This is a genomic window from Vibrio sp. Vb1026, assembly GCF_033338745.1.
Taxonomy (GTDB): domain Bacteria; phylum Pseudomonadota; class Gammaproteobacteria; order Enterobacterales; family Vibrionaceae; genus Vibrio; species Vibrio alginolyticus.
In genome coordinates, this window is sequence record NZ_JAWOTH010000021.1 from 1 (window position 1) to 54,140 (window position 54,140).

Sequence of the window (54,140 nt, forward strand, 5' to 3'; positions counted from 1 at the left end):
GGTTGAAAGCACCGGTCTTGAAAACCGGCATACGTTAATAGCGTATCTAGGGTTCAAATCCCTATCTCTCCGCCACTATTAAGAAGCCTCGCTAGAAATAGCGAGGCTTTTTTCATTTCCGCACATCTTTATTACTCTATCTGTGCTTGCCAAAAATCAATTCCATATGCGATCTACTTTTGGACTAAGTAATATCGGTATCGGTATCGGTATCGGTATTGGTATCGGTATTGGTATTGGTTGTGACGTTTTGATTTTTGCTAAGAAGTGCAGTTGCTTCTAAAGCTGTTCATCCTCATCACTGCATGCTGTCCCGATAAGGTTGTTGGAGATGCTTTGTTAAGGTGTTGAACCATCTATTGCCTTATCGTTCTCTTAAAGCACTACCATTGCTTCTCTAGCCCATTTTACCGGATAGACCGAACAAATAAGCATACTCAAATAGCCACTGTTTCACTGATGTATCTTTTTGTTTTACTCAGTCTAGCGACGCGTGTGCTCTATTGCCTAAATCTAGCTACGTCTTAAAACCATACATCAACAGGCTAAAGTTACGTATTCCTGCATCTTTTAAAATTGTTTTGGATTCTGCTGGAATGACAGGATCAGAGTAGTCAAAAGAGAAGAGGAAAGTGAAACGATAGTGAGTTGCTAGGAAGTTGAGAACTACTTGGGAGCCAATGAATTGGATAAACATATTGATGACTAAGGACTGAAGGGTTAATAGCAGGCAATAAAAAAGCCGACAGGTAAGCTGTCGGCTTGGTTAGGTCATCTTAAGTTAGTCATTCTGTACGAGCGTGAGAGCTTTACGAGAGACTTCGTGAGCAGCTTTGGTTAGATTTTGCTTCTCTAGTGTGTCTGCTAGGAATGCATAGTCAGAGACGTCAGAGCGAAGCTTTAAGGCGATCTCAAAGTGATCCTGGGCTTCTTGCCACTTCTCTTGACGGAAATAGAAGTGCGCTAATGCGCTATGGGCAGCGGCGTTATCCGGTTCTTTCTTCACTACTCCCTCTAAGAAGACCACGACAGGGTGGGTATCTGGCAGATTTAGATCTGGCAGTAGTTGATAAAGCTCTGGGGCTGGTTGTTTTTTTAATGCTTCTTTTAGCACGGTAAAGGCTTCTGCATCAGCTTTTCGTGTGATGAGTTCTCGAGCAAAACAGGCAACGAGGTGTGTGTCTTGTTTCACTTTACGTGAGAGGCTATTCCAATGGGAGATTAGCCCTTCGCTACCCTGTTGCTGCGCTACTTCATGGAGTAAGCCGCACTGCGCCTTTTGAATCAGCTCTGCATGTTCTTCGTCCGAGATGAGTTTTGCTTTGGTTAGTTGTGGCAAGAGGTCAATAAGAGGTTGCCACAACTTTAGCTGCATGTACGTTGTTTTCAGCAAGTTCAATACAATAGAGTTACTCGCATACTGACTTTTTAACGATTGCAAGGTATCGAAAGCGGACTCGAACTCGTTGTCGCGGATAAATTGTTTCGCTCGAGTCAGCTCTACTGCGAGATGGGCGTTCTCTTGTTGGCTCGCTAGCTCTAGATAGTGATCTCGTTTTGCTTTATCACCTTGACCTTGTGCGGCTTCAGAGGCAACTAAGTAGCAAAGCAGCGGCATATCGTGATGATTTGCCCAGCGAGTTACTTTTTTCTCAGCACCTTTCCAGTCACCTTCTAGAAGTTTAATAATGCCTTCATTGGTGTATCGGCGGGAATGGCGCATTTTGCGAACACTGAAGTAGTTCCATGTTGTAGAACTAGCATAAACTAACTTCTTAATCAGGTACTCAAGCAGAAAAAGACCTGCGAGTGCTGCGATAACGAAAACCACTAATGTCGTTACGCTCATCTCGATCGTTTTCTCGGCAATGGAGATGAGTACATAGCCTTGCTGACCAGAAAACTGGGTGCCAACAAATAGTCCTGCGCCTAGTACAACAAATAGGAAAATAAGACGAAACATTACTTATCCTCCATGCCTGTCATCGTTGTGACTTCACGACGTAGGCGTTCACGGATGACATCTGATAGTTGAGACTGACTTTGCAGTTTTGTTGGGTATTCCACTTGAATATTTTGCTGACTTAGCAGGTTAACCGTTTTGTTGAACTCTTTAACGGAATTATCGTCTTGGTTGAAGAAAGCTAATGCCCATTTGTCGGCTGTTTTTAGAGATGTGGTGTAAATTTCACCTTGTTCTTGGTACACCGCTTTTATTGCCGTTTCCAATTTGGCTTTGATGTTTTCTTTCAGGTAAAAGTGTTGCTCAGGAGAAAGCAGTGGAATGACGTTACCATCGCGCGTGCGGAAGGTAATGAAGTTTTCTGAAAAGTCCTTCAAAGAGGTCATTAAGTTATCTTGCCAGTTTGCGATATCTTCAGACACTTCAGTGTTTTCTACGGCTTCAGCTTCAGGTAGCAGTGCATTGGCGAGAGGGAGCTTGTCTACTTGCTGTTGCAGGGCAGTTAAGCGTAGTACCAATCCATCACGGTCAATTAGCGGGATAGTGCGAAGTTTGGTGATATCGTTTGCCATTGCTTTACGTAGTTTGACGAGACTAGGGTCATTCAGCGCTGCAATGCGTTGGTCTGCACTTTCCATCAGTTGAGTCGCGCTTTCTACATCGTGCTCTAAGAACAATTTACGGCCGGCTAATTTGACGAGGTAATCGGCTTCCGCCAATAGCCAGTCGTTTGGTCGACGACCTTTCACATCGGCAACGGCGAGCTGTAAGCTTTCAATGCTCTTCTGTTGCTGTCCAAGTACCACTTCCGCTTTGTGTGTCACGGTTGTTGCTTTCTCGATGGTTTCTTCTTGTACCCGGCTGAGCTCTTGCTTCATGGAAGCTTGAGTGCTTTCTAGCTGACTTTTTAGTTGGGCGATCTGCGCTTGGTAATCGGCTTGCTGTTGATGCAGCTTGTACGCGAGGCCACCGCCAAAAATAATCGATAAGATGATAGCGACCGTGCCTAGTTTGACACCGCGTTTACCTTGTTTTTCTTCAAACTCGACTTTGGTTGGCTCTGCTGTTTTTGGGGGCTCGGCCGCTTGTGGTTGCTCTTTTTTAAGGTCCGCATCCTGCTGCGATGTGGTTTTTTCGACTAGCGGTGCCGATGAGGTTTCTTCGGAAAGGTTTTTATCGTTATTTTTTTGGTCGTTATTTTTACTTGTCATGCCTATATCCTGTGTAGCTAGGGCTGGAGAGCCGCCAGTAATTCTTGGTTGGATGCGCTTCCCGTGCATCTCACGCGAGTGAACCCCCTTTGAATTGCGATGTCAGCGATACGCTGACTGGGGATATACAACTCTTGTTGATTAAGCCAAGTCAATTGCTCCGACGTCAATTGGCTGCACAAATAATCCAGTTGTTCACCACTGGTGACAATAATCTGGTTAATTTGTAGGTTTTTCCATAGTGAGATACAGCTTACTGGATCGAATGGGATGAATTCTCTCTTGTAAGTCTCACTATAGTGAACTTTTGCGCCACGCCTCACCAATGCATCTTTGATCAGCTCTCTTCCGCCGTTACCACGAAGGATAAGAACTTGTTGTTGTGCCACATTGTTGAGCTCTGGCAGTCGCAATAAGTGTTCACTATCACTGACTTGGGGATAGTGTACTTTCTGTTGGGTACATTTGCTTAAATAGTGTGCTGTTTTTTGACCAACGGCAAGGTAAATAGCTTGTTTCGGCCATGACATCCCGTTGCTGGCTAAGATTTGCTGTGCACATTGCACTGCATGTCGACTAACAGCGATAACAATTTGAGCTTGATGTAGATGTTTAGAGAGGTGCGTGTCCGTGAGATCGGCGACAATGTCGATCAGAGGATGGTGATATGCGGAAATGCCGTGCCTTTCGAGCAGAGAGCAAAGCGCGTTGCCTTGCTCTCCCGGCCGAGTGACCAACACTGCCATGGTTATTCGTGATCTGCGTACAGCTTAGTTAGGATTTCACGAGCGCCGTTATCTAGCAGCTCATTGGCTAGCTGCACTCCTAATGCTTCGCCATCTTTACGATGGCCACGAATTTCACCACGCACAATTTCGCTGCCATCTGGTTCGCCAACTAATGCGCGTAGCCAAATGTTGTCGCCGTCTAGCAGGGCATAGCTGCCGATAGGTACCTGACAGCCGCCTTCTAGCGTAAGGTTCATTGCGCGCTCACACAAAACGCGGTCTACGGTGTCTTGGTGGTTAAGTGGCTCAAGCAGCTTAAGCAGTCTTTCATCGTCAAGGCGGCACTCAATACCGACAGCACCTTGGCCTACCGCTGGTAGTGATTGCTCTGGTTCGATAAAGCTACGAATGCGTTCTTCAAGCTTCAATCGTTTGAGGCCAGCCGCAGCAAGAATGATTGCATCATACTCACCCGCATCTAACTTACCAAGGCGAGTGCCCACATTACCGCGAAGCTCTTTGATGATGATGTCCGGACGATATTCTTTCAGTTGGCATTGACGGCGCAAACTGCAAGTACCAACCACGGCACCTTGAGGGAGCTCATCAATGTGGCTATAGGTATTAGAGACGAAGGCATCACGAGGATCTTCACGCTCACAAATGGTCACGAGGCCAAGGCCTTCTGGGAAATCGACGGGTACGTCTTTCATTGAGTGAACGGCGAGGTCTGCACGTCCTTCTAGCATCGCGATTTCAAGCTCTTTTACGAACAAGCCTTTGCCGCCAACTTTTGCTAGTGGTGTATCTAAAATCACGTCACCTTTGGTCACCATGGTTACTAACTCGACTTCCAAGCCAGGGTGAGCGGCTTGAAGGGCGTCTTTAACAAAGTAAGCTTGCCATAAAGCAAGAGGGCTTTTTCGAGTTGCAATGCGAATCGGTGTGGATTGTGTCATGATCTTCTCAATGCTGTTTGGATTTGGGTTTATCCTACCATTCTCATCAAGAAATGCTTACTGTTAGTTCGTTATCTCTGAAGGCTATGAATGGAATTACATGACGTTATGAAAATAGTGTGACTGGATTCTCAATTAGACTAAGGACTATTATTAGTAATAGGTAATAAGAGCGACACTACCGCGCGATTAATTTTGTGACTAAAGTATGGTTTTGTATCCAGAGTGATACGCGGGCGTGAAGCTTTACCCGCACCAATAAAAGTGTTAAATTGATCACGTTTTTAAGCCATTTTGGTTTAAAACGTCAGCAGATTTTCGTGATTGTTCAACCAAGGAATTCCCCTTGCAGGCTTACACCCAAAAAATCATCCAGCGACTAGATAATTTGAATCAGCAGCGAGTTGATCGCGCGTTGGCGCTTATGGATTCGCAAAGCCAGCAAGTCTTCCACTTGATTCCTGCCTTGTTGAACTACAACCATCCTGTAATTCCTGGCTATTATGATGCCGATGTCCCGTTTGGTGTGCATGGGCTTGAACTAAATAGCATTCAGCAACAATTCATAGATGATATTCAACTTGCCATTGGTCAGCCGCTCAAGACGGTAGAAAAGCCCGCTATATTGGGTTTATACACCATGGGCAGTACCTCCTCGATTGGTCAAAGTACTTCCAGTGATTTGGATATTTGGGTGTGTATCTCGCCCGATATGGATTGTGACGAACGCGAGTTATTGACCAATAAATGCTTACTCATCACGGATTGGGCACAAAGCAAAGGCGTGGAAGCGAACTTTTTCTTAATGGATAAAGAGCGCTTTAGAAGCAATCATTCTGAGGAGATGACAGGTGATAACTGTGGTTCATCTCAGCACTTACTTTTGCTAGATGAATTCTATCGTAGTGCGGTGCGTATTGCCGGACAGCGTTTGTTATGGCAAATCGTGCCGCCAGAAATGGAAGAGTGTTACGACGAGTACGTTTCTCAACTGTGCAGTGATGGTTACATCGACTGTAGTGAATGGATCGACTTTGGTAAATTGAACTGCATTCCTGCTGAAGAATACTTCGGCTCGAACTTGTGGCAGTTATACAAAAGCATCGACTCTCCCTACAAATCGGTATTAAAAGCCATCTTGCTAGAAGCTTACTCGTGGGAATACCCGCATACTCAATTGTTAAGCATCGACACTAAACGTCGTTTCTTTGCCCATGAGCCTGATCTCTATGGCATGGATGCGTACTACTTAATGTTGGAAAAAGTAACCCGTTACTTAGAGCGAATTCAAGACGATACACGTTTGGATTTAGTGCGTCGCTGTTTCTATCTCAAAACCCATGAAAAATTATCTCGTGAGCCGAATGTTGGCTCAGTAGCTTGGCGTCGTGAAGCGCTGAGCGATATGATTGCAAAATGGAATTGGGATGCCAGTGTCGTTGCAGAGCTCGATGACCGCCGTAATTGGAAGGTTGAACAAGTGAAGGTGGTACATCATGCATTGCTGGATGCGTTGATGCAAAGCTACCGTAACTTGATTCAATTTGCGCGTCGTAACGACATCACTTCTGCTATCAGTCCGCAAGACATCAGTATTTTGGCCCGTAAACTTTACGCGGCTTTTGAAGTATTGCCGGGCAAAGTAACGTTACTAAACCCACAGATTTCACCTGATCTGCACGAGCCTGACTTGAGCTTTATCGAAGTGAAAAAAGGGGGAGTGAACAAGTCTGGTTGGTACCTCTATAAACAACCACTTATTGCGCACCGCATTTTGGGGCAACCATATCTAGAGCATCATGAATACTTGAGTAAATTGGTTGCTTGGGCATTCTTCAATGGCTTGATCACTGAATCGACTCGTTTACATGCCGTGGTACGTGAAGCGCAGCTAGATATTGATAAGTTTTACCAAATGGTGAGTGACTTACGAAATACTTTTGCGTTGCGTAAGCGTCGTCCATCTATGCAGGCGCTAGCGAGTCCTTGTGAAATAAGCCAGCTTGCGATGTTCATCAACTTTGAAAATGATCCGACGTCTGAACTTTCTGGTCGTTCGTTGAAAGTGGATGTTAAGAACACTGATATTTTTAGCTTTGGTCCAGAACATAAAAATTTAGTCGGCAGTGTTGACCTTGTTTACCGTAACTCTTGGCATGAAGTGCGTACGCTGCATTTCAAAGGGGAAACGGCGATGCTGGATGCACTGAAAACCATTTTGGGCAAAATGCACCAAGATGCGTTGCCACCAGAATCAGTGGATGTGTTCTGCTATGCGAAGAACATGCGTGGTGTGATGCGTAATATGGTTTACCAGCTTTTAGCTGAATGTATCGACTTACGCTTGAAACCAGTAGAGCAAGAGAAACGCCGCCGCTTTAAAGCGATGCGTCTTGGTAACCAGACTTATGGGTTGTTCTTTGAACGTCGTGGTGTGTCGGTGCAAAAGCTAGAAAATTCCATCGATTTCTACCGCAGCATTTCTACTAACAAACTCAAAGGCTCGCCGCTGTTAATGCTCGATCGTGAGCAAGAATATCAAATGCCGGAAGCGGTGGATGGGTTTGCCAGTGAAGGTCTGGTGCAGTTCTTCTTTGAAGATAACGAAGATGGCTTCAATATTTATGTGTTGGATGAGTCAAATCAAGTAGAAGTGTATCACCAATTCAGTGGCTCCAAAGATGAAATGATTTCGTCTGTAAACAGTTTCTACACGTCGGTAAAAGACGATAGTCGCGTCGCGTCGAAGTTTATTAATTTTAACCTGCCTCAGTACTATCAAATTATTCACCCTGAAGAGGGGAATGCGTATATCATTCCTTACCGTAATGACGGTTGTTCACCGAGTCGCCCGACCAAAACTGTGAACGCGTAATTAAACCCTTATCAATAAACAAAAAGAGCACTTCGGTGCTCTTTTTGTTTTGGTGACGATTGACCAGTATTATACCCAATCAATGGCTTCGCCCGCGTGCTTTTCACACTCTTGCTTCACCATTTCAAATAGCTCCATACCCGTTTTTGAGCAGGTCCATTTATCTTCAATAAGTTTGAAGTGGAAACCACCAGATTTGGACGCTAGCCAGATCTCATGCATCGGCTCTTGGCGATTAATGATGATTTGGCTGCGGTCTTCAAATTCCAATGTCATTACGTTGCCAGTGACTTCGTAATCAATGTCTGCGCCTGAATCATCGATGGATTCTTCGATGATTTGCATCTGCGCATCCACCAGTTGATGAAATTCAGTATCGTTCATCCGTCTATCCTATTGCTTTTCCTGAGTGTGGTGCGATTATAGGGGGCATTGATTCAATAATCACGATATGCGAAATGAAAAAATTAGTTACTGTGTTGTTTGTGATGGTTGCCGCGACCTTAGCGGGGTGTGGTCAGTCTGGCTCACTATACATTCCAGATGACACTCAACAGAATGAGCAATCACAATAAATAACCGCACCTTAGGGTGAAATTAGGGTTCAGCAGTCGAATAAAATAAGGGAAGCGAATTTTGGATTACTTCAACTATCAGGATGATGGCCAGCTTTGGGCCGAAGACGTCCCACTTCAAGCTCTTGCAGAGCAATATGGCACTCCTCTTTATGTATATTCTCGAGCCACGCTAGAGCGCCATTGGAAGGCGTTTGATAGTGCTGTGGGTCAGCATCCTCACCTGGTTTGCTACGCGGTGAAAGCCAACTCAAACTTAGGCGTATTGAACACGCTAGCGCGTTTGGGATCGGGTTTTGACATCGTGTCGGGTGGTGAACTTGAGCGTGTGATTGCCGCAGGCGGTGATCCGAAAAAAGTCGTTTTCTCTGGTGTTGGTAAAACACCGGCAGAGATGAAGCGCGCTCTTGAGCTAGGTATCAAATGTTTCAACGTTGAATCTGAGCCAGAGCTAGAACGTTTGAACAAGGTTGCGGGTGAGCTTGGTGTGATTGCGCCAATTTCTCTGCGTATCAATCCAGATGTCGACGCGAAAACACACCCTTACATTTCGACTGGTCTTCGCGACAATAAATTCGGCATTGCGTTTGATCGTGCGCCAGATGTTTATAAATTCGCGCAAAGCCTGCCGAACTTGAATGTGCAAGGCATCGACTGCCACATTGGTTCTCAGCTGACCAATATAGACCCATTTATCGACGCGACAGACCGTTTATTAGCCCTGATTGATGATTTAAAAGCGCAAGGCATTAACATTCGTCACCTTGATGTCGGCGGTGGTTTGGGTGTGGTCTATCGTGATGAATTACCACCTCAGCCTTCTGATTACGCCAAAGCGTTACTAGGACGTCTTGAAAATCACCAAGACTTGGAGCTGATCTTTGAGCCAGGCCGTGCAATTGCTGCGAACGCAGGTATCTTGCTAACGCGTGTTGAGTTTTTAAAACATACTGAGCATAAAAACTTTGCGATTATCGACGCTGCAATGAACGACTTGATGCGTCCTGCGCTATACCAAGCATGGCAAGATATTGTGCCAGTTTCACCGCGAAAGGGTGAAGCTCAGACTTACGACTTGGTTGGTCCTATTTGTGAAACCGGCGACTTCTTGGGTAAAGATCGCGCACTCGTTTTGCAAGAAGGTGATCTACTCGCGGTTCGTTCAGCAGGTGCCTATGGTTTTGTGATGTCTTCGAACTACAATACTCGTACCCGAGCGGCAGAAGTGATGGTGGACGGTAAACAAAGCCACTTAGTTCGCCAGCGTGAGGAGCTGACCAGTTTGTGGCAGCTGGAACAGATTCTACCGGAGTAACACACAACAAATGCATTTCCACTTTTCCAAAATGCACGGTTTGGGCAACGACTTCATGGTCGTCGACTGTATTACCCAGAACGTGTTTTTCTCGCAAGACCTGATCCGCCGCTTGGCGGATCGTCATACTGGCGTTGGTTTTGACCAATTGCTTGTGGTAGAGGCCCCTTACGACCCTGAAACCGACTTCCATTATCGGATTTTTAATGCCGATGGTAGTGAAGTTGAACAGTGTGGTAACGGTGCACGCTGTTTTGCCCGCTTTGTTCGCTTGAAGGGGCTGACCAATAAATACAGCATCAGCGTGAGCACCAAGAAAGGAAAGATGATTCTCAACATCGAAGATGATGGGGAAGTGACGGTCAACATGGGCGTGCCAGAGTTTGAACCGAACAAAATTCCTTTCAAAGCGAAGCAAAAAGAGAAAACTTACATCATGCGAGCAGGCGACAATACCTTGTTTTGTGGTGCTGTGAGCATGGGTAACCCGCACGTAGTGACCGTGGTCGACGATGTGGATACGGCAGAAGTGGAAACTCTCGGTCCGCTGCTCGAGTCGCATGAGCGTTTCCCAGAGCGCGTCAACGCTGGCTTTATGCAGGTGATGAGTCGTGACCATATTCGTCTTCGAGTTTACGAGCGAGGCGCAGGAGAGACACAAGCTTGTGGTAGTGGTGCATGCGCGGCAGTCGCGGTTGGGATTCTGCAGGGCTTGTTGGATGAAAACGTTAAGGTTTCTCTACCTGGTGGTGAATTGCGAATTGCATGGCAAGGTCCTGGCAAGCCGTTGTTTATGACCGGACCTACAACGCATGTATTTGATGGTCAATTGTCTTGCTAGTTGAAGAAAAAGGAAACGGTTTGTCTCAAGTAGAAGCAGATGCCTTAACGGCTGAAGTAGTGGCCGAGTACCTCAAAGATCATCCAGACTTTTTTGTGCAACGTCCGGAGCTTGTGGATCGTTTATCTTTCCCACACTCAGACTTAGGCGCGGTATCTTTGGTGCACATCCAAATGAATCGTCAACGTCAGCGCATTGAAGAGTTAGAGGAAGAGATCACTACACTAATGTCGCTTGCGGCGAACAATGATCGCACCTTTTACGAATTTATGGATTTGCAGGGGCAGATTCTAAAGTGTGGTGACTTTAAACAAGTCATTCATTCTATCGAAGATAAAGCCAAAGCATTGGGCTTACGTGCGTTTGTTCGATTGTTTAGTCAATGCGACGCATCGATTCAATTGAGTAAGGAAAGTTATCAACGCTTTGCGACCACTCACTTAAATGGCAAAGATGCGTACTTAGGACGTCTTCGCAAAGTGGATCGTGAAGCTTTGTTTGGCAACATGGAAGTGCCGGAAATGGGTTCCTATGTGGTACTGCCGCTCGTGAAACAGCAAACACTGGGCGTGCTTGCTTTTTCTAGTGAAGATGGCGGCCATTTTCAGCCAGATATGGATACCTTGTTTTTGCGTCACCTATCATTAGTAGTGGCACATCTCGCTCAAACACTGGTATGGCAAAGTTACGATGACGACAACTCCCAACACTCCTCTGCCAAATAGTCTGCAAAAGCCTCTTGAGCGCTTCTATGAATTCTTACGAAGCGAAAAGGGGCTTAGCCTACATACTCAGCGCAATTACAAACAGCAGCTAGAAACTATGGCGCAGCACCTAGCTGAAATGGGGCTCAAAGATTGGTCTCAAGTGGATGCTGGTTGGGTGCGCCAATTAGCAGGTAAGGGCATGCGAGAAGGCATGAAAGCCAGCAGTTTGGCAACGCGCCTCTCATCGCTGCGTAGCTTTTTCGATTTCCTTATTCTGCGTGGCGAGATGTCGGCTAACCCAGCCAAAGGGGTTTCAGCACCTCGCAAAAAACGCCCGTTGCCCAAAAACCTCGATGTTGACGAAGTGAGCCAATTACTTGAAGTCAACGAGGACGACCCGCTGGCTGTGCGCGATCGCGCCATGATGGAGCTGATGTACGGCGCCGGTTTACGTTTGGCTGAGTTGGTGGGTGTGGATGTACGTGACGTACAACTGCGTAGTGGTGAGCTTCGTGTTATTGGTAAAGGCGATAAAGAACGTAAAGTGCCGTTCTCTGGGATGGCAACCGAGTGGGTTGGGAAGTGGCTACGCGTTCGTGGTGATTTAGCCGCTCCAGGTGAGCCCGCCTTGTTTGTATCTAAGCTCGGAACGCGTATTTCGCATCGTAGCGTGCAAAAGCGCATGGCTGAATGGGGGCAGAAACAGTCTGTCGCAAGCCATATTAGTCCGCATAAACTGCGTCACTCATTTGCGACACATATGCTCGAATCAAGCAATAACTTACGTGCGGTGCAGGAGCTTTTAGGGCACGAGAACATTTCGACGACCCAAATCTACACGCACTTGGATTTCCAACATTTGGCGCAAGCCTACGACCAAGCCCACCCACGCGCACGTAAAAAGAACGGGGAGTGAGCCGAAGTATGAAATTTTATCGCCGTATCGAGCCTATTAAGGCAATGACCTTTGACCTAGATGATACCCTCTACGACAACTATCCTGTGATAGTTCGCATGGAGCGTGAGTTGCTATCTTGGCTCAAGCACCATCATCCAGCGGTTGCTCATATGAACAAAGCGGATTGGTTTGCTCTCAAGCAGCGTGTTGTGCAGCAACAACCCGAGCTGAAGAGCGATGTCACTTTATGGCGTTTAGTGCAACTTCAGCAAGCCTTCTCCCAAGTAGGCTACGACGAAGACGCAGCACATGCCGCCGCGAAAGCCGCAGTAGACGTTGCGTTGGACTGGCGTAACCGTTTTGAAGTGCCGCAGCAAAGCCTCGATGTATTGGAGGAACTCGCGCAGCACATCCCGTTGGTGGCAATCACCAACGGTAATGTGGATTTAGACCGCATCGGTCTTACGCCTTATTTCCAACAGGTACTTAAAGCAGGACCAGATGGATTGGCGAAACCCGCAACCGATATGTTTACTAAAGCGAAGCGATTCTTGGATATTCCTGCGGAGAATATTCTGCATGTCGGTGATCATCTAACCACGGATGTGCATGGTGCAAAGTTGGCTGGTTTTGCAGCCTGTTGGTTTAATGATATGAATAAAAATGTCATTAACCATTCAAAAACACGTACTTTACCTGATATTGAAATCAATAGTTTGCAGCCGTTACTCACACTTTTTTAATTGCTTTCGCATTAATCCATTCTAATCTCATTTTGTGTCTAGAAAAGCAGCGCAAAGCCACGTAAATTATTCTCTATTAAATAAAAATAGTAACGCCACACGTCGTGGTGAAGATAGTGTTACGGCAGTGGTAGGTCCATGCGAGCTTTTTCAAAACTGGTTCACGATGTCAGTCAACTGAATGACTTTTTAGTCACTTTTCCGACTTCCTCAGATAAACAATATTTAGTACAAATATTGTCGACGCAATCGCGCGAAATTACGACCACACTTGCAGACGCCGTTTTGTCGTCGCTGCCGAATGCTCATGTTATGGGGCATAGTACGCGTAATGTGATTCTGGAAGGGGAGATATTTACCTCTGGTTGCCTAGTGAGTGTGATTGAATTTGAGCAAACCACGCTGACTTCTGCGGTACAAACATACTCTTACTCCCCTGACATTGATGGCGGGGAGCTCAAGCGCTCTCTTCTAATGCAGCATAATTCACAGGTGATCCTCAGCTTTGCTGTGCAAATTGAACGACGTGACTATCCCTTGTTTCAAACCTTCGCCAGTGAAGAAGTAGTGATTTCTGGAGGGTTGGCGCAGAGTATTGACGATGGCTGCTGGGTGCTATATCAAAACCGAGTTTACGATAACGCTGTGGTTGCCGTAGCTTTGCACAGTGATACTTTGAAGCTATGGACTGATGCGTATTCGGAATGGAACCCGATTGGCATGCCACACAAAGTCACTCATGCAAAAGGAACGCGCTTGTATTGTTTAGGTGAGAAGAAAGCGCTGGACGTATACAAGCGTTACTTGGCGGATGGCCATGACGTGACGCTGAGTCAACTGCTCAGCTTTCCTTTGTATCGAGAAAGCTTAGGGCGAAAGGAAGTTTGTACGGTAACGGAGCTACACGCTGATGGCAGTATGAGCTTCGACAGGCCCTGGTGTCTTGGTGACGAAGTGCAATTTTGCTATAACCATCCCTCGTTAACGCTCGAGCAAGTGCGGCATGGTGTGGTTGAGTTAGCCATGCACCAACCTGAAGTCGTGATGATTTTTAACTGCGCGTCACGGTTAGACTTTATTGACAGCAGCGACGAAGTCCAAGCCTTCAAAGATATTGCGACGACGTTTGGTAGTTACTGTATGGGGGAACTGCATGGTGGTATTGGTCAGCCCGAAATTCTTCATCACAGCCTGACGTATTTAGCGATGCGAGAGGGAGACGAAGTGCAAACATTGAACTTGCCTAAGTCGCCCGTTAGCTCCTCTATTTCACCGCTGTTTAGCTTGATTCGAAATGCGATCGGCGATCTCAACCATATGAACGCGCATATGGGATATCAACTCGATCGCCAAACGCGCAAGTTACAAGAAAGCTATCGACGCGACAGTCGCACGGGGTTACAAAACCGGGTCGCATTGCAAGAGCGGCTGAGTAACATCGATTTGGATGAGCATTTGTTGACTCTAAAGCTACTTAACTTTAGTCATATTAACGAAAAATACGGCTACCGAGTGGGAGATCAATTACTCAAAGATCTCTCAATGCACTTTACGAATCGACTACGAAAGCGTTTTGGCATGCCAACGGCTTTGCAGCTTTATAGTATTGGGGTTGGTGAGTGGGCATTCATATTTAAAGCTGACCAAAGCAGCGAAACCATCAAACAGCACTTTACGCGTTTTGCTGACGCGGTAGAACAAACTAATTTTGAGCCAATTGGCCTACGTGAAATAGATTATCTTTCTATCTCGCTATGCGGCGGCTTAGTGAGTCGTCGAGACTTTCCATCCGCTTCAGTGGATGAGCTCTTACTCAAAGGCATCGAAGCGAGGCGCTCTGGTGTACGCAGTAATACCCATATCTGTAATGCGAAAGATATTGAAGTCAGTGAGGATGTGCGTAAAGAGCAACTTGGATGGCTAAGTTGCGTCAGTAGAGCCATTCTCAAACAGAATATCATCACTTATAGCCAACCTATTGTGCATGCGGGTAGCCACAAATTAGCAAGCCAAGAATGTTTGGTTCGTATTCTGGAAGCCGATGGAACGGTGATTGCGCCAGGGCGTTTTCTGCCAATTATCTCTGATACGCATCTTTACACTCGATTAAGTCGGCACATGATTCATTCTACGTTGCATTACATGCGAGATAAGCAAGGTGACTTTTCTATAAACTTATCGCCGCAAGATTTGCTCAGTGATAAAACTTTAATGCTTTTAGAGCATGAAATTAGCCAGCTAAATGACCCAAGGCGAATTGGTTTAGAAGTGCTGGAATCTGAGCAGATCAAAGACTACGGCCGAATGATAGAAGTGTGCAGTCATTTTAGAAGCTTAGGGGCGCGTATCATTGTTGATGACTTTGGGTCCGGCTATTCGAATATCGATGAAATCCTAAAGTTGGAGCCAGAAGTCATAAAGCTCGATGGCAGCTTGATTCGTGATATTGATAAAGACTTAAAACAGCGCAAGATCGCTTCCCAGTTGGTGCGTTTGTGCCAGGTGTTTAACGCGGAGACGGTGGCGGAGTTCGTCCACAATCAGGAGGTGTGCACCATTGCACAAGACATGGGGGTGGATTATTTGCAGGGTTACTATCTTGGCGAGCCGACTCGACTGTTTTAATGATGTTTCACGTGAAACTTCTTGTCGTAAAAAACGCAGCGTAGGCTGCGTTTTTTGTTTGGTTCTTCTACTGAGCTTAATGGTTAACGCTTAAGAGCGTGTCCACTCTTTTCAGCTTGGAACAGAGCGAGGTAATGGGCAAAAAAGCGCTGCATTTGTTGTTGGTTGTTTTGTTCTCCAAGTTGCCCGAGCAAATGTGCAGCGACTTCAAACGTACACAAATTACCTTGTTGTTGGTTGCGTCGCAGCTGATATTGTGAGTCCGCCGACGCAGACAATCCCATAGTAGGGATACCTTCTAACCAACGGCTCTTATTGATCATCTTGCGCGCCTCTTGCCAGGTGGCATCCAAAATAATAAACAGCGGAGTTTTGGTTTGTTGCTGGCTTTGGAGTACCACATGTTCGAGTGTGATACTTTCTTCACAGGGGAAGAGCAACACCGGATACCGCCACGGATCAGCTAATAGAGTGAGTAATTCTGCTGGTGGCTGTTTGCGATCCCAGATTACTCGCTCAATGTTGAGTTGGCACTGCTCTAGTAGCTGGCCGGTATTAGTATCACGCTTCAGTTCATTCGGATGCATTAACAGCAGGATGTTGTGCTCACTGTTAAGTTTCGGCATTAGCGAGCACATACAATTGAATTGAAAACCGCAGGTTGGACACGGTTGTGACATTACAGACGAACTCCTTCTCGCACCGGGCTTATCCCATCAGAGAACAGACGCACGCCACTGACTTGGTTCGGCGTTGCCGTTGGCGCCATGCTTGGGTTGAGTGGGTAGCTAACCCCAGTGTATTGCATCACGTGTTGAGCCGCTTTAGCTCCGCCACCGCTGACATTAAAAATCAGATCTCGCCAACCATGAGAGGTTTGTTGGCCGAGCATAATCGGGCTTTGCACTAGTGTAATGCGGCTATTAAATCGCCATTCCTTTTCGTGATGTTCAAATATCAGCAATGTACAGCCTCCGGAACCACACCAATCCAACTGTACCAATAGCTCTTCGTTACCATCGCTGTTGAGGTCGTAAGTTAGCCAACGGTATTGGTTATTGTTGGGGTTGGTTTGATGGATAAAGAAGTAGTTGCGCACCGCGGCATCTACTTTTGAATCAAACTCTGCACTAGAAGGGACGTCAGCACTACCGATGGGGTTGTTGGTGCGTTTTTCGGCTGGTTGTATGATGCCTTCATCACGAACGGTGGCAGGATAAAGGACTAAACCACCATCGGCGATTGGGTATACCAAGTTACCGACTTTTTCTTTGGTCGCTTTGAGCTGATTGCCTTCTCGAGTAAACAGTCGCTCTGACATTAGCCTTTGCTGTTGATGATGCGTCATGACAACTTGAACCTGATACGGACTTAACTGTTGCCAGTAACCACGCTCGATTAATGGTGCTTGTCCATTGGCGTAACGGTATTTTGTTGTGGCGCTATGGTCTGGGTTTAAGGTCATTTGTACTTCAAAACCTTGTGATTGAGTTGAGGTCGCGACATAGGTATTAGCCCAGCCAAGCGTTGCATCGACGTTTGCAGCCATACCACAACCTTGATACGTCTCGCCATCATGTTTTAGTGTTGCTTTCCAGCCATACAAAGAATCGCTCATTGTGTCTGAGCAGAGGTTTTCTGTTAAGCGAAGATCACCATCTTGTAGTTGATAAGTGCGCTGGCGAGGTTGAAGCTGACTGCTTTTAATCGCTAATTTTGTGGTTTGTTTGCCGATTTGCTGGAATGTTAGTCCATCAGCCTCAAAGCTTGCCGACCAAGAAGGCTCATTACCAAACACGCGAGTTGGTTTGTTTGGTTGCTGACAACGGTTTGGATTTTCCGTTGTGAGGAAGTTCACTTGTTCCACGACAAAGTTAGCATCGAAATCAGCAGAAAACCCATCGATGCCCGGTGGGTTGAGGTGGCCGATAACCTCGCCATACATAGTCTGGTAAGGCTCGTTATTTAACTGAATTGCTCGTTGCATTTGCTGTGGTGATAGTTGCAACCAATATTGCTTGTCGCTGCCACAAGGCATGATGTATTGGCTCTCGTGACCGACGATCACTTTTCCGCGTAGCATAAAAGTTTGAGGTTGAATGGTTTCAGGCTTATCTAAGGTTGCTGGTGGAGAGGTTGGGTCAGCAGCACCAGATTGTGGCGGCTGTGAACTACATGCTTGCAGAACCAGCAGGGTGGCAAGCGCCACTGGGTTTTTCAAAGCCTTCATGTTATATCTTCCTCATTATTGTTACTCAATCGGCATCGGATGGCATTATGGCATATTGGTTATTTAAAACTGAACCAGATACCTTTTCTATTGACACGCTTCGAACCCAAAAGGTTTCATGTTGGGAGGGAGTTCGTAATTATCAGGCGCGCAATATGATGCGTGACCAAGTGAAGGTGGGCGATTTAGTCCTGATTTACCACTCTTCTTGTAAACATGTTGGCGTGGCAGGTATTGCTAAAGTTGTGAGAGAAGCCTATCCCGATCATTTCCAATTCGATCCCGAAAGCGATTATTACGATCCAAAGTCAGACCCAGACAACCCGCGTTGGATTATGGTGGATGTAGAGTTTGTACGTAAAACGGCGCGAGTGATTCCGTTGTCGGTGATGAAAGCGATGCCAGAACTTGAGAACATGCCGTTGGTGAAACGTGGAAATCGCTTGTCGATTATGCCCGTGACAGAAGAAGAATGGGACGCGATTCTTGGCAAAGAGAAGCTGCCAAGTCAGCGATAAAAGAGAAGGGCTGCGAATGTGCAGCCCTTCATTATTTGGAGTATTGAAGCTTACAGCAAGTGTTCTTGTAGGTAGTGTGCAACCGCATCTTCTGCATTGCTGCCAATTACTTCATTATTTGGTAGAGCTTTCATCACTTTTTCGTGTGATGTACCCATAACTAGCCCTTTACCTGCCATCGACAGCATTTCTACGTCATTCATGCCATCACCAAATGCTACGCAGTTTTCTAACGTGAGGTCGAGTTTTTTCGCTACCGCTTCAAGAGCATGACCTTTAGACACGCCAGCGCTCATTACTTCCAAACACCAAGGCGTTGAAAATGCGATGTTCAGCTTATCACCAAACTGCTCACGTAGTTTGTTTTCAAATACGACCAAACGTTCGTGGTCTTCTCCTGGATGCGTGAAGAAAACTTTCGCAATACCGTCAGTTGGGGCGTGGTCTTCATCAAATAAGACGTAAGTGAATTCATCGTGGAAGTCACGTAACGTTTCATCATCCTTGTTCATCAACCAGCTATCATTTTGATACATGTGAATAAGTATTTCTTGATCATGTTTGATCGTGTCGATCACGCCTTGTACCAGTTCCGCAGGGACATTCTCGCTGTACATTAGCTGATCTTCCTGGTCATGCACTCGGGCACCATTCGACGTGATCATATAAGCTGGAATGCCAACTTGGCGACGGATGCTCGCAACGTCTACGTGGTGACGGCCGGTTGCAAAGACAAAGGTATAACCCTTTTCATGCAGCGCTTTTAGCGTCTCTTTTGAGTAAGCACTGAGCTGATGGTTTGGTGCGAGTAACGTGCCATCCAGATCAGAGGCAACGATTTTGGTGATCTCTTTGCAAGGTAGCGATGTGCTCATGAAGTCCTCGTAAACGGTTTGGATAGTGTGGAACAGGTGAATTGCAAACGGAGTACAGCAGACTGACTAGATCGTACTGCTCCGAATGCGGGGGAACTTGGGCCCGTAGCACTATGCGGTTAAACACTGTGTCAAAGTAGCCAAGTTCAAGCAGTGTACGCCAAAATGAGGATGAAAAAGAGGGTAAATCGATGTGTAGACATTTCCTCTTTAATTTTAGTCGTGAAATGGTCGCCTAGAGTTCTTATTGTGCTTGTTCGTTTGATGGCGATTTAGGGTCATTCATAAAGCGGAAAATCGCATCGAGCGCTTGATTACGATACTTGTCGGTCTCGAACAAGATTTCATGCTGTGCGCCTTCGATGGAAAGCAGCTCCGCGTGCGGGTTGGTTTTCCGCAATTTATCAATAAAACGCTTTTGCGCGAGGTTGCTAACAATCCGATCGTTTCCTGCTTGGATTAGGATTACTGGTATTTTGACTTGGCGAGTTAATAAAAAGCACTGCTTAGCGGCCATGAGCCCTTGCCAAACCCAGCGAGTGCTTGGCCCACCGACTTGCAGTTCCGGTTTTTCCGTATATAGGTTTCGGAACCATTGGTAGCGGCCGTAACTTTGGCTAAGTGGGTTATCTTCAAAGGGCTTAGGGAAGTAGGCCTGATGTCCTGGTGCATAGCGTGGCAAAGTCGATACCGCTGACATAATTTGTGTGACCGGAATCGCTATTGGTGATAGGTACCATGGCAGGTTAATGCCAAACATGGGCGCACTTAGAATCAAACCAGTAAAAGGGTGTTCTGGGTGAGTTTGCAGGTAACGTGTGGCGATCGCGCCGCCCATAGAGTGCGCGATGATGAAGCATTGTTGATATTCGCTAAGGTCGTGTTTTTTTACGACGATGTCCATATCATCAATATAATCAGTAAAGTCATAGACGTGACCCATATCTGAGTCAGATAATAAACGATCTGATAAACCTTGTCCGCGGTGGTCAAAGGAATAGACATCGAAACCTTGGCGGTAGAGATCGTAAAACAGCTCTTGGTATTTCCAGGAAGACTCAATGCGTCCATTTACGATGAGCACGGCTTTTTTATGCTCTGGGTTGGTTAGCTTGCACCAGTAAATGTTCTTTTTCTCAGTCCCTTTAACAAAGCCCTCTTGGCGAGTTTGCCAAAGTGCTGCGATCGGACCACCAATTGCTTGCTCAAATAATGTCTCTTGAGTATAAGTCAAAGGTGAATGGTTAGTCGCCATTAGTTGATTACCTGAAGATACGTTGTTTACGCGATGTATCATCGAAGAATTAGTGAGGAAATGCAATGGATACCCATGTCTGGTTAGCTTATGTAGTAACAGCAATCGTTTTTAGTTTGGCTCCGGGCTCTGGCACGGTGAACTCAATCAGTAATGGTTTGAGTTACGGTACCCGTAAATCACTGGGTGCCATTATTGGCTTACAAATTGGTTTAGTTATCCACATCGCGCTGGTGGGGGCGGGTATTGGTGCGCTTGTCGCGCAGTCAGCAACCGCATTTTCTGTCATTAAATGGGTTGGTGCCGCTTATCTGGTTTGGCTGGGGGTTCAGAAATGGCGCGATACATCAAGCTTAGTCGCAGCTGAAAACCACAATGAGATGTCAGGCACGGCGCTGTTGTACAAGGCAGTGTTAATTAACCTCACCAACCCTAAATCGATTGTTTTTCTGGTGGCGTTGTTCCCGCAGTTTATTGACCCGGCAAAAGACCAAATCACGCAACTGTTGGTGCTTGGCGTCACTACGGTCGTGATTGATGCGTGTGTAATGTTGGGTTACACGAGCTTGGCAGCACAAATGGGACGCTTTATTCGCTCCGATAAAATCATGGGAAAAATAAACAAAGTATTCGGTTCAATGTTCATGGGTTGTGGTGCATTATTAGCAGCTGCAAAGTCATAAGCCATTTATAGGTCCTTCTTTAGCATGAATACAACGTATGTCGCTCGCCAGCCGATCTTTAACCGAAAAAGACAGACGCTGGGTTATGAATTGTTGTTTCGAGACGGGGAGAGTAACGCATACCCTTCACATATTGATTCAAATCGAGCGACATACCGACTGATCGTCGAAAACTTTCTATCACTGGGTACTAACCCAGTGATTGCCTCTTCTAGATGCTTTATTAACTTTCCTCATCAAAGCTTGGTGCGACGTTTGCCGCGCAGTTTGCCGAAAAACAAAATTGTCATCGAAGTGTTGGAAACGTGCCAACCTACGGATGAGCTTCTTGATGCGATTCGTGAGTTTTATCGAGAAGGTTACTTGATCGCTTTGGATGACTTCACCCTAACACCAGAATGGCGCCGTTTTTTGCCATATGTGCATATTGTGAAGCTCGACATTATGGCGATGGGACTCGAAAAGGCCTGTGAACTGGTCAAAACACACCTTGCCAAACGCGTCAAATACCACTTTTTAGCAGAACGTGTTGAAACCGCAGAAGAGTTTGAGCAAGCGAAAGCGGCTGGCTTTAAATTTTTCCAAGGTTATTTTTTTAGCAAGCCACTCGTCTCGCAGACTAAATACGTCAGTCCTGAGCAAGTGTTGGCATTGCAACTGTTTCGTGAAGTTTGTGCTCCTGAGCCTGACTTTACTCGTATCGAGTCCGTCATTACGCAAGATGTCGCGTTGTCGTATAAATTATTGCGTTTTGTAAATACGCAAGCGCCGAATTTGGCTGTCGAAATCAGCTCTTTTCGTCAGGCATTGATTTATCTTGGCCAGGATAACCTTAAGCAGTTTGTCTCTTTGGTTGTGGCATCGTATATCTCCAGTAACAAGCCTCGAGAGCTGTATCACCTTTCATTGCAACGAGCTCAATTTTGCCAATTGATGTCGCGCTATCAGCCCTTCTCTCACCTCAACGAACAAGGTTTCATGGTTGGTTTGCTGTCGATTCTAGATGCGCTGTTGGATCTTTCGGTGGAATCTTTAGTTAGACAGTTACCGCTTAGTCATTCAGTACAACAAGCGCTATTACATCGCAAAGGGGTTTATGGTGCACTTATTTCCCTCGAAGAGTGCTACGAGCGTGCCGATTGGTCAGGGGTTGAAAAAATCACGATGCAATTGGGGTTGCCTTTAGAGGAAGTGAAGCTCTCCTTAGGTGAAGCGGTTCGCTGGAGTCAAAGCATCGCGACTGCATAATTTCTTGTCTTATCTTTTATCTTTTTGAATCTCTCTCTTTACAATCAAGCTGTTCGTTAGATGTGAAACTTTTATGACGATGGACGGTTTCCTCTTGACGATATATCTTAATTAAATAAACATATACGCATATCCATATATAGGTATGTTCATTATGCTTCCACATCAGTTTTTTAAGCTGTTATCCGATGAAACACGCGTACGTTGTTTAATGCTCGTGGCCCGTGAAGGTGAAACTTGCGTTGGTGATTTGGCGTTTGCTCTGCAAGAGAGCCAGCCGAAAGTTTCTCGTCATCTTGCTCAGTTACGGTCCAGTGGCATCTTGGTGGATAAACGCCAAGGGCAATGGGTGTATTACGAGTTATCACAGCAATTGCCAGGTTGGATGCGAAAGTTAATTGAAGACTTAGTGGCATCAAACTGTTTGAAGCAGGAATACCAAGACGACATCACACGCTTACACGATAAAAGTCGTGAGGCTTGCTGTTAACAGCGAATAGAGATTCAAGGTAGAAGATTAGAGGGTAAAACTATGACAATTAAAGTAGGAATTAATGGCTTTGGCCGAATTGGTCGCTTAGCGCTGCGAGCGGCATTTGATTGGCCAGAATTGGAGTTTGTGTTAATCAACGATGTCGCAGGTGACGCCGCTACGCTTGGTCACTTATTAGAATTCGATTCAGTGCAAGGTCGTTGGCATCATGGAGTTCAGGTCGAAGGCAGTGAGCTCGTCATCAACGGCAAGCGTGTCGCCACGACTCAACAACGCGATATCGATGCGGTGAACTGGTCTGATTGTGATGTTGTGATTGAAGCGACAGGCGTACATCGCAAAACATCATTCCTAAACAAATACCTAGAGCAAGGCGTGAAACGTGTCGTGGTAAGCGCACCTGTGAAAGAAGAAGGTATCGCGAACATTGTGGTGGGCGTGAACGACCATATTTTCGACCCTGAAAAACATCGTATCGTGACAGCAGCTTCGTGTACGACTAACTGTATCGCACCTGTGGTTAAAGTCATTCATGAGAAATTGGGTATCGAACAATCTTCTTTTACGACCATTCACGACCTGACGAATACGCAAACTATTTTGGATGCGCCACACAAAGATCTACGCCGTGCAAGAGCATGCGGCATGAGCCTTATCCCGACTACGACGGGTAGCGCGAAGGCGATTGTCGAAATTTTCCCAGAATTAAAAGACAAAATTAATGGTCATGCGGTTCGCGTACCTCTAGCAAACGCATCGTTAACAGACATCATTTTTGATGTGAAGCGTGATACCACAGCAGAAGAAGTGAATGCACTGTTAAAAGAAGCATCTGAAGGTGATTTGAAAGGCATCCTTGGCTTCGAAGAGCGTCCTTTAGTTTCTATCGATTATAAGGGCGACCAACGTTCAACCATCGTTGATGCGCAATCAACCATGGTTGTGGGTTCTCGTATGGTTAAGATTTATGCTTGGTACGATAACGAAATGGGTTATGCAACGCGCACAGCAGAGCTGGTTCGTAACGTTGGTTTGGCTTAAAAGGGGGTCACAATGTCTCATCCTACATGGCAATTAGATTTGGACTCCGGTGCTTTAATCTTAACACCGTGCCCAGGAACGAAAGGTGTCGATTTGCATGCGTCGTTAGAACAGTTGAAAGAGCAGGGTGTTCAAGCGGTCGTTACTGCATTAGATGATAGTGAATTAGCTGCGAAGAATGTCTCTGCATTGGGTGAAGCCACTCAGCAACTGGGTATGAAATGGTTCCAGATCGAGATTGAAGACGACTGCGCACCAAATGAAGAATTTGCGACGAAGTGGCAACAAGCCAGTCCGGAACTGCACGAGATTCTTGCTCAAGGTGGCAAAATTGCGATGCATTGTATGGGTGGTTCGGGGCGCACAGGTTTGTTCGCTGCTCACCTACTCCTAGAAAAGGAATGGCAGTTAGAAGATATCGTGCGAGAAGTGCAGGCATTGCGCCCTGGTGCATTTACAAAACCTGTGCAAGTTGAGTACATCGAACGCGTGGCTCAAGACGCTTGATCAGCTTAAATAGCTTTTGGTTCATTATGATCCAAAAGCTAAATTCGAGCTTCTTCAGGATACGACTGTTTACAAAAAAAGCCATTAATATTAACTAATGCATTGTTTTTAAGGTGTATTTTGCTTTTTATTGATGTTGGGGCATTTTTTAAAAATCACAGCAACATTATATTGGTCAATGTTGCTGTACAGGTTAGAAAGTATTTAGAACATGACGATCTAAATGCTTCTATCGCTGTACATATGAGGTCAATATGATTTCTCAATTAAGCAAAAGTATTCGTCAGTACATGTTAGTGACGTTTAACTATTGGAACTTTACGGTGACCGATGGCGCACTGCGTATGCTGGTGGTGCTCTATTTTCATGACTTAGGTTATTCCACGTTAGCTATTGCCTCACTGTTTCTTTTCTATGAATTTTTTGGTGTGGTGACAAACCTGGTTGGTGGTTGGTTGGGCGCAAGGTTAGGCCTAAATAAAACCATGAACATTGGTTTAGCGATGCAAGTGTTTGCGTTGCTGATGCTCGCAGTACCAAATGCATGGCTGACCATTCCTTGGGTGATGGCAGCGCAAGCTCTGTCGGGGATTGCCAAAGATCTGAACAAAATGAGTGCTAAGAGCGCGATTAAAACGCTAGTACCAGACGAACAGCAAGGTGCGCTCTACAAATGGGTAGCGATTTTGACTGGCTCGAAGAATGCACTCAAAGGAGCGGGCTTTTTTGTTGGTGGCTTGCTGCTGTCTTGGGTGGGTTTTCAAAACTCGATGTTTATTATGGCGGGTGTACTTACATTAGTGTTTGTTTGCAGCATGATCTGGCTAGAAGCGGACATGGGTAAAGCAAAGAGTAAACCTAAGTTTCGCCAAATATTCTCCAAGTCTGAATCGATAAACATTTTATCCGCAGCACGCATGTTCTTGTTTGGTGCTCGTGATGTGTGGTTTGTCGTTGCTCTGCCTATTTATCTTGGTAGCGTGTTTGGCTGGGATCACTTGTGGGTTGGTAGCTTTCTCGCAGCGTGGGTCATTGCTTATGGGTTTGTGCAAGGCTTTGCGCCGCGTATTACTGGCAAAGCGCAAGGTCGTGTGCCTGATGGTAGTGCAGCATTGGTGTGGGCAGGAATCCTAGCGTTAATTACGGCTGGTATTGCTTATGGTGTGCAAATCGGTTGGCAGCCTGAATTGGTGATTGTGGTAGGTTTGATGATTTTTGGCGCTGTGTTTGCCATTAACTCTTCGCTGCACTCGTACTTGATAGTGAGCTACGCTAAAGGCGATGGCGTCTCGTTGGATGTCGGTTTTTACTACATGGCCAATGCGATGGGACGTTTGATTGGCACGGTATTATCGGGTTGGATCTACCAAGAGGCTGGTCTTGCAGCGTGCTTATGGGTTTCTTTTGCTTTCTTGGCACTGACGACGCTGATTTCAATTAAGTTGCCAAAAGCTAATGTTGCTACTGCGTAACTACCCCCAGTATCGCTATCTGTAGATGGTATAAATGGCTCCAAATCGGAGCCATTTTTGTTTCTTATGCGCCGTTTGCTGTAATCAGATTGTTTCGGTTTGGCATCGAGAGTGAATACTGATGCTTGGTTTTTGGTTCTCGTTAAGTGATTAGAGTGGTGATGAAATCCCCGTTGTAGGTCATTGTTGAGTTAAAAATAAGCAAAAACAGATTGTTAACTATTTCACTGGTTGAGATTTACCCTATGCTATAAACGATAAGCGACTCAAAGTAGGGAAAGGTATGAGAGAAAGGGTTCTGTTTTTTGATTTATTGCGCTGCTTCGCAGCGGTAGCAGTGATCGCCATTCACGTCTTGGCACCGTATCGAAATGAGTTAGGAGTGATTCCATTTGACCAATGGCTGACAGCGGTAGGCGTGAATAGCGTAACCCGCTGGGCAGTGCCAGTTTTTATTTTGATCACCGGAGCGCTAATGCTCAGTGACACTCGACCATTTGACGGTAAGTATTATATCAAAAGGCGTTTGGGCAAAGTTTTAGTTCCATTTCTTATTTGGTCGATGTTTTATGCATACCTTTCAGGCTGGACTTCTCAAGGCTTTGATTTTGAAACCGTAAAAGAGGTATTAAGCAATAGCCCATTCCACGCAACGTATTACCATCTCGGCTTTTTCTATTACTTTATACCACTGTATTTTGTGATTCCGCTGTTTCAATGGATGGTACGCAACGTGGATGACAACGTCTTGTATACCTATCTCGCATTTTGGCTTTTCACCAGCACTCTGTTCTTGTTCAAGATTGATGGCCCTTGGAGTAATCAGATGTGGCTTTATATGGGTTACCTTCCACTGGGGTATGTTTTATTTCAAAAGGTACCTTTGAATCGCTCTATGGTGACCTTATTTGTTGGGCTAGGACTCGTGGCGTTGGCAGTGACCTTTACGATGGTTGTGACAAATAGCTTAGAGGCGGAGAAGTATACGGTTGGGCGCTGGCTCTCTTATAAAACACTGAATGTGATTCTAGCGGCTTCGATGATTTTTATGATCGGGCGTTACTTTGGTGAAGGCTTATCACCAAAAGTACAAAAAGCGGTAAGTGTGATCAGTCAGCACAGCTTGGGGATTTATTTACTTCACCCTATTTTCTTATGGCCGATGAAAGAGTTCGGTTGGTACACAGGACATCCTGCGTGGGTGATTCCAGTCTGGATCGTTCTAAGTGGAGCTGGAGCCTTGGCGATGAGCTATCTCTTTTCTCGTTCTGCCAAGACTCGTTGGTTACTGCCTTAACGTTTGATAGCGAAGTGAAGGAACTTGTTGCCGCGATAGGTCAGTGTTCCCTTATCTCCAGGGTTGAGTGCATGGTAGTAATGCACTCCAATTTGGAATTCACGCTTTGGACCGATAGAACCACGTTGAACGTAAATCCAATACTCTTGATCGTCTTGACCTGGTGGTGCGTTTGGTATGTCTATCGCTTGTTTATCTAAAACCGTTACCTGCGCGCTTTGCTCTGGAGCGTCTTCGCCCACATAGTGCTTACTATAAAAACGGAAAAACACCCACGCGCCCAAGGCAATAAGGGCGAATAGGGCGAAAATAAGTGAGATTGGCATATTAACCTCCAATGTTTTATCGGGTCCCATTCTACAGAACTCGCTGACGAAACGATGAGTTGAGGTAACTTATTCATAATCTAATGAAAGGGACATGAATTTTATTCGGCGCACTTCACGGTTTATCTCAATGGGGACGCGATGAAATTGTTGCTTCATCTGTAAGCTACGTCACTAAAGCTGAACTAAGCAGCTTTCACTTGTCTGGCTATATGAGCTCAAGGGCACAAATTGAAAGTAAAATTGCACTTAACGGCTCGAAAAAGCTCTAAATTTATAGAAGAATAAAAATAATGAACATAGGAAGGGTCTGGTAAGGAGGGTTACGATGTCAGATATTGAAAAAGTAGTCATGCGTACCCGAACGATCGAAAAACTTTTGCGTACTCAGTACCATGCAGAAGGGAAAGGGTTGCACCAACTTATTAATAGTTGTGAAGAACGTTTACCGCATGACGTGATAGCAAAGCTTCGATTCATCGCAACCGTGCGTAACAAAGTGGTGCACGAAGACGATTACAAGCTGGATGATCGTAAAGGCTTTATGGCGGCATGTGATGCTTGTGAAAAAGAGCTGACACCAAGAAGCTCTCGCTTTATTTGGCGTACAGCAATTTTGCTAATGACGTTGATTACGCTGGCCGCTCTTGGTTTCTACTATATGCACTGGGATATTTTGTCTAAGCACATTCAGTAGAGCTATACAGATAAATAAAAAAAGGACGCATTTGCGTCCTTTTTTTATTTTAAATCATTGGGTTAGTACATCATTGGCAGTGTCATTAAACCCACAACCACTGCAATCATAACCAGCCCTTGTTTTTGAGAAGATGAAATCATAACACTACCCCTTAATCTTTGATGAACTCGATGAATTTAATATAGCACTGTTTTTGGGGTTTGATCAACATATGCTCGTTAATCTTTTCAAAAACCACACTTAACTTGTCTGGTTTTACGTGATTCTGACTAATGAAACTATGTTTTTTGTGCTGTATTTAAAGTGTTCACATTGTTTTATTTCTATCCTTTTTTGTTTTAAGTATATGATTTTATAATGTTAAATGGTTTGTGATGTTGGCTTTTTAATTGTTTTTTGTTTCGAATGGTATGTTGGGTGTTTATTTTGTCTGTATTTCTCAAAAATTGAGAAAATTAAAAAATGTGCTATGAGGTTGCATCGTCAAATCGAAAGCATGGAGTGAGATTTTCTTACCTTATGAGAAAATATGGGCTTCAAAAGTGTTTAGTGATTTTATGGTTTATGAAGTCCGCACTTTTATCTGTTATTGAAATTATGGTTTTATTTATCATTGACTTACTTTTCTTTTCTGATGTTTTTTTTACTGAATTAAGGTCGGTTTTCTTAGTTTTTACCCCTAGTCATCAGTGGTTTCTCCTCTCTTAGAGCGCTACTAAGACTATTTTCTATTTTGTGTCTGTTATTTATTCTTGTTGCCTGCATTACATACATCCTGGTGGTTTAATCGTCAGTTTGTGAAATGGCGGCTTACCTGGAGCACTTATCTGTTTTTCAGTTAAATAGTTTTAGAAAGCGTTGGTTATTGTGTCGTGTGATTTGATGGGTTCGGCTGATGAGCAAAGCTTGGCCCCAATGTTTAGTGGCATCATTCAGGCTCATCGGCTTTATTATTACGTAGGCTGAGGGTTACAAAATGTTTCGAATCGCTAGCGAGATCCAACTTTCGTAGATTGTGTCTTTACATCAAAACTGGTCTACCTAGACTAGCGGCGAGTTTAAGTAAAAGGTGTATACTGCATGTGGAGTTGGCTGGCGATAGGGCTATCAGGTGTGTATTCCGTGTTGGGAGCAAAGCAAGCTAACCCGACACAATCCCTCGTGTTTAAAATCTTTACTCTGCTACTTCTTCTTGTGTTGGTGTTAACTCAAGGTGCATCCGCAACATATACCTACTGGATTGCGGGTGGGCTTATTGTGTCTATGGTGGCAGATACGCTGCACTCGTTTAAAACTCGTAAGCTAATCTATTTTACGGCTTATCTGGTTGCCCAGGTATGCTACAGCAAGTCATTTTGGGTGCAGCTTAATGGTGAGATTGTCTGGTGGCTGTTGGCCCTGCTGCTTGCAGCGAGTATCGTGGCGTTCTTTTTGTTGCTACCTCAACTCGACTCTCTGGTATTCCCTGTTGTGATCATGGGGATGATGCTGGTTCAACTTGCTTGGGCAGCCGGTGAAGTTTGGTTACAAGTGCCGAGTTACGCCAATGCTATCGGCTTTAGCGGAACCTTAGTTCTCATCTATTCGGCGCTGGCATACGCGATACACGGTTATCGAAAACCGATGAAACACGCCTATTTGTGGGTGAGTGGCAGTTACTTTTTTGCTCATGCCCTCATTGTTGCCTCAATCATTTACTAATTTAAGTCAAAGCAGCTCTTGAGGATTTCAGTAAACTGAACGCATTGTTCTTAATAACTGGAGTCAATAATGAGTGAAATCCATGCTCACGAGCTGCTAAACCTACTTAGAGAAACACCAATGGATCGCGAAGCCCTCACACAGCACTTTGGTGCTAGCGTTCGCTTTCACACCTGTAAACTGAATGATCTAGACTTAGATGCATTACTAGCATTTTTGCTCAAGCGCGACAAAATTCGTGAGCTTGAAGGTAAGTTTGTGGTCAATATGGCGCGAGTTTGCAATCACTAAACGGCGGCTAAGATCGAGGGTGACTATGGTGTTTTCGCCCTCAGTCATATACTCATGTTGTCAGTTTGCTATACACTGGCCGCCATTTTTTAGGTGAGGCCAGAATATGGACATTCTTTCTGCAGCGACCATGCTGTTTCTAATCATGGACCCTCTCGGTAACTTGCCGATTGTGTTGTCTATTCTCAAACATATCGATCCCAAGCGTCGTCGTAAGGTATTGATTCGTGAACTACTGTTTGCCTTACTGATTTTGATGTTGTTTCTGTTTGCAGGACAAAGCATCTTAAGTTTTTTGCATGTCCAGCCAGAAACGCTCAGCATTTCAGGTGGCATTATTCTCTTCATTATTGCGATTAAGATGATTTTCCCGAGTGCTGGCAGCATCACTGGACTGGCAGCAGGCGAGGAGCCCTTTATTGTTCCGATGGCCATTCCTATGATCGCGGGCCCTTCAGTGATTGCAGCCTTGCTTTTACTGTCTTCGCAACATCCAGAGAAAATGTTGGAAATGTCAGCATCAGTCGTAATTGCGTGGGGCGCAACATTTTTTATACTGATGTTTTATGGCTTCTTTAATCGCTTGTTGGGTGAACGTGGCTTGAAGGCGGTAGAACGCTTAATGGGCTTGTTACTGGTGATGATCTCCACTCAAATGTTCTTGGATGGTGTAAAAAGTTACATTGGGTGACGAACGAAACGCAGAAAAAAAGCCGCTCACAAGAGCGGCTTTTTCGTATCTGAGCGATTACATCATGTGTTTACGACGAATATCGAGTAGGGCAAAAATACCAAAAATCAGGATTGAATATTTTTCCCAACTGCTCATTTTTATTTTGTCGCCAAATGCACCAATGAAGATGGCCATTTGTAAACCGTGCATGATGAACAAAAAAGCGGTCATGATGTATAGCGCAATCGCGGCATTGCCGGGAAAGGGCATAAAAATATTTAGGATTAATACTAACCAAACAAAGGCGATAGCCGCTTTGGCCAGCATAATTAGTGCTTTCATTTAAGTATCCTTTTAAATCGAGGCGTTATGCGGAGGTACGTTCGTACAGACGATAGCTCACTTGGCCTGCTGTTTTTTCTCGATGTAATTGCCAGTTTTCTGGTAAGTCGGCAATATTGAGTTCTTTTTCTGTTTCAATATAAATCATCGCATCTTCCGCGAGCCAGCCATTTTGTTCTAGCAGAGCCACGGTCTCATCCAATAGACCTTTGCGAAACGGTGGGTCAATAAACACCACATGGTGAGCAGAACCCGGTTGCTTCAAAAAACTCAGTGCGTCGGTATTTACCACTTGGATGTTGTTCGCGTTAAGAGAGGCAACATTCTTTTGTAACTGTTGGAAAGCTTGTGGGTTTAGCTCAACCATGGTCACTTGCTCTGCTTGGCGCGAAGCTGACTCAAATCCCAAGCCGCCAGAGCCAGCAAACAAGTCGAGACATTTTGCCTGTGGTACATCTTGAGCTAACCAGTTAAACAGCGTTTCTTTGACGCGATCTGTCGTGGGGCGTAAGCCTTCAGCATCGTGTACAGGAAGTTTTCTGCCTCTCCATAAGCCACTAATAATGCGAACAAAGCCCGTTGTTGGCTTTTTTTGTGATGAGTTTTGCTGGCGACGTCTTACCATAGATTTTTTGACCGCTAATAAAGTGATACTATATCTAATCGCCCAAGCAATGAGCTTGGAGCTTGGATACAGCCCAGAATATTCAAGATGACAGAGTGTAACACTAATAAGATTAGAATTACCTAATCGGAAAGTTTTCAGAACTTTGTCATTAGCCTTTTTTAGACAGATAATAATCTTGTCAAAAAAGAGTCATTAATAGATAAAAGAACAATCTAGGATAGCCCCAGATGACGGAAAAAAAGAAGCGCGGATTACTTTCGTGGCTAGGTTTTGGTGACGAAGAACAAAGCCCAAAACCAAAAACTGAAGAAACAGTAAAAGAAGAAGCAGTGGAAGCGCCTTCTGAAGAGCAGCAAACCGAAGCGGTTGCTGAGCAAGCGGAAGCAACGCCAGAACTTGAAGAAGAAGCGAAACAATCAGAGGCTGCCCCAGCAGAAGCAGAAGCAGAAGCAGAAGCAGAAGCAGAAGAGCCAGAAGTCGTATCGGCCGCGCCTCGTGTTCAAGAACAAGAAAAGCCAACAGAAAGCTTTTTTGCTCGTCTTAAACGCAGCCTAAGCCGAACAAAAGCAAATATTGGTGCTGGCTTCTTCGGTCTGTTCAGCGGTAAGAAAATCGATGAGGACTTATTTGAAGAGCTAGAAGAGCAACTTCTTATTGCTGATGTGGGCATGAATACCACAACAAAAATTATCAACAACCTGACAGAAAAAGCCACACGTGGCGATCTGAAAGACGGCGAAGCCCTTTATGGTTTGTTGAAAGAAGAAATGGCTGAGATTCTTTCTAAAGTCGAACAGCCACTAGAAATCGATAGCAACAAAACGCCTTACGTCATCTTGATGGTGGGTGTAAATGGCGTGGGTAAAACCACGACCATCGGTAAGCTAGCGAAGCAGTTCCAAACTCAAGGCAAAAAAGTGATGCTTGCAGCGGGCGATACTTTCCGTGCCGCAGCGGTTGAGCAGTTACAAGTGTGGGGTGAACGTAATAATGTTCCTGTGATTGCTCAACATACTGGCGCAGACAGTGCCTCTGTTATCTATGATGCGATTGAAGCGGCAAAAGCACGTGGTGTGGATGTGGTGATTGCTGATACAGCAGGTCGTCTACAGAACAAAGCGAACCTAATGGAAGAGCTGCGTAAGATTGTACGTGTGATGAAGAAAATTGATGACTCTGCACCACATGAGATCATGCTAACGCTTGATGCAGGTACAGGACAAAATGCCATTAGCCAAGCGAAACTTTTCAGTGATGTTGCCCCTCTAACCGGGATTACTTTGACTAAGCTGGATGGTACAGCCAAGGGCGGCGTAATTTTCGCTATCGCTGATCAGTTCGGTATTCCAATTCGTTACATTGGTGTGGGTGAAGGTATCGAAGACTTGCGTCCATTTGAAACTCAAGAGTTTATTGACGCACTGTTTAGTCGTGAAGAATAAAAAGAGTTAGAGGAAATCAACGGTGATCAAATTTCAGCAAGTAAGCAAAGCTTACCGAGGTGGTCGACAAGCACTGCAAAAAGTCGATTTTCACCTGAGGCGCGGTGAAATGGCGTTTTTAGGCGGACATTCCGGGGCTGGTAAAAGTACCTTGCTGAAATTGATCTGCGCGATAGAGCGACCAACCGATGGCAAAATCCATTTTAATGGTCACGACATCACGCGTATTCCAAGCAAAGACATCCCTTTTTTGCGCCGCAATATTGGGATTGTTTTTCAAGATCATCGCCTATTGATGGATCGCAGTGTGTACGACAATGTCGCTCTGCCAATGCGTATCGAATCGATTTCTGAAAACGAAATCAAACGCCGTGTTTCTGCGGCGTTAGATAAAACGGGCTTACTCGATAAAGCTCGTTGTCTACCTAGTCAACTTTCTGGTGGTGAGCAACAGCGCGTCGGTATTGCCCGTGCTGTGGTTAATCGACCAACGTTGCTGGTGGCTGATGAGCCTACGGGTAACCTTGACCCAGAATTATCCAACCGTGTGTTGCGTCTATTCGAAGAATTTAACCGTGCGGGCGTGACTATCCTACTTGCCACGCACGATGTGGGGTTAGTAAACACTCGCCCACAGTATCGTCATTTTGAATTGAACCAAGGCTTCCTAAGTGAGGTAGAAGACTATGGCAGGTAACAAGCACTCCCAAAAGAAGGGGAAAGGCCGCAGTGCCAAGCGTGCGAATACCGATGGTTTTTTCTCTGTCCACGCAAAACAAGCTAAATCCTCTTTTAGCGCCTTATGGCAACGACCACTAGGCAACATTCTGACCCTAGCGGTCATCTCCATGGCACTTGCCATGCCAGCTTGTTTGTATCTATTGGGGAAAAACGTTGCGGGGGCAGCGGAAGATGTCGCTTCTCCTTCACAAGTTAGTGCTTACTTAGTTGAAGGTATGCCGGATGCGCGAGTGATGGTTCTCAAAGATCAAATTGAAACTTGGCCTTTGGTAAAAGAGGTAGAGTATATTTCACCGCAACAAGGTCTATCTGATTTAAGCCAATATGCAGGGTTCGACCAAGCTATCAGCCTCTTAAGTGGCTATGCGCTACCTGGTGTGTTGGTGATTACGCCAGATTCGGAGCTAAAAAGTGATATTCAGTCATTAGCCAAAGACGTTCGAGAGCAACAAGATGTGACCGACGTGAGACTTGACGAAGACTGGCTAGCGCGTCTTGATGCCATCAAAACTCTCGCGAGTATTATTGTCATTACCCTGACAGTGCTGATGCTCGGTGCGGTATTTTTAATCGTTGGCAATACATTGCGATTTAATGTGCTGGCGAATAAAGAAGAGATTCAAACCATGAAACTGATCGGTGCGACGGACAGTTTTATTCTGCGCCCTTACTTGTACACAGGTATGTGGTTTGGCGTGTTAGGTGCCACTATTGCGTGGTTGGTAACGGCTTTAGTGACCATTGTCATGAATAGTGCGGTGGAAGACCTTGCTGCGTTGTACGATAGCCAGTTCCGCCTGATTGGTCTAAGTTGGGATGAATCTTTGTTATTAATCATCATTGGGAGTCTTTTGGGATGTATTGCGGCGCGTTTTTCTGCGCAACGACATTTAAAAGAAATTGAACCAGTTTAAGTGATGGCGGTCTTATTACTTGGATTTCATTAGCACTAGCTAATTTTGAACCCTTGCTTAGACCAAATGTTTATGGATAATTGCTTCCCCTTCTTGAAACTTGTTCATTTTGAGTTCAAGATATCGAAGCTAAATTGCAATGTAATGCTCCAGATCAGAGATTGATGAGGAATTGAATGACAAAAGAAGCGTATCCGATGGCTCTAGTCACGCAAGATAGCCTTGATAGCTATATTCGCTCAGTAAACAGCTACCCAATGCTGACTGCAGACGAAGAGCGTGAGCTGGCAGAACGATTACACTATAAAGGTGAGATTGAGGCTGCAAAAGGTCTAATTCTCTCGCACCTACGATTCGTTGTTCACGTTGCTCGTGGTTACTCTGGCTACGGTTTGCCAATGGCGGATCTTGTGCAAGAGGGTAACATCGGTCTAATGAAAGCCGTTAAGCGTTTTAACCCAGAAGTAGGGGTTCGCTTGGTTTCTTTCGCTGTCCACTGGATCAAAGCAGAGATCCACGAATACGTGCTACGTAACTGGCGTATCGTGAAAATTGCGACCACTAAAGCGCAACGTAAATTGTTCTTCAACCTGCGTAAGTCGAAAAAGCGCTTGGGTTGGTTTAACAACGGTGAAGTAGAAACCGTTGCGCGCGAGTTAGGTGTTGAGCCTTCTGAAGTTCGCGAGATGGAATCACGCTTAGCGGCGGTGGATTCAACCTTTGATATGCCAACTGATGAAGACGACAGCTCAAACGCTTACACAGCGCCGATGCTATACCTAGAAGACAAATCGTCTGATGTGGCCGACAACATTGAAGCCGCCAACTGGGAAATGCATACCAACAATCGCTTGGGTCATGCATTAGCGAGTTTGGATGAGCGTAGTCAGCGCATCGTGCGTTCTCGTTGGTTAGATGATGAGAAAGCAACATTGCAAGACTTAGCTGATGAGTTTGGTGTTTCTGCCGAGCGTATTCGCCAGCTAGAAAAAAATGCAATGAAGAAACTAAAATTGGCCGTGGGTGAATTTTAATTTCCACTGCTAATTGAAAGTAAGATTTTCATAGAAAGCCGAGATCATGTGATCTCGGCTTTTTTATTGTCGATCGAAAATCGATAGAGTTTGCGATCCGGATTTTATGTGCTACCTGTGTATAACTCTGTGAAGTAATTATTTATCAACTGTTCGAAACCCGGACAAAATAAGGGATTCAAGCACTTTTACATCTGGGGATAGTTATAGATATACACACAGTTAGATCAAGATCATCACTACATATTGTGGATCAAAAGATCCAAATACACTTTATCAACGCAATTCACAGCTTTATCCACAAATGGTTGGAATGTGTACACTTTTGAAAACCCTGATTATCCATGTGTCTAAGTTTGCCGTTGGATAGGTTACAATAGCGGCAATATACCCAAGCAGCTTCAAATATGGATTTTATGCTGTACCACGGGTGCTGATTAGTACGTTAGGTTCGAGGTTGCTTGGGTATATTAATAAGACAATGAGAAAGTAAATGGATCAGTTTAAGCATATCGATGTACAAGGTGCGCAAGCGCTGCTCGAGCAGGGTGATGCGAAGCTTGTAGATATCCGTGACCCTCAATCGTTTGCCGTTGCGCATGCGGAGTCCGCGTATCACTTAACTAACGATACGATCGTTGCGTTTATGGATGAAGTGGAGTTCGAACAACCTATTCTAGTGATGTGTTACCACGGTATTAGTAGCCAAGGTGCGGCGCAATATTTGGTTAACCAAGGCTTTGAACAGGTGTACAGTGTAGATGGTGGCTTTGAAGCCTGGCATCGAGCAGAACTACCGATAGTGAGAAGTTAATGAAGAGATTGGTAACGTTAAATAATCCACGTATGGCGCAAGCCTTTATTGATTATATGGCCTCTCGCCAAATTGACATCGAAATGATGCCAGAAGGGGATGGGCAATTTGCGCTGTGGCTGACTGATAGCCAGCATGAAATAGAAGCGGAAGCCGAACTTAAGCAGTTCCTTGCTAACCCGTCTGATTCAAAATACAGCGCCGCCTCGTGGGACGTTGCCGATACTCGTAAGAGCACATTTCATTATTCCAGCCCGAGTATCATGAGCATGGTCAAAGCGAAAGCTGGCCCCATGACTTTGCTGATCATGACAGTCTGTATCATCATCTACTTGTTACAAATGTTTGGCTTTGGCAATGGCGTGTTTAAGTTGTTGCACTTCCCGGCTTTTGAGGGGCAACAATGGCAAGTGTGGCGATGGCTAAGTCATGCGTTACTGCACTTTTCAGTAACTCACATCGTGTTTAACTTACTATGGTGGTGGCAGTTGGGTGGCGACATCGAACGTCGTCTAGGTTCCGGTAAGCTATTGCAACTCTTTGTGGTGTCGGCAGCGCTTTCAGGGGCAGGCCAGTTCTATGTTGAAGGGGCTAACTTCGGCGGCTTGTCTGGCGTGGTCTATGCACTGCTTGGTTATTTGTGGATATTAGGTTACCGCTTGCCACATTTAGACCTTACGCTACCTAAGCCAATCATCGTCTTTATGTTGGTATGGTTAGTTCTTGGTTTTGTGCAGCCATTTATGGCGATTGCAAACACCGCTCACTTAGTTGGGCTACTGTCGGGGATGGCGATTGCGTTGTTTGATTCAGGCAAGATGAAATACCAACAGCAAGCTTAAAGCAGATGAAATGAAAAGACCGCTCAAGAGCGGTCTTTTTTTATGTTCAAAACGGATTTGGGTTTATTGATAAAGGTATTTTGTAAACAACAAATCGGCAATGATGGTTTTACCTGTTTCAGGCAAAAGCGTTTCGTTGAGGGTCGTCACTAAAGTTTTGCGCAGATCTTCTCGGCCAGAAAGGGACTTAATCGTATCTTCTGTTTGCTTACCCAATAATTCAATCACTGCATCGCGAATCAAAGGTTGGTGATGCTCAACAACTGATAAATCTTGTTGACTCATTACCATGATGTCGATGCGCACTTGCACATAACCTAACTTTTTGCCTTTGGTGTAAAAGTTAGTAGTGAGATCAGGCTCTAGGGTAAAGTATGCCAACTTAGGTCCAGCTTCTTCCGTTTCAGCCCAACTTGGTGCGGCGAATAGTATGGTTAACGCAAAAATAATTTGGGCTATATAACGTTTGTACATATTTCTAACTTTTCTTTCTCTGGATCGCGATATTCGAATCGCTTCAGTCTTGATACAATGGGCCGTCTATAACAAATAACGGAACTTACGGTTACATACATTACTATGGACGGTAAGTTGTTGCTTTATTGTACGCATAAAGCCTCCAATTGAATACTAGTATGAATCAGCCAACATCACTCTATCTTGCTTCTTTATTGGAAGTAGAGTGGCAAAACCCCGAAGAATTCGAATTTCCAAATGAATTTGCCAAGCACTGGCTTGAAGAGCAAGGGTCTTTGTCACGTCGTTTAAAACAGCACTGCCAAGCGTTAACGGTAGAATTGCTACAAAATCAGATCGTCACTGCAGCGACATTAAAACAGGATGAAAGCCAGTTATTGTCCGAACAAGATTGCTTACTGAGAGAGGTAATTTTGTGCGGTGACAATAATAACTGGGTTATTGGGCGGACATTGATTCCTCGCTCAACCTTAGTTGATCAGCAGTATGATTTGGCTCAACAAGGGGATATCCCATTAGGATTAACAGTGTTCAGCGCAGATAACGTTGAGCGGGACTCTTTACAAATGGGATGGGTAGCCGTACCAGAAGGACGTTTGTTAGCGCGACGCTCAAGGTTGTGGATGAATCACAAACCGATGCTAGTCGCCGAGTTATTCTTATCTAATTCACCAGTTTACGCTAAGGAGACAGTGTAAATGTCCGCAGAAAAAGCCAAAGCATATTGGCAACTGATGCGCATGGATCGCCCGATTGGTTCACTGTTACTGATGTGGCCAACGATTTGGGCGCTAATTATCTCAGCCCAAGGGATGCCAAGTTGGGATGTATTCATCGTGTTTGTATTGGGGGTATTCCTAATGCGTAGTGCGGGGTGCGTGATTAATGATTTTGCAGATCGCAAAGTCGACGGCCATGTAAAGCGTACTAAGCAACGTCCACTGCCATCAGGGAAAGTGACAGCAAAAGAAGCGATTGGATTATTTTTGGTTTTGGGTATCAGCTCGTTTTTGTTAGTGCTGACCATGAACCCGCTGACGATTCAGCTATCCTTCGCTGGCATTGTGTTGGCGTTCATCTATCCATTTATGAAGCGTTACACTCATATTCCACAGCTATTTTTAGGCTTGGCTTTTAGCTGGGCGATTCCAATGGCGTGGGCTGCACAAACTGGGGAATTACCATTAATTGTTTGGTTTTTGTTCCTCATTAATGCTTTGTGGACCATTGCGTACGACACTCAATATGCGATGGTAGACCGAGATGATGATCTAAAGATTGGCATTAAATCGACGGCAATTCTGTTTGGTCGTCATGACAAGCTTATTATTGGTGTGTTGCAACTGATTACACTCGCGATGTTGGTTTGGTTAGGGCAGTTCTACCAATTGGGACAAAGTTACTACTGGACCCTTTTGATTGCAGCGTCGTTGTTTGTTTATCAGCAGCACTTAATTCGTCACCGTGAGCGGGAGTTGTGCTTTAAGGCTTTCCTTAACAACAATTATGTTGGCATGGTGATAGCGATAGGGTTATTGGTCGCATTTTGGTAAGCGAAGAAATAGAAAAAAGGCATCCGATTGGATGCCTTTTTTCTTATTTTGGAAGAAGGTAAAACGGTTACGACTGAAGTTGATGAATACTCTCTTCGATCGTCAGTTTCACTTCTGGATAAAGCAGAATGAATAGTAATCGCGCAAATTGCTGCGTTTTCTTCGTGTCACAGTTACCATCGTTATCGAGGTATTTTTGCTGTTTGAGCGTATTGAACATCGCGGTAAACACACCTTTATCGAAGAATTCTGGCGCATTAATACCGTGTAAGCGTCCTAAACGTTGAGCAATATCTTGGCTCTTCTGTTCTAGGTCCGATTTACCGAGCTCGGGGTAAGCAACAAGCAAGTTCATCGCGATAGAGTAGCGCTGCAGTGTTTCCGTGATTGTACGACCTAGCAGAACCAGAGGCTGGTTGTTCGACTGATTGATCTCCAGCTTATCACCATCGAGGCTAATCATTTTCTGTTCGGCAAACTCATGCAGTGTTTTAACGACCAATTCATCCAACTCGTCTTCTTGATAGCTTAAGAACAACTCTTTCTTCAAGAATGGGTAGATTTGCGCGACATTCGCTTGAATCTTTTCTACCGAAAGGTTGCGCTGACGAATGATCATCTGAGCAATTAATGATGGCAGAGCAAACAAGTGGATGATGTTGTTGCGGTAGTAGGTCATCAGGATCGATTGGCTACGATCCAGCGAAATGATGTCACCCATGCTATCGGTTTCAATCACGAACTTATCAAGCGAAATTGCATGATCGACCAACTCCTCAGCACTTTCGGTAGGGATAGTGGAGGTGCTTGAGTACGGGTTATTTTTGAGTAGCTTTAAGTAACACTCGATCTGATTGATCAGCGAGTCACGAGAAAGTGCACGTTGACGAGAAGCAAGCAGTGCGGTTGCACACAAGGTCAACGCGTTTGCCGCCGCCGCATCATTGATGTGCGTCATCATCTTATTAGCAAGGTCGTTCACCACAGGATTCATCCATTGTGGTTTGTTACCACCCATGCTGTCGATGTCTTTCGTCCACTCAGGAGCATGCTCGTTCAAGTACTGGTTGAGCTGAATTGGCTCACCGAAGTTCACATAGCCCAAACCAAAGTTACGCAGTTTACGCAGAGTACGCAGTACAAGCCCTGCGTTTTCTTTCTCTTTGCGTTTGCCACGCAGCTCTTTCGCGTAAGTGCCCACTTCCATTACGTGCTCGTAGCCGATGTAGACCGGCACTAGCGTTACTGGGCGGTTTAAACCACGTAGCATTGCTTGGATGGTCATAGCCAGCATACCCGTTTTCGCTTGCAGTAAGCGACCTGTACGTGAACGACCACCCTCACTGAAGTACTCGACTGAATAGCCTTTGGCAAACAGCTCAGCTAGATACTCACGGAAAATGGTTGAGTACAGTTTGTTGCCTTTAAAACTACGACGAATAAAGAACGCCCCACCACGACGAAAAAGCGGACCGGCCGGGAAGAAGTTCAAGTTAATGCCTGCCGCAATGTGCGGAGGCACCATGCCTTCATGGTATAAAACATAAGACAACAGCAGGTAGTCCATGTGACTACGGTGACACGGGACGTACACAATTTCGTGGCCGTCTTGCGCTAAACGACGCACAGTCGAGGCGTTATTGATGTGCAAACCTTGGTATAGTTTTGTCCATAACCAACTCAGGATGCGGTCGCCATTTTTCACCAGACTATAGGAGAAGTCGGCAGCGATTTCATCCATGATGTCGTGGGCTTCTTTACGTGCCTTATCAATCGAGATGTTTTTGCTCTTGGCTTCGTCAGCAATCGCCAGTTCAATAGCTGGAGATTTTAGTAAACGAGCAAACAACACTTGGCGTTGTGGCAGGTTTGGGCCTGAAGCAGCCAGTTTCTGGCGTGAGAAGTGGATACGCGCCACGCGAGCCAGTTTGTGCGCAATTGCGCTGTCGGTACCGTGAGAGTCTGCCATATAACGCAGAGATACCACGGGACTAAAGCGAACTAAGCAGTCGCGTCCCGCCGCCATTACTGCTTTGGCTTTTTGCGGACCATTCATCGGTTGAAGGTAAGGCTTTTGGTTCTCTTCTTTACCTGGCTTACGACCCCAAAGCACGGTTGCAGGGATCATTTGAACATCCAACTCACTATCCAGCTTGTGCAGTTCCAGTAAGTCAGTGAACAGAGAGACAGAATCGGTTGGGACATCATTATCGTTGTTCATCACAGTTGGACGCGCAGCGATAAAGACGAAACGGTTCAGCGTTTTGCCATTGATTTCCAGCGGGCTGAGCGGGTCGGGTAGACCAAGGCTCATGGCTTGTTTTTGCAGTGTCAGCAAATCCACGTTCGAGCGGAACGGCAGGGCATATACAATCGGTTTAGTTAGGTCGATGTTCAGATCTTCAATCGGGTTCGACGGGATTGTGGTGCCCTTTACCAGTACCGATAAAGGTAGTTTTAGTAATGAACGTGAAAATGATTGTCCAGAAGACATAAAGTTCACAGCCTCAATAGGTATTCAAACAGGCCTAACCTTATTTCAGTTTCCGCTTTGCATGTCTTCTCTATAAAAAGAGATGAGTACGGCAATAGAAATAAGCCTAGGCGATAAAATTTAAGCGCTGCAAGGATACCAGAAACTGGTCAAACCTTTTAATTTTATTGGCTGTAAATTAGTCGAACCCCTAAGTTATTGCTTTGACTTGATTAACTGAAAAGTCGGTGTTTTAAACGAATAAAGAATGAACTTAATCGGTAAGCTGAAAGCTCTCCACAAATAAATTAAAAAACAACCAATTGGGTTTTCATTTGAGCATTTACTGGATATACTCACAGTTAACTGTATAAAAAGACAGGTGAGACATGAAGCCGTTAACGCCACGCCAACAACAAGTCTTCGATTTGATTAAAAGTAAAATCGATGACACCGGAATGCCACCAACTCGTGCAGAGATTGCGCGTGAGCTTGGCTTCCGCTCTGCGAATGCCGCAGAGGAACACCTAAAAGCGCTTGCTCGTAAGCAAGCAATTGAAATTATTCCAGGCGCTTCTCGTGGGATTCGTATCCTGCTTGAAGACGCAGCCAATGATGAGCAGGGTTTGCCATTGATTGGTCAAGTTGCAGCGGGTGAGCCAATTCTGGCTCAAGAGCACGTAGAGGCGCACTACCAAGTCGATCCTGCGATGTTCAAACCGCAAGCGGATTTCTTACTTCGTGTAAATGGCGAGAGTATGAAAGACATCGGGATTATGGATGGCGATTTGCTCGCGGTGCATAAAACCCAAGACGTGAGAGACGGTCAAGTTGTCGTTGCGCGTGTTGATGATGATGTGACTGTGAAGCGTTTGGAGCGCAAAGGCTCAACCATATTACTGCATGCTGAGAATGAAGAGTTTGCCCCAATCCAAGTGGACTTGACGTCTCAGCACCTTACGATTGAAGGCTTAGCCGTTGGTATTATTCGCAATACCGATTGGATGTAAGTGTGTTTAAGCAGCCCAGTTCATCTGGGCTGTTTTGTCTTTTCTCTTTTTCTACTTCCTCCAAAAGCTTGCTCATCATCTTGACCTTGTTTGTTTTGACCAATTTATAAGCTTGATAATGTAATTGATATTCATTATCATCTTTATTAATGTCTATGTTTTCTCTCTGGCGCAGGAAATGCCCATGTCTCAGTCTAAACATCAAGTTCCTAACCATTTATTAAAGCCACTGTTATTGCGTAGCCGTGAAAGCATGGTCGACAATGGCTTGGTGTACGATCCGATAGCTGCTAAAGCGTGTTTGAGCTGTAAGATGGCGCCGGATTGTTTGAGTGGTGATATTGCGCAGAAGCAATTGCTGCACGTGACGCTGACTCAGCTTTGTGACCAGCAGGTTAGTCACTTCTTACAGCAGTATCCCGATGCTTGGATAATCAATGTCGGAGCGGGGTTGGATACCCGCTTTTATCGTTTGGATAATGGACGCTGCCATTGGATAGAGCTGGATGTGACGGAAAATTTGGTATGGCGTCAGCGTTTGTTCCACAAAAATGAACGTTATGAACATCGCTGTGGCAGTGTGGATGAAATGTCGTGGCTAGAGACGTTAGCCATTCCAGAGCAAGCACCGGTACTCATTTTATGTGAAATGGCACTGCTCGATTGCACAGAGCGTCAAGTCGCGAAATTTATTCAAACCTTAGGTCGACATTTTGTTTCTGCTGAACTGTGTATGGTGCTGGCAGGAGATTTAACGGAAACCAAGTGGGGACAAAAGCTTGGCTCTGATCGTTATGCTCATGGCTTTGAAGCGCCTGCAGCACAGATATTGCAATGGTTACCATGGGCACAGTGGGTGAAAGCTTTCTCGCCATTCGATAGATTCTGTTCTCGTTGGAAAGCTTGGCAGCGTTGGCTTAATAAGATTCCAATGTTGAAGCATCGCCTCACGCCAGTACTCGTTCATATCAAGTGGTAATTGGCTAGTCGTTAAGCGCTCAGGTACACTCGTCGATCTTATTGATGAGGTGCCTGTGACAAATTCAATCTTCTCTCCTTTATCTAACCCAAAAGTTCATCGCCAAGTCTTAGCTTTAGCTATACCTATGGTGCTGTCGAATATTACTGTTCCATTGCTCGGTTTGGTCGATGCTGCGGTGATTGGTCATCTAGACCACGCTTGGTATTTGGGTGGTGTTGCGTTGGGCAGCACCATGATCAGCGTGACGTTTTGGCTGCTTGGTTTTTTGCGTATGTCGACTACTGGGTTGGCGGCGCAGTCCTATGGCGGTGAAGACCGAAAGCAACTTGCCTTGGTGTTTATGCAAGGCTCACTTATGGCGCTGCTGTTTGCGTTAGTCTTCCTTATTGCCCATACCCCGATAGCTGATTTGATCTTTGGTTGGAGTGACGCCAGCGCAGAGGTAAAACACTACGGTATGCAATATTTCTCTATCCGTGTGTGGAGTGCCCCCGCTGCGCTAATGAACTTTGTGTTGTTGGGGTGGCTGCTCGGAACGCAAAATTCCAAAGCACCAATGTGGATGGTGATCATCACCAACGTGACTAATATTGCCCTCGATTTGTTGTTTGTGATTGGTTTGGGGTGGAAAGTAGAAGGCGCTGCGCTGGCATCGGTGATTGCTGACTACTCTGGCATGGGTTTTGGTCTCATGTGTGTCTGGAAAACCTGGCGAGAGAGGCAATTACCATCACCTCAAAAGTTGCTAGCCAGCACTCAACACGGTTTAGGGCGATTCGTGAAATTGAATCGCGATATTTTCTTACGCTCTTTGTGTCTGCAAGCGGCTTTTAGCTTTATGACGTTCCAAGGTGCGAGCTTTGGTGATGAGGTTGTCGCTGCAAATGCGGTTCTGATGAGCTTCCTGATGATTATCTCGTATGGCATGGATGGCTTTGCTTACGCAATGGAGGCCATGGTCGGGAAGGCGATTGGTGCCAAAGATAGGCAACAATTGAGTGCATCGCTTGTCGGCACTTTCTTTTGGAGTTTGGTTATTTGCTTAGGACTGACCGCGCTCTTTGGTTTGGCGGGATCGCAGTTGATCGCCATGATCACTTCAATTGAGGCGGTACAACAGCAAGCAGCGGTGTATCTACCTTGGCTGGTGGTGATGCCACTTGCGTCGATGTGGTGCTTTCTATTGGATGGCATTTTTGTCGGTGCAACCAAAGGCAAAGACATGCGCAATAGTATGTTTGTCGCGACCAGCAGTTTCTTTGTTGTCTTTTACTTATTCGCCGAGTGGGAAAATCACGCGCTGTGGTTTGCAATGATGAGCTTTATGTTGATGCGGGGTATTGGTTTAGGGGTTATCTTTCTCTACCAATGGCACAAGGATACCTTCCTAACACAATGTTGATATAAAAACAGCAGGTCCAAGCCTGCTGTTTTTCTGTCTGCTATCAAGAAGCATAGATTAGAACAAGCGGTTCAAACCATTCAACGCAGCGACACGATACGCTTCGGCCATTGTTGGATAGTTGAAGGTGGTATTGACGAAATACTCGATGGTATTTGCTGAGCCTTTTTGCTCCATAATGGCTTGACCGATGTGGATAATTTCCGCGGCACGTTCGCCAAAACAGTGAATCCCTAAAATTTCTTTGGTTTCACGATGGAACAATATCTTCAAGCTACCGATGTCTTTCCCTGCGATCTGTGCACGAGCTAGATGCTTGAACGAAGAGCGTCCTACTTCATACGGTACTTTCGCAGCTGTTAGCTCTTGCTCGGTTTTACCCACAGAGCTAATCTCTGGGATGGTGTAGATACCCGTTGGAATATCATCAATCAGGTAGTTTTCTGCCTGACCTTTCGTAATGGCTTGTGCGACAAATCGCCCTTGGTCATAAGCGGCGCTTGCAAGGCTAGGGTAACCGATGACATCGCCTACAGCGTAAATGTGTTCGATATCGGTTTGGTAGTTACGGTTTACTTTTAGTTGTCCGCGAGAGTCCGCTTCCAGACCCACTGCACCCAAATTCAACTTATCGGTGTTACCTGTTCGACCATTCGCATACAACAAGCAGTCTGCCTTCATCTTCTTGCCAGATTGTAGGTGAATAATCACGCCATCTTCTGTGCCTTCGATTTTTTCATAGGTCTCATCATTACGAATTACCACACCGCTGTTCCAGAAGTGGTAAGACAGCGCATCTGACACTTCGTTATCCAAAAACTCCAACAAGCGGTCGCGGGTATTGATAAGGTCGGTTTTCACTCCAAGGCCGCGGAAGATAGAGGCGTACTCACAACCGATAACGCCCGCACCGTAAATGATGATATGGCGAGGGTCGTGTTTCAGGCTCAAAATGGAATCACTGTCGTAGATGCGCTCATGCAAGAAATCTACGTCGTTAGGCTGATACGGGCGAGAACCCGTCGCGATGACAAACTTATCCGCAGAATAGATTTCTTCTGTACCGTCGCTTTGCATCACTGCAATTGAGTAGTTATCGATAAATCGCGCGGTTCCGAACAAAAGTGTGCATGAGTTACGGTCATAAAAGCCCTGACGAAGTCGAGTTTGCTTATCAATGACCGATTTAGCATGACCTAAAATGTCAGAAAATGTTGCATGAACGCTGGTGTTGTTTCGACAAAATAGCGGGTTGCTATTAAATTCGATGATGCGGCTAACGGCATGACGCAGTGCTTTTGATGGAATAGTACCCCAGTGAGTACAACCGCCGCCGACACTGCTTTCTTTCTCGACAATGGCAACATTCAGTCCCGCTTTGGTTAATCCCATTGCAGCCCCTTCTCCGCCAGGGCCACTACCGATTACGATCACGTCATAGTGATTAACATGCGCCATGATGCCTTCCTTGTTATATTTGCTTAACATTGCTTTAGCGCGATTTTAACTCATTTACTCTATTGGTACACGTCATGCCTGTTAGAGAGTGGAAGTGATCACGCAGAATCGACCAAAAGGATGATTTGGTATGTTGTATGTCTATAAATTGCATCGAGAACATTGCAATTAGATGCATGCCAATAGTAACGTTCTCGGCGCTCAGAGCGAGCGAAGCAACATATCTTTCTCCGTAGGAGCAAATTGCGTTATATTGAGGCTCTTGTACCCTACAGAAAAAGAGCAAGTTAAGAATGAAATCGATGGGAATCCGCGCACAGCAAAAAGAGAAGACACGTCGATCATTGATCGATGCGGCATTTAGTCAATTAAGTGCGGATCGCAGCTTTTCCAGCCTTAGCTTGCGAGAAGTCGCCCGAGAGGCAGGGATTGCACCGACTTCTTTTTACCGTCACTTCAAAGATATGGATGAGCTAGGCTTAACCATGGTTGATGAAGGCGGTTTGCTACTACGCCAACTGATGCGTCAGGCGCGTCAACGTATTGTGAAAGAAGGTAGCGTAATTCGTACCTCGGTCGAAACCTTTATGGAATTCATTGAAAGTAGTCCGAACGTTTTTCGTTTGTTGTTGCGTGAGCGCTCCGGCACTTCTGCTGAATTTCGTACCGCTGTTGCTCGAGAAATCCAGCATTTTGCGGCAGAATTAACCGAGTATTTAATGAGCACCGGCGTGACCAGAGAAGAGGCGTATACTCAAGCAGAAGCGTCTGTGACTTTGGTTTTCAGTTCGGGGGCTGAAGCTTTAGATTTAGATCGACGTGAGCGCGATGAACTCGCCGAGCGATTGATCATGCAATTGCGAATGATAGCCAAAGGGGCCTATTGGTATCGCAAAGAACGTGAACGTAACCGATTAAAAGGCGGGATAGAATAATGTCGAATGGAAATAAATCTGAAAAGAAAACGCTGATTTTGGCACTGGTTGCAGGTATGTGTGGTGATGCTTTGTTGTCATGGTTGACCATGAGTGAAGTGTCTTTTTCAATCTTCCCATTGATTGCACTCGTACTGGCTGTACAAGCTCTTTACCAAGAGTACCTAAATAATCCGGTATCAGAAGATATCCCATTAGTTGGCTTGGCGTGCTTCTTCGTAGGTGCGTTTGGTCACTCTGCGTTTATTAAAGCGCAATACCCAGAAGCAGGCTCAAACTTCTTCGCGATCATGGTTTCAATGATCTTACTCGCATGGATTGGTAAGAAGCTAGGTTTTGTCAGCAAGAAGACTTCTGCGGAATAAGCAAACGAATCAAATTAAAAAGCGAGCCATTGAGCTCGCTTTTTTTGTATTTGACGCGGTGGGTTACGCTTTGCGTTCCAACAGTACACCTGCTTCCATGTGGTGGGTATAAGGGAATTGGTCAAACAGAGCAAAACGCGTTACGTTGTGTGTTTCGCATAGAATGTCCAAGTTCTCTTTTAGAGTCTCAGGGTTACAAGAGATGTACATGATGCGCTCGTAACCTTGCACCATCTTACAAGTATCGACATCCATCCCAGCACGTGGTGGATCGACAAAAATCGTGTTGCAGTTGTAGCTCTCCAGATCTACACCTGCATCTTGTAGACGACGGAATTCACGCTTACCTTCGATCGCTTGAGTAAATTCCTCTGCTGATAGACGTAAGATTTGTACGTTATCAATCTTATTGGCGGCGATGTTGTACTGTGCAGATACCACAGATGGCTTCGCTAGCTCAGTTGCCAGTACGCGGTCGAAATTCTGTGCCAACGCCAGCGAGAAGTTACCGTTACCACAGTAAAGCTCTAGTAGGTCGCCAGTGCTTTCTTGGGTACAGTCGACCGCCCATTCCAGCATCTTCTCTGCGACTTTGCCGTTCGGCTGAGTGAAGCTGTTCTCCACTTGTTGGTAGATGTAGCTTTGACCATTTACATCGAGCTTCTCGATCACGTAGTCGCGGTCTAGGACAATCTTCATCTTACGAGCGCGACCAATGATGTTTAGGTTAAAGCCTTCATCATTTAAACGCTGTTTAAGGGCTTTCGCGTTTTCAATCCACTCTTCATCAAGTTGGCGATGGTAAAGGAGTGAAACCAGAATCTCACCACTTAGCGTCGATAGGAAATCCACCTGGAACAGTTTACGACGTAGTGAGTCGTTGTCTTTCATCGCTTCAACCAATAGCGGCATCAGGTCGTTGATCAGACGGCTTGCTGCAGGAAATTGGTCAACACGGTATTTCTCACGAGTTTCTTGGTTGAACATGATGTAGTAAAGATCTTCGCCTTCATGCCAAACACGGAACTCAGCACGCATGCGGTAGTGCTGCTCTGGTGATTCAAACACTTCCAGTTCTGGCATGTTGTATGGCGCGAACATGTCCGTGAGACGTTCGACTTTTTCAGCCAGTTGTTCTTGGTAGCGTTGTGGGTTTACATCAAGAGTAGCCATGATCTTACCTTTTATGGTGCATTCAATTTAAGAGCGCAGATTTTATTCAATCTCAATAGGATGTCCAGTTTTGTACTGGAATTGATTTAAAGATAGTGCGTACAGGCAGAGTAGAAAGCAAAATCAATCAAAACGTTACAACTTCTAAGGGCAATATTGGCTGGACAAATAATCAATAGCTGAATAATATTTGCCTCAAGTTGGTGCTATCTAGCAATCTAGATGGCTGAAATGGGAATCTGGTGTGAATCCAGAACTGACGCGCAGCGGTAAAAGAGAACGAACGCTCATCAGACACTGCATTAGTTTATGTGGGAAGTCGAGCAAGTAGGCGGTACACCCGTGCTCTTGAGTCCGAATACCTGCCAACAACTGAGCCACAGCACTGGACTGTCATGATGACAGGGCTCGGAAGGAATTACGCGATTTAGGACAATACAATGAGAAAATCCGCACTGGCGATCACTTTGGCATCGCTGCTTTCACCTGTCTCTTATCTACAGGCCCAAGAAACCTCCACTGACGAAACCATCGTTGTTACTGCAAACCGTTTTGAGCAAGCCGAAAGCCGTACGTTGGCAGATGTCGAAGTAGTTACACGACAAGACATCGTTCGCATTCAAGCGAAAACCCTACCAGATGTATTGCGTCGCCTTACGGGGATTCAAGTTTCACAAAATGGTGGTCGTGGTCAGTTAGCGTCTTTATTTGTTCGTGGAACCAGTTCCGACCAAGTTTTAGTACTGGTTGATGGCGTACGTTTTGCGCGAGCAGCGAAGGGCGCTGTGGACTTTAACCAAATCCCACTTACTTACGTTCAACGTATTGAGTACGTGCGTGGTGCGCGTGCGTCACTTTATGGCTCAGAAGCGATTGGTGGCGTGATCAATATCATCACCATTGCGCGTGCTGACGAAGAAGGAACGAAGTTAAGTGCGGGTTTAGGTAGTTTAGATTATCAAGAATTGAGTGTGGCATCTGGTATTAAAGTCACAGAGAGCGGCCAGCTAAATATCGCGCTTGGTAGTGAAAGTGATGATGGTTATAACGTTCGTCCTGTACCGGGAGTTAATGACGGTGATCGCCATGGCTTTGATACAAAGAATGGTCTGCTAGGTTACGTGCATAACTTCAATGACCAGTGGTCTGCATTTGGTAATCTACGTGCTTACGAAAATGTTTATCAATATGACAGCAGCTACGGCAGTCGCGGTTACTACGAAGCAGAAAAAGATGATCTTTCTGTCACTCTGGGCGGTAAGTATCAGTCTGATAATGTGATGTCAGAACTACAAGTAACGGCACAGAAACAGAAGTCTTGGAACTATGAGCAAGCAAAAGGCAAACACTCAGGTACTGAAGATGAACTTGAGCAGCAAAATGTCCAGTGGACCAACAGTTACTTGCTAAACAACAATACGACGTTTGCTGGTGGTATTGATTGGCGCAACGAGTCTTATAAAGACAAGAGTGCGAATAAAACGTTTGATCGGACCAATGGCGCTCTGTTTGGTATGGCAACCACTAGTATTGATAAAGCAATGCTCGAGGGCAGTGCTCGCCTTGATGATAACGAAGAATACGGTAGTGAGTTCACTTACAGTTTAGCGGCTGGTTACCAGTTTGTACCAGAGTTTGGGGTTAAAGCCTCTTTTGGTACTGCATTTAAGGCTCCAAACCTATATCAACAGTATGACCCAACATACGGTGAGAAAGATCTGAAGCCGGAAGAGTCAGATGCTTGGGAGCTAGCATTCAGCGGTGATGTCCAAGGCGTTTTTTGGTCCGTAACGGGTTATGACTATATAATCACGAATCTTATCGATTACCATCCAACCACATACAAATATTTGAATGTCGATGGTGAAACACATATCCAAGGTGTGGAGCTTGTTGCTGAGTTTGATACAGGGATTGTGCAGCACCAGTTGAGTGCAGATTACAAAGATGCTGAAGACGATAAAGGGCATCAGTTGCAGCGCCGCGCTAAAGAAATGTATAAGTGGAATGCTTTAGTGAGCTTCGATAAAGTGGATTGGTCGGCTAGCTATCAGTACGTCGGTAAGCGTCCAGATGTGGATTACAGCACTTGGCCTTCACAAGATATTACGCTTTCTTCTTACTCGTTGGTTGATACGGCGGTGACTTACTATCCGAATGAGTCGACCTCTATTAGCGCTCGTATCGATAATCTACTTGATGAAGAGTATGAGATGGCAAAAGGTTACCCTGCTGCAGAGCGAGCGTACTATCTCAACGTTGGCTACGAATTCTAATCGTGAATGAGCACAAACCGCCTTCGGGCGGTTTTTAATATTTTGTGGTGGAAAATCGAATGAAGAAACCCAAGCGAGTTGTGATCAGCTGGTCCAGTGGTAAAGATTCGACATTAACGCTTGAGCGCCTTAACGAGAATCCAAATTATCAAGTTGTCGGTTTGTACACGACTTACGTAGGGAAAGAAGTCCCTTTCCAAGCAACTCCGCTTGAAGTCGTACAAATGCAAGCAGACTTACTTGCGCTTCCGCTCATTACTATCGAGCTACCTGAAATCTTTCCAAGTAACGACATTTATCAATCGACCATCGTTAATGGATTACAAAGTAGTGGTCTGAACATAGAAGCTGTCGCATTTGGTGATATGTTTTGTAATGGCATTGCCGATTACCGACGCAGCTATATTGAACCTGTTGGCTGGGAATGCGTCTTTCCTCTATTAGGGGAGAGCAGCGAAAAACTAGCGATGGAAATCATAGAGCGTGGTATTCAAACGATGTTAATCACCATCGACGGAAGAGTTCTCCCTCCAGAATGGTGTGGTCGCTGGTATGACAAAGCCCTAATAGAGTCATTACCAAGTCAAATTGATCCCTGTGGGGAAAATGGTGAATTTCACACATTGGTCACGTCTTCGCCATCTTTTCAAGGACATATCGAGTTGACGAAGCGAAATGTAGAATCTGGAGATAGATTCAGCCATCAAAGATACCATGCTAAAGCATTGCCAAAACAAATCTACGCAGTATGATCGCAACGTTTCTGTTCTTTAGGTAAGACTCGTGCGAGTAGCAAGTAAGAAAAAAGTCCTAGTTTTTGACTCTGGTGTTGGTGGTCTTTCTGTATTCCAAGAGATACATCGCCTATTGCCCCAGCTAGACTACTTATACTTATTCGATAATCAGGCTTACCCTTATGGTGAACTCGATCAGGCTGTACTCGTTTCACGAGTTAACCAACTGGTATCTTCTTTAGTCGAAGAACACCAAGTCGACATTGTCGTCATTGCTTGCAACACGGCGAGCACCATAGTGCTTCCTTCCTTACGCGAAAATTTATCGATTCCCGTTGTTGGTGTTGTCCCTGCGATTAAACCCGCATCGCTTTTAGCATCAAAAGGGGTAGGGCTGATCGCCACTCCGGCGACAGTAACACGCCAATATACTCACGAGTTAATACGGGACTTTGCGCAAGGCAAACCAGTTGAGCTGGTGGGATCAACTCGCTTGGTAGATATGGCCGAAGAGAAGTTGCGAGGCAACAGCGTTTCTCTCGACGAACTGACAAATATCCTGCTTCCCCTTCGCGATAAAGTCGATGTTGCGGTGCTCGGTTGTACTCACTTCCCTTTAATCAAAGAGGAGATTCATCAAGCTTTGGGTGGGGACGTTACTTTAATTGATTCAGGCGCAGCGATTGCGCGTCGAGTAAAAGCATTGCTATTAAGTGATGAAATTGAGGATACAGAAGAGGGAAGTAAGTCGATTTATGCCAGTGCAACTCCTTGGCAGGAAGGTGCACTGAACATTTGTTTAAAGAAGCTAGGTTTTAATCCTGTTCAGGTTTACCGCCATCCGGATGTTTAGGATCGTTCGCAATTCTCACTTTTAGCGTTCTCTCCATATATTTCTTTTCATTAAGTTTAGCGATAGCTGGCTTGGCATCTGCCGCAGCCATCACTACAAAACCAAACCCTCTTCTTTTTCCAGTGCGCTTATCTTTCATTAAGCGTACTGCATAGACCTGTCCATATTCAGCAAACAAATCGCGAACATGACTCTCATTGGCCTTATAAGGAAGGTTGCCGACATACAGCGTTTTAGTTGAAGGATCAGGATCCGAAGATTGAAGAACAGGTGTTTTGCTAGAAAATGAAAAAAGAAAAGCAGTAGCGATAACACCAATGAGGAAGCTCAAGGCTGGTGGGATGATGAATTGAGAGAAGATGATTCCCCCAACGATGGCCAGCCCAACACATAAAATCAGATTTTTTTTAGACGTCATTTTAATTACTACACATAGTGATAAAGAGATCGATTGTCCATTAACAGAATAGACACATGAATCTTACGTATATGGTTGGTGTTTTTCCAACCAATTGCTGTGATATGTCTCAAATGTGACGAAGAAATATGCAAATATCGCACTTTTGGCTAATTTGTGACCGATTGGTTTTTTATTTGCAAAAAACGCTTGTACTAATTTCTCAACTCCCTATACTGCGCATCCACCGACACGGAGTGAGACGAAAGTCACACAGCGAGTCGGAATTGAGAGAAAAGAAATTTGAAAAAAATGCTTGACTCTCTCACGGTGTGAAGTAAGATACGCACCCCTAGCGACGAGCAACTAAGTTGCTGAAAATGTTAGAAAAGCTCTTTAAAAATAAGAACCTATCAATCTGTGTGGGCACTCGTTGATGATAATCCAATTCGATACTTCGGTATCAAATTAGGTTTCAATGATACGAAGTGACCATTGAATCGAAAGATTCAGCACAGTCAATTCAAACATTACTTTATGTAATG

General features: G+C 45.3%; 53 protein-coding genes and 1 riboswitch. Of the genes, 36 read left to right on the forward strand and 17 right to left on the reverse strand.

Translation table 11 applies throughout. The features are described 5' to 3' along the window. Nucleotides 1–781: 781 nt before the first annotated feature. From R7E47_RS21300 to hemC, 4 genes are read right to left on the reverse strand one after another with little or no spacing between them, the layout of a single operon-like run. Nucleotides 782–1,963 (reverse strand): heme biosynthesis protein HemY, encoded by a 1,182-nt coding sequence (locus R7E47_RS21300; RefSeq protein ID WP_005383375.1) that lies wholly within the window; start codon nt 1,961–1,963, stop codon nt 782–784. Then, nucleotides 1,963–3,174 (reverse strand): uroporphyrinogen-III C-methyltransferase, encoded by a 1,212-nt coding sequence (locus R7E47_RS21305; RefSeq protein WP_005378751.1) that lies wholly within the window; start codon nt 3,172–3,174, stop codon nt 1,963–1,965. The genes R7E47_RS21300 and R7E47_RS21305 overlap by 1 nt, the downstream gene beginning before the upstream one ends. Nucleotides 3,175–3,191: 17 nt before the next feature. Beyond that, nucleotides 3,192–3,920, reverse strand: a complete 729-nt coding sequence (locus R7E47_RS21310) for a uroporphyrinogen-III synthase (RefSeq protein WP_005383386.1) — start codon at nt 3,918–3,920, stop codon at nt 3,192–3,194. Nucleotides 3,921–3,922: 2 nt separating this feature from the next. Further along, nucleotides 3,923–4,861 (reverse strand): hydroxymethylbilane synthase, encoded by a 939-nt coding sequence (gene hemC / locus R7E47_RS21315; protein WP_005383388.1) that lies wholly within the window; start codon nt 4,859–4,861, stop codon nt 3,923–3,925. A 346-nt stretch (nt 4,862–5,207) separates the two neighbouring features. On the opposite strand from hemC, the gene R7E47_RS21320 reads away from it, so the two are divergent. Beyond that, a complete protein-coding gene (locus R7E47_RS21320) occupies nt 5,208–7,736 on the forward strand; it encodes a class I adenylate cyclase (protein WP_054702152.1) in 2,529 nt (842 codons plus the stop codon). A 69-nt stretch (nt 7,737–7,805) separates the two neighbouring features. Here R7E47_RS21320 and cyaY read toward each other — a convergent pair whose 3' ends face one another. After that, complete coding sequence (cyaY, locus tag R7E47_RS21325) at nt 7,806–8,120, reverse strand: iron donor protein CyaY (protein WP_017636091.1); 315 nt, start codon at nt 8,118–8,120, stop codon at nt 7,806–7,808. A gap of 74 nt (nt 8,121–8,194) precedes the next feature. On the opposite strand from cyaY, the gene lptM reads away from it, so the two are divergent. From lptM to R7E47_RS21360, 7 genes are all read left to right on the forward strand, one after another. Beyond that, entirely contained in the window at nt 8,195–8,311 is a 117-nt protein-coding gene (gene lptM / locus R7E47_RS25530) for an LPS translocon maturation chaperone LptM (RefSeq protein WP_005378746.1), read from the forward strand. A gap of 61 nt (nt 8,312–8,372) precedes the next feature. Beyond that, the gene (lysA, locus tag R7E47_RS21335; protein ID WP_005378745.1) at nt 8,373–9,626 is read left to right on the forward strand and encodes a diaminopimelate decarboxylase; all 1,254 of its coding nucleotides are present in this window, start codon (nt 8,373–8,375) and stop codon (nt 9,624–9,626) included. A 10-nt stretch (nt 9,627–9,636) separates the two neighbouring features. After that, nucleotides 9,637–10,467: a diaminopimelate epimerase gene (gene dapF, locus R7E47_RS21340; RefSeq protein ID WP_005378744.1), complete on the forward strand. Its 831-nt coding sequence runs from the start codon at nt 9,637–9,639 to the stop codon at nt 10,465–10,467. Further along, the gene (locus tag R7E47_RS21345) at nt 10,461–11,192 is read left to right on the forward strand and encodes a DUF484 family protein (protein ID WP_017636089.1); all 732 of its coding nucleotides are present in this window, start codon (nt 10,461–10,463) and stop codon (nt 11,190–11,192) included. Before dapF ends, R7E47_RS21345 begins: the two co-directional genes overlap by 7 nt. Beyond that, nucleotides 11,158–12,090, forward strand: a complete 933-nt coding sequence (gene xerC / locus R7E47_RS21350) for a tyrosine recombinase XerC (protein WP_005378742.1) — start codon at nt 11,158–11,160, stop codon at nt 12,088–12,090. The genes R7E47_RS21345 and xerC overlap by 35 nt, the downstream gene beginning before the upstream one ends. A gap of 8 nt (nt 12,091–12,098) precedes the next feature. After that, nucleotides 12,099–12,815, forward strand: a complete 717-nt coding sequence (gene yigB, locus R7E47_RS21355; protein WP_053350826.1) for a 5-amino-6-(5-phospho-D-ribitylamino)uracil phosphatase YigB — start codon at nt 12,099–12,101, stop codon at nt 12,813–12,815. 138 nt (nt 12,816–12,953) lie between these two features. Next, a complete protein-coding gene (locus R7E47_RS21360; protein WP_005383644.1) occupies nt 12,954–15,440 on the forward strand; it encodes an EAL domain-containing protein in 2,487 nt (828 codons plus the stop codon). 83 nt (nt 15,441–15,523) lie between these two features. Here R7E47_RS21360 and R7E47_RS21365 read toward each other — a convergent pair whose 3' ends face one another. Together R7E47_RS21365 and R7E47_RS21370 are read right to left on the reverse strand one after the other, a co-directional pair. Then, nucleotides 15,524–16,120, reverse strand: coding sequence for a tRNA-uridine aminocarboxypropyltransferase (locus tag R7E47_RS21365; protein ID WP_213911414.1), 597 nt, complete (start codon nt 16,118–16,120; stop codon nt 15,524–15,526). Then, nucleotides 16,120–17,670, reverse strand: coding sequence for a hypothetical protein (locus tag R7E47_RS21370; RefSeq protein ID WP_318085044.1), 1,551 nt, complete (start codon nt 17,668–17,670; stop codon nt 16,120–16,122). The genes R7E47_RS21365 and R7E47_RS21370 overlap by 1 nt, the downstream gene beginning before the upstream one ends. A gap of 47 nt (nt 17,671–17,717) precedes the next feature. On the opposite strand from R7E47_RS21370, the gene R7E47_RS21375 reads away from it, so the two are divergent. After that, on the forward strand, nt 17,718–18,188 hold the full coding sequence (locus R7E47_RS21375; protein WP_005378735.1) for an EVE domain-containing protein: 471 nt from the start codon (nt 17,718–17,720) through the stop codon (nt 18,186–18,188). Nucleotides 18,189–18,238: 50 nt separating this feature from the next. On the opposite strand, the gene R7E47_RS21380 is transcribed toward R7E47_RS21375, so the two are convergent. Together R7E47_RS21380 and R7E47_RS21385 are read right to left on the reverse strand one after the other, a co-directional pair. Continuing rightward, nucleotides 18,239–19,063, reverse strand: coding sequence for a Cof-type HAD-IIB family hydrolase (locus R7E47_RS21380; protein ID WP_017636084.1), 825 nt, complete (start codon nt 19,061–19,063; stop codon nt 18,239–18,241). A gap of 244 nt (nt 19,064–19,307) precedes the next feature. Beyond that, nucleotides 19,308–20,318: an alpha/beta fold hydrolase gene (locus R7E47_RS21385; RefSeq protein ID WP_005378733.1), complete on the reverse strand. Its 1,011-nt coding sequence runs from the start codon at nt 20,316–20,318 to the stop codon at nt 19,308–19,310. Nucleotides 20,319–20,383: 65 nt separating this feature from the next. Here R7E47_RS21385 and rhtB point away from each other — a divergent pair, with 65 nt between their 5' ends. From rhtB to R7E47_RS21420, 7 genes are all read left to right on the forward strand, one after another. Continuing rightward, entirely contained in the window at nt 20,384–21,001 is a 618-nt protein-coding gene (gene rhtB / locus R7E47_RS21390) for a homoserine/homoserine lactone efflux protein (protein WP_054729573.1), read from the forward strand. A 24-nt stretch (nt 21,002–21,025) separates the two neighbouring features. Beyond that, nucleotides 21,026–22,249, forward strand: coding sequence for an EAL and HDOD domain-containing protein (locus tag R7E47_RS21395; protein WP_138939876.1), 1,224 nt, complete (start codon nt 21,026–21,028; stop codon nt 22,247–22,249). Between the two features lie 154 nt (nt 22,250–22,403). Then, nucleotides 22,404–22,739: a metalloregulator ArsR/SmtB family transcription factor gene (locus tag R7E47_RS21400; RefSeq protein ID WP_005378730.1), complete on the forward strand. Its 336-nt coding sequence runs from the start codon at nt 22,404–22,406 to the stop codon at nt 22,737–22,739. A 42-nt stretch (nt 22,740–22,781) separates the two neighbouring features. Continuing rightward, a complete protein-coding gene (locus tag R7E47_RS21405; protein ID WP_005383630.1) occupies nt 22,782–23,783 on the forward strand; it encodes an ArsJ-associated glyceraldehyde-3-phosphate dehydrogenase in 1,002 nt (333 codons plus the stop codon). A 12-nt stretch (nt 23,784–23,795) separates the two neighbouring features. Then, nucleotides 23,796–24,290 (forward strand): cyclin-dependent kinase inhibitor 3 family protein, encoded by a 495-nt coding sequence (locus tag R7E47_RS21410; protein WP_053307418.1) that lies wholly within the window; start codon nt 23,796–23,798, stop codon nt 24,288–24,290. Between the two features lie 254 nt (nt 24,291–24,544). Next, on the forward strand, nt 24,545–25,762 hold the full coding sequence (gene arsJ, locus R7E47_RS21415) for an organoarsenical effux MFS transporter ArsJ (protein WP_005378722.1): 1,218 nt from the start codon (nt 24,545–24,547) through the stop codon (nt 25,760–25,762). Nucleotides 25,763–26,045: 283 nt separating this feature from the next. Next, entirely contained in the window at nt 26,046–27,059 is a 1,014-nt protein-coding gene (locus tag R7E47_RS21420) for an acyltransferase (RefSeq protein ID WP_005378720.1), read from the forward strand. Here the strand turns inward: R7E47_RS21420 and R7E47_RS21425 are convergent. Further along, nucleotides 27,056–27,385, reverse strand: coding sequence for a DUF2500 domain-containing protein (locus R7E47_RS21425; RefSeq protein ID WP_005378719.1), 330 nt, complete (start codon nt 27,383–27,385; stop codon nt 27,056–27,058). The two genes, R7E47_RS21420 and R7E47_RS21425, sit on opposite strands and share 4 nt — an antisense overlap. A gap of 328 nt (nt 27,386–27,713) precedes the next feature. Here R7E47_RS21425 and R7E47_RS21430 point away from each other — a divergent pair, with 328 nt between their 5' ends. From R7E47_RS21430 to R7E47_RS21445, 4 genes are all read left to right on the forward strand, one after another. After that, a complete protein-coding gene (locus tag R7E47_RS21430; RefSeq protein ID WP_005378717.1) occupies nt 27,714–28,082 on the forward strand; it encodes a hypothetical protein in 369 nt (122 codons plus the stop codon). 1,083 nt (nt 28,083–29,165) lie between these two features. Then, nucleotides 29,166–29,786 carry a lysoplasmalogenase gene (locus R7E47_RS21435; protein ID WP_005389670.1) on the forward strand — a complete coding sequence of 207 codons (621 nt, stop codon included), beginning with the start codon at nt 29,166–29,168 and terminating at the stop codon, nt 29,784–29,786. Between the two features lie 69 nt (nt 29,787–29,855). Next, nucleotides 29,856–30,077, forward strand: coding sequence for a YecH family metal-binding protein (locus tag R7E47_RS21440; protein ID WP_005378711.1), 222 nt, complete (start codon nt 29,856–29,858; stop codon nt 30,075–30,077). Between the two features lie 106 nt (nt 30,078–30,183). Beyond that, the gene (locus R7E47_RS21445) at nt 30,184–30,768 is read left to right on the forward strand and encodes a YhgN family NAAT transporter (protein ID WP_005389671.1); all 585 of its coding nucleotides are present in this window, start codon (nt 30,184–30,186) and stop codon (nt 30,766–30,768) included. A gap of 57 nt (nt 30,769–30,825) precedes the next feature. On the opposite strand, the gene R7E47_RS21450 is transcribed toward R7E47_RS21445, so the two are convergent. Together R7E47_RS21450 and rsmD are read right to left on the reverse strand one after the other, a co-directional pair. Then, nucleotides 30,826–31,092: a DUF1145 domain-containing protein gene (locus tag R7E47_RS21450; protein ID WP_005378704.1), complete on the reverse strand. Its 267-nt coding sequence runs from the start codon at nt 31,090–31,092 to the stop codon at nt 30,826–30,828. 25 nt (nt 31,093–31,117) lie between these two features. Next, entirely contained in the window at nt 31,118–31,717 is a 600-nt protein-coding gene (gene rsmD / locus R7E47_RS21455) for a 16S rRNA (guanine(966)-N(2))-methyltransferase RsmD (RefSeq protein WP_005378702.1), read from the reverse strand. A 230-nt stretch (nt 31,718–31,947) separates the two neighbouring features. Here rsmD and ftsY point away from each other — a divergent pair, with 230 nt between their 5' ends. The 6 genes from ftsY to glpG all read left to right on the forward strand — a co-directional run bounded on the left by ftsY (nt 31,948) and on the right by glpG (nt 37,507). Then, on the forward strand, nt 31,948–33,162 hold the full coding sequence (gene ftsY / locus R7E47_RS21460) for a signal recognition particle-docking protein FtsY (protein WP_033907268.1): 1,215 nt from the start codon (nt 31,948–31,950) through the stop codon (nt 33,160–33,162). A gap of 22 nt (nt 33,163–33,184) precedes the next feature. After that, nucleotides 33,185–33,859 (forward strand): cell division ATP-binding protein FtsE, encoded by a 675-nt coding sequence (gene ftsE / locus R7E47_RS21465; protein WP_005393800.1) that lies wholly within the window; start codon nt 33,185–33,187, stop codon nt 33,857–33,859. Beyond that, entirely contained in the window at nt 33,849–34,817 is a 969-nt protein-coding gene (ftsX, locus tag R7E47_RS21470; RefSeq protein WP_005378695.1) for a permease-like cell division protein FtsX, read from the forward strand. The genes ftsE and ftsX overlap by 11 nt, the downstream gene beginning before the upstream one ends. A 176-nt stretch (nt 34,818–34,993) precedes the next feature. Beyond that, nucleotides 34,994–35,851 carry an RNA polymerase sigma factor RpoH gene (gene rpoH / locus R7E47_RS21475; protein WP_005378693.1) on the forward strand — a complete coding sequence of 286 codons (858 nt, stop codon included), beginning with the start codon at nt 34,994–34,996 and terminating at the stop codon, nt 35,849–35,851. Between the two features lie 493 nt (nt 35,852–36,344). Next, entirely contained in the window at nt 36,345–36,665 is a 321-nt protein-coding gene (gene glpE / locus R7E47_RS21480; RefSeq protein WP_005378691.1) for a thiosulfate sulfurtransferase GlpE, read from the forward strand. Next, nucleotides 36,665–37,507: a rhomboid family intramembrane serine protease GlpG gene (glpG, locus tag R7E47_RS21485; protein WP_005378689.1), complete on the forward strand. Its 843-nt coding sequence runs from the start codon at nt 36,665–36,667 to the stop codon at nt 37,505–37,507. The genes glpE and glpG overlap by 1 nt, the downstream gene beginning before the upstream one ends. Nucleotides 37,508–37,570: 63 nt before the next feature. On the opposite strand, the gene R7E47_RS21490 is transcribed toward glpG, so the two are convergent. Further along, nucleotides 37,571–37,981 (reverse strand): flagellar basal body-associated protein FliL, encoded by a 411-nt coding sequence (locus R7E47_RS21490; RefSeq protein WP_005378687.1) that lies wholly within the window; start codon nt 37,979–37,981, stop codon nt 37,571–37,573. A gap of 161 nt (nt 37,982–38,142) precedes the next feature. Between R7E47_RS21490 and R7E47_RS21495 the strand changes: the two genes are divergently transcribed. Together R7E47_RS21495 and ubiA are read left to right on the forward strand one after the other, a co-directional pair. Then, entirely contained in the window at nt 38,143–38,682 is a 540-nt protein-coding gene (locus tag R7E47_RS21495; RefSeq protein WP_005378686.1) for a chorismate lyase, read from the forward strand. Beyond that, nucleotides 38,683–39,537 carry a 4-hydroxybenzoate octaprenyltransferase gene (gene ubiA, locus R7E47_RS21500; RefSeq protein ID WP_005378684.1) on the forward strand — a complete coding sequence of 285 codons (855 nt, stop codon included), beginning with the start codon at nt 38,683–38,685 and terminating at the stop codon, nt 39,535–39,537. It begins immediately after the preceding gene. A 67-nt stretch (nt 39,538–39,604) separates the two neighbouring features. On the opposite strand, the gene plsB is transcribed toward ubiA, so the two are convergent. Further along, nucleotides 39,605–42,031 carry a glycerol-3-phosphate 1-O-acyltransferase PlsB gene (gene plsB / locus R7E47_RS21505; protein ID WP_005378683.1) on the reverse strand — a complete coding sequence of 809 codons (2,427 nt, stop codon included), beginning with the start codon at nt 42,029–42,031 and terminating at the stop codon, nt 39,605–39,607. Nucleotides 42,032–42,399: 368 nt separating this feature from the next. On the opposite strand from plsB, the gene lexA reads away from it, so the two are divergent. From lexA to dinF, 3 genes are all read left to right on the forward strand, one after another. Further along, a complete protein-coding gene (lexA, locus tag R7E47_RS21510) occupies nt 42,400–43,020 on the forward strand; it encodes a transcriptional repressor LexA (RefSeq protein WP_005378682.1) in 621 nt (206 codons plus the stop codon). Between the two features lie 184 nt (nt 43,021–43,204). Next, nucleotides 43,205–43,999: a class I SAM-dependent methyltransferase gene (locus tag R7E47_RS21515; RefSeq protein WP_005378679.1), complete on the forward strand. Its 795-nt coding sequence runs from the start codon at nt 43,205–43,207 to the stop codon at nt 43,997–43,999. 55 nt (nt 44,000–44,054) lie between these two features. Further along, nucleotides 44,055–45,404 carry an MATE family efflux transporter DinF gene (gene dinF, locus R7E47_RS21520; RefSeq protein WP_318085045.1) on the forward strand — a complete coding sequence of 450 codons (1,350 nt, stop codon included), beginning with the start codon at nt 44,055–44,057 and terminating at the stop codon, nt 45,402–45,404. 57 nt (nt 45,405–45,461) lie between these two features. Here dinF and sthA read toward each other — a convergent pair whose 3' ends face one another. Beyond that, nucleotides 45,462–46,892 (reverse strand): Si-specific NAD(P)(+) transhydrogenase, encoded by a 1,431-nt coding sequence (gene sthA / locus R7E47_RS21525; protein ID WP_005389689.1) that lies wholly within the window; start codon nt 46,890–46,892, stop codon nt 45,462–45,464. Between the two features lie 263 nt (nt 46,893–47,155). Here sthA and fabR point away from each other — a divergent pair, with 263 nt between their 5' ends. Both fabR and R7E47_RS21535 read left to right on the forward strand, forming a co-directional pair. Next, the gene (gene fabR, locus R7E47_RS21530) at nt 47,156–47,797 is read left to right on the forward strand and encodes an HTH-type transcriptional repressor FabR (RefSeq protein ID WP_005378632.1); all 642 of its coding nucleotides are present in this window, start codon (nt 47,156–47,158) and stop codon (nt 47,795–47,797) included. Further along, the gene (locus tag R7E47_RS21535) at nt 47,797–48,162 is read left to right on the forward strand and encodes a YijD family membrane protein (RefSeq protein WP_005378634.1); all 366 of its coding nucleotides are present in this window, start codon (nt 47,797–47,799) and stop codon (nt 48,160–48,162) included. The genes fabR and R7E47_RS21535 overlap by 1 nt, the downstream gene beginning before the upstream one ends. Nucleotides 48,163–48,225: 63 nt before the next feature. Here the strand turns inward: R7E47_RS21535 and trmA are convergent, their stop codons facing one another. Then, nucleotides 48,226–49,335: a tRNA (uridine(54)-C5)-methyltransferase TrmA gene (gene trmA / locus R7E47_RS21540; protein ID WP_206955044.1), complete on the reverse strand. Its 1,110-nt coding sequence runs from the start codon at nt 49,333–49,335 to the stop codon at nt 48,226–48,228. A gap of 184 nt (nt 49,336–49,519) precedes the next feature. Further along, nucleotides 49,520–49,720, forward strand: a riboswitch (cobalamin riboswitch). A gap of 55 nt (nt 49,721–49,775) precedes the next feature. Between trmA and btuB the strand changes: the two genes are divergently transcribed. From btuB to murI, 3 genes are read left to right on the forward strand one after another with little or no spacing between them, the layout of a single operon-like run. Next, on the forward strand, nt 49,776–51,611 hold the full coding sequence (gene btuB / locus R7E47_RS21545) for a TonB-dependent vitamin B12 receptor (RefSeq protein ID WP_318085046.1): 1,836 nt from the start codon (nt 49,776–49,778) through the stop codon (nt 51,609–51,611). A 59-nt stretch (nt 51,612–51,670) separates the two neighbouring features. Further along, the gene (locus R7E47_RS21550) at nt 51,671–52,363 is read left to right on the forward strand and encodes an adenine nucleotide alpha hydrolase (RefSeq protein WP_238764801.1); all 693 of its coding nucleotides are present in this window, start codon (nt 51,671–51,673) and stop codon (nt 52,361–52,363) included. A gap of 31 nt (nt 52,364–52,394) precedes the next feature. Continuing rightward, nucleotides 52,395–53,198 carry a glutamate racemase gene (murI, locus tag R7E47_RS21555; protein ID WP_258668997.1) on the forward strand — a complete coding sequence of 268 codons (804 nt, stop codon included), beginning with the start codon at nt 52,395–52,397 and terminating at the stop codon, nt 53,196–53,198. On the opposite strand, the gene R7E47_RS21560 is transcribed toward murI, so the two are convergent. Next, complete coding sequence (locus tag R7E47_RS21560; RefSeq protein ID WP_258668996.1) at nt 53,161–53,616, reverse strand: RNA-binding protein; 456 nt, start codon at nt 53,614–53,616, stop codon at nt 53,161–53,163. The genes murI and R7E47_RS21560 overlap by 38 nt on opposite strands. Nucleotides 53,617–54,140: the final 524 nt, after the last annotated feature.

Coding starts and splice junctions, on each gene's coding strand:
- R7E47_RS21300 (WP_005383375.1), bottom strand. CDS start 1,963: ATGTTTCGTCTTATTTTCCTATTTGTTGTACTAGGCGCAGGACTATTT.
- R7E47_RS21305 (WP_005378751.1), bottom strand. CDS start 3,174: ATGACAAGTAAAAATAACGACCAAAAAAATAACGATAAAAACCTTTCC.
- R7E47_RS21310 (WP_005383386.1), bottom strand. CDS start 3,920: ATGGCAGTGTTGGTCACTCGGCCGGGAGAGCAAGGCAACGCGCTTTGC.
- hemC (WP_005383388.1), bottom strand. CDS start 4,861: ATGACACAATCCACACCGATTCGCATTGCAACTCGAAAAAGCCCTCTT.
- cyaY (WP_017636091.1), bottom strand. CDS start 8,120: ATGAACGATACTGAATTTCATCAACTGGTGGATGCGCAGATGCAAATC.
- lptM (WP_005378746.1), top strand. CDS start 8,195: ATGAAAAAATTAGTTACTGTGTTGTTTGTGATGGTTGCCGCGACCTTA.
- dapF (WP_005378744.1), top strand. CDS start 9,637: ATGCATTTCCACTTTTCCAAAATGCACGGTTTGGGCAACGACTTCATG.
- xerC (WP_005378742.1), top strand. CDS start 11,158: ATGACGACAACTCCCAACACTCCTCTGCCAAATAGTCTGCAAAAGCCT.
- yigB (WP_053350826.1), top strand. CDS start 12,099: ATGAAATTTTATCGCCGTATCGAGCCTATTAAGGCAATGACCTTTGAC.
- R7E47_RS21360 (WP_005383644.1), top strand. CDS start 12,954: ATGCGAGCTTTTTCAAAACTGGTTCACGATGTCAGTCAACTGAATGAC.
- R7E47_RS21365 (WP_213911414.1), bottom strand. CDS start 16,120: ATGTCACAACCGTGTCCAACCTGCGGTTTTCAATTCAATTGTATGTGC.
- R7E47_RS21370 (WP_318085044.1), bottom strand. CDS start 17,670: ATGAAGGCTTTGAAAAACCCAGTGGCGCTTGCCACCCTGCTGGTTCTG.
- R7E47_RS21375 (WP_005378735.1), top strand. CDS start 17,718: ATGGCATATTGGTTATTTAAAACTGAACCAGATACCTTTTCTATTGAC.
- R7E47_RS21380 (WP_017636084.1), bottom strand. CDS start 19,063: ATGAGCACATCGCTACCTTGCAAAGAGATCACCAAAATCGTTGCCTCT.
- R7E47_RS21385 (WP_005378733.1), bottom strand. CDS start 20,318: ATGGCGACTAACCATTCACCTTTGACTTATACTCAAGAGACATTATTT.
- rhtB (WP_054729573.1), top strand. CDS start 20,384: ATGGATACCCATGTCTGGTTAGCTTATGTAGTAACAGCAATCGTTTTT.
- R7E47_RS21395 (WP_138939876.1), top strand. CDS start 21,026: ATGAATACAACGTATGTCGCTCGCCAGCCGATCTTTAACCGAAAAAGA.
- R7E47_RS21400 (WP_005378730.1), top strand. CDS start 22,404: ATGCTTCCACATCAGTTTTTTAAGCTGTTATCCGATGAAACACGCGTA.
- R7E47_RS21405 (WP_005383630.1), top strand. CDS start 22,782: ATGACAATTAAAGTAGGAATTAATGGCTTTGGCCGAATTGGTCGCTTA.
- R7E47_RS21410 (WP_053307418.1), top strand. CDS start 23,796: ATGTCTCATCCTACATGGCAATTAGATTTGGACTCCGGTGCTTTAATC.
- arsJ (WP_005378722.1), top strand. CDS start 24,545: ATGATTTCTCAATTAAGCAAAAGTATTCGTCAGTACATGTTAGTGACG.
- R7E47_RS21420 (WP_005378720.1), top strand. CDS start 26,046: ATGAGAGAAAGGGTTCTGTTTTTTGATTTATTGCGCTGCTTCGCAGCG.
- R7E47_RS21425 (WP_005378719.1), bottom strand. CDS start 27,385: ATGCCAATCTCACTTATTTTCGCCCTATTCGCCCTTATTGCCTTGGGC.
- R7E47_RS21430 (WP_005378717.1), top strand. CDS start 27,714: ATGTCAGATATTGAAAAAGTAGTCATGCGTACCCGAACGATCGAAAAA.
- R7E47_RS21435 (WP_005389670.1), top strand. CDS start 29,166: ATGTGGAGTTGGCTGGCGATAGGGCTATCAGGTGTGTATTCCGTGTTG.
- R7E47_RS21440 (WP_005378711.1), top strand. CDS start 29,856: ATGAGTGAAATCCATGCTCACGAGCTGCTAAACCTACTTAGAGAAACA.
- R7E47_RS21445 (WP_005389671.1), top strand. CDS start 30,184: ATGGACATTCTTTCTGCAGCGACCATGCTGTTTCTAATCATGGACCCT.
- R7E47_RS21450 (WP_005378704.1), bottom strand. CDS start 31,092: ATGAAAGCACTAATTATGCTGGCCAAAGCGGCTATCGCCTTTGTTTGG.
- rsmD (WP_005378702.1), bottom strand. CDS start 31,717: ATGGTAAGACGTCGCCAGCAAAACTCATCACAAAAAAAGCCAACAACG.
- ftsY (WP_033907268.1), top strand. CDS start 31,948: ATGACGGAAAAAAAGAAGCGCGGATTACTTTCGTGGCTAGGTTTTGGT.
- ftsX (WP_005378695.1), top strand. CDS start 33,849: ATGGCAGGTAACAAGCACTCCCAAAAGAAGGGGAAAGGCCGCAGTGCC.
- rpoH (WP_005378693.1), top strand. CDS start 34,994: ATGACAAAAGAAGCGTATCCGATGGCTCTAGTCACGCAAGATAGCCTT.
- glpE (WP_005378691.1), top strand. CDS start 36,345: ATGGATCAGTTTAAGCATATCGATGTACAAGGTGCGCAAGCGCTGCTC.
- glpG (WP_005378689.1), top strand. CDS start 36,665: ATGAAGAGATTGGTAACGTTAAATAATCCACGTATGGCGCAAGCCTTT.
- R7E47_RS21490 (WP_005378687.1), bottom strand. CDS start 37,981: ATGTACAAACGTTATATAGCCCAAATTATTTTTGCGTTAACCATACTA.
- R7E47_RS21495 (WP_005378686.1), top strand. CDS start 38,143: ATGAATCAGCCAACATCACTCTATCTTGCTTCTTTATTGGAAGTAGAG.
- ubiA (WP_005378684.1), top strand. CDS start 38,683: ATGTCCGCAGAAAAAGCCAAAGCATATTGGCAACTGATGCGCATGGAT.
- plsB (WP_005378683.1), bottom strand. CDS start 42,031: ATGTCTTCTGGACAATCATTTTCACGTTCATTACTAAAACTACCTTTA.
- lexA (WP_005378682.1), top strand. CDS start 42,400: ATGAAGCCGTTAACGCCACGCCAACAACAAGTCTTCGATTTGATTAAA.
- R7E47_RS21515 (WP_005378679.1), top strand. CDS start 43,205: ATGTCTCAGTCTAAACATCAAGTTCCTAACCATTTATTAAAGCCACTG.
- sthA (WP_005389689.1), bottom strand. CDS start 46,892: ATGTTAAGCAAATATAACAAGGAAGGCATCATGGCGCATGTTAATCAC.
- fabR (WP_005378632.1), top strand. CDS start 47,156: ATGAAATCGATGGGAATCCGCGCACAGCAAAAAGAGAAGACACGTCGA.
- R7E47_RS21535 (WP_005378634.1), top strand. CDS start 47,797: ATGTCGAATGGAAATAAATCTGAAAAGAAAACGCTGATTTTGGCACTG.
- trmA (WP_206955044.1), bottom strand. CDS start 49,335: ATGGCTACTCTTGATGTAAACCCACAACGCTACCAAGAACAACTGGCT.
- btuB (WP_318085046.1), top strand. CDS start 49,776: ATGAGAAAATCCGCACTGGCGATCACTTTGGCATCGCTGCTTTCACCT.
- R7E47_RS21550 (WP_238764801.1), top strand. CDS start 51,671: ATGAAGAAACCCAAGCGAGTTGTGATCAGCTGGTCCAGTGGTAAAGAT.
- R7E47_RS21560 (WP_258668996.1), bottom strand. CDS start 53,616: ATGACGTCTAAAAAAAATCTGATTTTATGTGTTGGGCTGGCCATCGTT.